The following is a 55,477-nucleotide window of genomic DNA, read 5'->3' as shown; positions in this document are numbered from 1 at the left end:
AGGGCGGTGATGTGCGGGCCCCGGTAGTCGGCGTACCGGGGCAGTTCGGCGGCCGGGAGGCGGTAGCCCGGGTGCCACTCGACGGGGCAGGGCAGGGCGCGGGCGGCTTCCTCGACCTCGGTGCCGCGGTGGCTGGGGTCGAGGACCAGCGCGGCGACGTGCAGGTCGAACCGGACGGGGTCGTGCACGTGGGCCTCGACGTAGTCGTCCAGGGCGTCCTGCTCGTCGGCCTCGGCGAGCGCGAGCAGCGGCATGGCGTCGACGGTGCCGAAGTCCTCGGGTTCGAGGAAGCTGTCGGGGTAGCAGAAGGTGGCCCGGTGCAGGGTGCCGGGGGTGAGGCGGAAGTGCGCGGACCCGAAGCGGGGCGCGCCGCCGTAGGGGCTGCGGTGGCGGTTGAGCGCGCCGTAGACGGGACGGCCCTCGGCGGGGGCCTCGTCGTAGGCGCCGCCGAAGATCCGGCTCTCCCACTTCCAGCGGTCGCCCCCCGGGTGGGCGGTGAGGCCGCCGTTGCTCGTCCCGGTGCTGAACTGGGAACGGTAGACGCCGTCGCGGACCATCGCGACCAGCACCGGCACCCCGTCGGGGCCGGTGCGGTCGGGGTGGAAGTTGAGCGTGACGTCGAGCCCGGCGGGCAGCGGGTCGCCGCTGCTGCGGGCCGCGACGTGCAGCAGGGCTGCGCGGGCTTCGGGCGTCTGGTCCATGACGCGCAGTCTGCCCTGGTCGGGCCGCGGCCTGCAGCCACTTTTCCCGCGCGCGTGACAGGCCGCGCAAGCAGGGGCGCGGGGAACTGCGCGGAGGGGGACGGGACTTCGGGGGATCCGGGCTGCGGCGGAACCCGAATCCTGGCTGCGGCCCGCGCGGAGCGTGTCACCCCGCGCGCGGCTCCGCCGGGTGTCTCTCAGCCCGCGTTGATCCGGGCCGCCTTGCGCAGGAGCGCCGGGCTGAGGCGGCCGAGCAGGCGGGCGGCCTTGGCCTCGAAGGTGACGGGGACGACGGGCTTGCGGGTGCGGACGGCGCGGAGGATCTCGGCGGCGACCTTCTCCGGGGGGAAGCCGCGGCGGGCGTACAGCTTGGAGACCTTGGCCTGCTTGGCGGCGAGGGCGGCCTCGTCGAGGCCGGAGAAGGTGGTGGTGCGGGTGATGTTGGTGTGGACGATGCCGGGGCAGATGGTGGAGACGCCGATGCGGTGCGGGGCGAGTTCGGCGCGCAGGCAGTCGGAGAGCATGAAGACCGCGGACTTGGAGGTGGCGTACGCGGCGAGCTGCTTGGCGGGCAGGTAGGCGGCGGCGGAGGCGAGGTTGACGATGTGGCCGCCGGTGCCGCGTTCGACCATGAGCTGCCCGAAGGCGCGACAGCCGTGGATGACGCCCCACAGGTTGACGTCGAGGACGCGGCGCCACTCCTCCTCGGTGGTCTGCAGGAAGGTGCCGGAGTGGCCGATGCCCGCGTTGTTGACGACCACGTCGGGGACGCCGTGGTCGGCGGCGACCTGCTGCGCGAAGGCGTCGACGGCGGCGCCGTCGCTGACGTCGACGCGGTAGGCGGCGGCCTTGACGCCGGAGAGTTCGCAGAGTTCGGCGGTGCGCTGGGCGGCGGGCAGGTCGCGGTCGCAGACCACGACGCGGGTGCCCCGGTCGGCGAAGGCGAGGGCGGTGGCCCGGCCGATGCCGCTGCCGCCGCCGGTGACGACGGCCAACTCGCCCGCCGCGGAGGGTTCCCGGCGGACGGCGCCGTGGTCGCGGGCGGTGAACTCGCGGACCATCGCGGCCACCGTGGTGCCCTTCTCCAGCAGCGCGGACCAGTGGGTGGCGTCGAGGGTGCGCCGGGTGAGGCGGGGGGCCCAGCGCTCCAGGCCCTCGGAGAGGAAGTCGGCGACGTAGTGGTCGCGTTGCAGGGTGATCAGCTGCACCGGCACCTCGGTGTGCCGTTCGCGCGGGGCCCGGACCCGGGGGCGCATGTTGGCCCGGTACAGCTCGATGCCGTGCACGGCGTCCCGGGCGAGGGTGGCCTGCGGGTGGCCGGGCCGGGGGCGGACGGCCTCCAGGTCGCGCAGCACGCGGGGCCACAGCCGGGCCAGGCCGAGCTTCCAGGCGGCGGGGGCGAGCACGGGCAGCTGGAACAGGGCGATGTACCAGGAGTGGGCGCCCTGGCGCAGCAGTTGGGCGAGGTGGCGGGGGGTGGGGCGGCGCAGCCGGTGCCGGATCCAGTGGCCCATGTGGTCGAGGCAGGGGCCGGACATGGTGGTGTAGGAGGCGATCCGCCGGTAGGAGCCGGGGGCGGTGACGGCCTCCCACGCCTGGACGCTGCCCCAGTCGTGGGCGACCACGTGTACGGGGCGGTCGGGGCTGACGGCGTCGGCGACGGCGTACAGGTCCTGGCCGAGCAGTTCGAGCCGGTAGTCCTCGCGGGTGGCGGGCACCCCGGAGGCGCCGGAGCCGCGGGTGTCGTAGCGCACCACGTGGTGGTCGGCGGCCAGGTCGGCGGCGACGTCGTCCCAGACCGAGTGGTCGTCGGGGTAGCCGTGCACCAGGAGCACCGTGGGGCGGGCGGGGTCGCCCTGCTCGTAGACGGCGAGGGCGAGTCCGCCGGAGTCGACGGTGCGGCGGCGGGGCGCGTCGGTGCCGTGGGTTCCGTTGCTGCGGCCGGTCATGCGGTTGCCTCCTGGAGGTCCCAGCGCCGCACGTGCGGCAGGTCGTCGTCGAGCCAGTACGCGTCCTCGTCGGTGACGACGAGGAGTTCCTCGAACTTGATGCCCACGTCGCGGAAGCCGATGTGCGGTTCGACCGCCCACAGGCCGGGCGTGGGGGCGTGCCGGGAGGCGCGGCCGCCCGCCCAGAGCGGGGAGCGGCCCTCCAGGCGCTCCTTGACCAGTTCGCGTCCGAGGGTCTGCAGCGTACGCACTCCGAAGCCGAACAGGTTGACGCCCGCCGGGCCGCGGGCGGTGTTCCTGGTCACCTGGTGGCCGATGACCCGGCCGGGGTAGACCTGGTGGCGGTTGTCGTAGCCGTGGACGGCGAGTTGGGCGTCGACGGCGGCGTACACCTCGGCGAGCGGCTTGCGGGCGCGCACCTCGCGCAGGATCAGGTCGCGGTAGGTCCGCAGGTCCTTGGCGAGCAGGTCCCAGACGGGGTTGTCGCCGACCTTGCCGCCGTAGCCGATGTCGGCGGTGTAGCCGTCCACCACGGGCGCGCAGTCCAGCACGTACGGCATGCCCTCGGCGAGGACGCGGGAGCCCGCGAAGAACTGCAGCGGGGTGTGGAAGTGCCGGAACGCGGTGCGGTCGCCGAACCAGGCGAACGGGACGTGGAAGAAGTCCTGCACCCCGGCCCGCACCAGGCAGCGGCGCAGTTCGGCGGTGGCCTGGCGTTCGGTGACGCCGGGTTCGATCCAGGCGGCGACCTGTTCGGCGCAGTGGTAGGCGAGCTGCTGGACCTCCCGGAACTTGGCCAGGTCGCGCTCGTCGTAGGGGAACCGGGGCACTTCACACCTCCAGGACGAGGGTCTCGCCCTCGGCGGCCCGGGACACGCACGGCAGCAGCAGGCCGGCGGCCCGCTGCTCGTCGGTCAGGCGGCGGTCGCGGTGCTCGGGCGTCCCGGCGGAGACCCTGAGCACGCAGGTGCCGCAGAAGCCCTGCCGGCACGAGTACGGCAGGTCGGGGCGGGCCTCGCGGGCGACGTCGAGGGCGGAGCGGTCGGCCGGGACGGCCAGCGTCCGGTCGCCGATCCGGATCGCGAACGGGCGGCCGCCCTGGATCGGCGCGGCCCCGAAGCGTTCGAAGTGCAGGGAGGCGGCGGGCGAGGCGGGCAGCGCACGCTGGACGGCCAGCAGCATCGGCGCGGGCCCGCACACGTAGACGGCGGCGCCGCGGGGCGCGTGCGCGAGCAGCTCGGCCGCGTCGGGGACGCCGTGCACGTCGTCGGTGCGGACGGTCACCCGGGCCGGGTCGAGCGCGGTCAGCTCGGCGGTGTACGGGAGGGCGGCGGCGGTGCGGCCGGTGTGCACCAACTGCCAGTCCAAGCCCGCCTGTTGGGCGGCCCGGGCCATCGGCAGCAGCGGCGTGACGCCGATCCCGCCGGCCAGGAACAGCACCTTCTCCTCGCCGCAGAACGCGAAGCCGTTGCGCGGGCGGCGCACCCGCAGGCGCACCCCGACGTGCAGCGCGTCGTGCACCTCGACGGAGCCGCCGCCGCCGTCCGCGATCCGGCGCACCGCGATCCGGTAGACGTGCCGGTCCGCCGGGTCCCCGCACAGCGAGTAGTGGCGCTCGCGCCCCGAGGGCAGGGTCAGCACGATCCGCGCCCCGGGCTGCCAGGGCGGCAGCGTCCCCCCGGACGGGTCGCCGAGCCGCAGTTCCGCCACGTCCTCGGCGACCACCCGGTGCGACAGCACCACCAGGTGCAGCGGCGGCACCCCCCGCGCCTCGCCCCGGCGCGGGCTGCGCCGCAGGCCGGGGCGGCCCAGTGCGGGGCTGTACCAGTCGCCGAAGGCGGTCAGCCGGGCGAAGAAGCGGTCGGCGCGCGGGCGTCCGTAGAGGTCGGGGGGCGGGGTTTCGAGGTCCATGGGGTGACGGCTCCGGAGACGAGGGCGGGGGCGCGGGGAACCGCGCGGAGGGGAACGGGACGCGGGCGGGATCCGTGGACGGAGAGCGGGTGGCAGGTGGGCGGAGCCGCGGGGTGACACGCTCCGCGGGAGCCGCGAGCAGGATTCGGGCGCTCGGGGAGTCCGGATCTTTCCGAAGTCCCTTTCCCGCTCGCGCAGTTCCCCGCGCCCCTGGCTTCGCAGCCTGCCGCGCCTCCCGGTTTCGCGGTCCGGTCAGTGCGTGGCGGCGGCCCTCGCGGCGGGCGACTTCGCGAGGTAGGCGAGGGCCTGGGAGGAGCTGCCCTCGCGGGTGGGGTGGTAGCCGGGGCCGAAGTAGCGGGCGGCGGAGCGCAGGAAGCGTCCGGGCTCGGGGAGCAGTCCGCGGCGCGCGGCGCGGCGGGCCTCGCGCCAGGTGGGGGCGAGGCGTCCGTCCAGGGTGGGGTCGGCGGCGAGCATGAAGCGGGTGCCGCGGATCCACAGGTGGATCAGGAGCGGGCCGGAGACGAGCATGCCGCGGACCCGGCGCAGGTAGCCGGGGTCGAGGTGGCGCATCAGGTCGTAGGCGACGCTGCGGTGCTCGACCTCCTCGGCGCCGTGCCAGCGCAGCAGGTCGAGCATGGTGGGGTCGGCCTTGGCGCGGTCGAGGCCGGGCGAGTTGAGGGCCCAGTTGCCGAGGAAGGCGGTGAAGTGCTCGATCGCGGCGACGAAGGCGACCCGTTCGATGGTGTTCTCGCGGCGCTGGCGGGCGGTCAGGCCGGGCTTGTCGCCGAGGACGCGGTGGAAGAGCCAGCTGATCTGCCGGACGTAGGGGCGCGGGTCGAGGCCCTGGCCGAGCAGGTGGTCGAGGACCTCCTGGTGGGCCTCGGCGTGGATCGCCTCCTGTCCGATGAACCCGAGCACCTCCTCGCGGAGCTGTTCGTCGCGGATCAGCGGCAGGGCGTCCTTGAACACCTTGACGAACCACCGCTCGCCCTCGGGCAGCAGCAGGTGCAGCACGTTGATGGTGTGGGTGGCCATCGGCTCGTCGGGGATCCAGTGCAGGGGCAGCTCGGACCAGTCGAAGTGCACGTCGCGCGGTTCGAGCACCAGGCTGTCGTGCACGGTGACGGGCGGGGTGGGGCGGGGCATGGGGGTGCCTCCTGACGCGCGGCGGACGGGGAGCGGCCCAGCAGCGACCCACCGGGCACACCGGCAAACTACTCGCGGGTAGCGGGCCCGACAAGGGTTTCGACCATCCTTATCAACATCGAGTCTAATAAGCCGGTCCGGTCGGCGGTCACCACCGGACGACGAGGGCGACGACGCGGTGCGCCGTGCCCGGCGGGGACCGCTGCCCGGACGCCGAACCCGCTTGCCGCCGCCCCCGCGAACCGCCAGGGTGGGTGCCGTGCCGGGACGACGGAAGCGCAAGCGCAGGCAGGACGAGGAACGCGGCCGCCGCGTCGACGCGTACGCAGGCTGGCAGTGGCACTCGGCCGGCTGGTTCGCCGACCGCGCGAGCCTGGTGGCGCACGTCCGGCTGCTGTCCGCCCACCACCCCCTCGACGAGCAGCAGCTGCGGATCGACACCCCGTGCACCCGCACCGACGCCCCCGCCCGCAGCCGGCTGCAGGTGCTGCTGCCGCCCGGCTCGGCCCTCGGGCCCGACGGCACCACCGTGGTGGCCGTCCCCGTCCAGGAGGCCCCGTGACCGACGCCCCCTCCCCCCTCGTCCGCGCGCTGGTCGCGCACCCGGTGCTGGCCGCGCCCGGCTACCCGGCTCCGGACCACGGCCCCACCGGGCCGGGCGAGCTGTTCACCGCCTGGCTGCTGGAGGCCCTCGCCGCGGGGGTGCCGGACGCGCAGGTGCTGGCGCTGTCCACGGTGGACGCCGAGGGACGGCCGGACGCCCGGGTGCTCGTCCTGCGGGACGTCGAACTCCCGGCCGCGGCCTGGCACTTCTGGACCGAGCCGGAGTCGCCCAAGGCCCGCCAGTTCGCCGCCCGCCCGGACGCCGCGCTGACCGTCTACTGGCCGCTGCACGGCCGCCAGGTCCGCCTGCGCGGCCCGGTCCGCCCCTCCCCCGGCTGCACCACGCCCTCGCCCGGCCTGCACTGCTACGCGCTGCACGCCGCCGAGGCCGAGTTCTGGCAGGCCGGCCCCGACCGCCACCACCTGCGCCGCCGCCACACCCGCACCCCCTCCGGCTGGACGGACACCGGCTGGACCGACACCCGCCTGCCCGGCTAGGCCCGCTCGTTCGGATCTTCTGCCCGCTGGTCCGGGTGCGTCGTTGGACGAGCGCCGCTCGGCCCGGGCCGCAGCGAACAGCGGCAGGCCGCCGTGTTCGACACCGTCGTCCGGACGGCGGCCGCCCTGGCCGGCGAGCTGGACACCGACGGCTGCTCGCTCGTACCGCGACCTCATCGAGGAGCTGCACGTCGGTGACCGGTCGTCAGGTTGGGGTGACTGGGCATCAAGTGACTGTGGCGGAAGGGTGGTGGAGAACGGGAGGTTCGGCAGGTCAGGCCGGGTGAGCGTAGCCGGGTGATCTTGGGCGCTGCTATCGTGCGTGCGGCACCTGCCGGTACGGATGTTCGAACGGAGAGACATGCGCAAGTCGAAGCGGATAGCGGCGCTCGCCCTCAGTGTGCTGGGCATGACGACGGGAATGCTGTTCGCGGCTGCTCCGGCGCAGGCGGCGTCGACGCCCAGCGGAGCCTGCAACAGCGTCGGCAGCGGGTACTACCTGATCGACCAGCACCCCATCGGCACGGTCGCCGACGTCTACCTGTTCTACAACGGCTCCAGCAACTGCGCCGTCACCTGGAAGCGCAGCCCGAACGGGACCACCCGGTACGACCTGAGGGTGAACATCGAGCGGCAGAGCGACCTGAAGGACGCTCCGGACGCGGGCTACTACCTGTACTACGCCGGCCCGGTGACCCTGAGCGCCAAGGGCACCTGCATCTCGTGGGGCGGCGAGGCGGGGGGCGTCCGCTGGTACTCCGGCTGGACCCACTGCGGCTGATCCCCGAGAACCCCGGCCCCGCGCAGACGCTCCGGCGTCCGGCCCGGCAGCGGTTCTCAGCTGCCGGGGGTGCAGAACTCGTCGGACAGGCCGAGGCGCTCGCGGAGCGCCTGCCGACCGGCGGCAGTGGGAGCAACGGCGCGGCCGGTGCCGATCCGAGTGATCCATCCGGAGTCGAAGGCGTGCGCGCACAGCGCGGCGCCGACGGCTCCGGCCAGGTGCGGGCGGCGTTCGGTCCAGTCCAGGCAGGAGCGGACGGCCGGACGCCGGGTGGTCGGCGGCAGCGCGACGCCGAGTTCGGCCAGCCAGGCGGTCCCGTCCGCCGTGAGCGTCAGCCCGTGCTCCCAGTCCAGCAGCCCCCGCCGGGTCATCGACTCGGTGATCGCGACCCCGAGGGCCCCGGCGAGGTGGTCGTAGCAGGTGCGGGCCCGGGCCAGGGCCCGGCTGCGGTTGACCGCGGGCAGGGAGCCGGGCGGAGCGGGGCGTCGCGGAGCCAGCGAGGCGAGGTTCTCGATCAGTTCGGCCGTTGCGGGGTCGGCGAGGCGGACGTAGCGGTGGCGGCCCTGGCGCTCCTCGGCGAGCAGGCCTCCTGCGACGAGGCGGTTCAGGTGCTCGGTCGCGGTCGAGGCGGCCACCCCGGCGTGGCGCGCCAGCTCGGTCGCGGTCCACGCGCGGCCGTCCAGCAGCGCCAGGCAGAAGGCTGCACGGGTGCCGTCGGCCAGCAGCGCGGCCAGGGCAGCCAGGTCCGGGCCCTCGGTGTGCGCGTCACGGTTCTTCATCGCTGCCCATCATCCCCCCGCGACACTTCGGCGAACGTCGAAGTGTCCCCGCCCTACGGTCGAGCCCATGAACACCGCGACGCCCAGCAGCGTGCCCCGCGCCACGTCGGCCGACCACCTGACCATCACGCCGAGCATCCTGTACTTCGGAACGCCGGTCGTGCTGCTCTCGACGGAGAACGAGGACGGCACCTTCAACCTGGCGCCGATGTCGTCGGCCTGGGCCCTGGGCCACGTGATCGTCCTCGGCGTCGGTGTCGAGGGGCAGACCGCGCACAACCTCCGCAGCCGACCCGAACTCGTGGTCAACCTGCCCGCGCCCGCCCAGTGGCCGGCGGTGGAACGACTGGCGCCGCTGACCGGGCGCACCCCGGTGCCCGCGGACAAGCGCGGCGCCTTCCGCTTCGAGCCGGACAAGTTCACCGCCGCCGGCCTACGGCCCGAACCCTCCGGGTCGGTCCGGCCGCCCCGCGTCGCCGAGTGCCCCCTCCAGTTGGAGGCCCGCGCCGCCCGGGTCCGCACCGACGCGACCGGGGCGTTCCTCCTCGTCGAGGCCCACGTGCTGGAGGTCCACGCCGACCCCCGGATCGTCGTCCCCGGCTCCCAGCACGTCGACCCGGCCGCCTGGAGCCCGCTGATCTACAACTTCCGCCACTACTACGGACTCGGACCGGAACTGGGCCACAGCTTCCGCTCCCGGACGCCCCGGACCGCGCCGAACGGCCCGTCCTAACCGTCCCGGGCGGGGGGGTTCGATCTGCTTCGGCGCGCGGCTCAGTCGCGCCCGCTGGTGGTCGCCGATCAGCCGCTCCAGCTCCGTGAGACCGTACTGCTGCACGTAGCAGTGCGGGTGCCAGAGGAAGTCCGGGCTCCAGCCGTGGATGTTCTCCACCACGGGGATCCAGTGGTGCGGGCCGTCGCGGAAACTCGTCGACACCGCGGGCCCGGTGGGGTCGATGCGCTGCGAGCAGTGCGGGCAAGGGGTCATCCCGCCACGGTCCCAGCGCGCCCCCGGCGTCCGTCAATACGTCGTTCGGCCCAGCGGCTCCGGGCCCGACGGTTCCCGGCCCGACGGTTCCGGGCCCGACGGTTCCGGGCCGGGCCCGAGCAGCCGCCGCAGCCAGTCGGCCCGGGCCGCGACCGCGGTGCGGCTGACGGCGGCGGTGGGGGCGAGGGTGTCGAAGCCGTGGCAGGCGCCGGGCCAGACGTGCAGTTCGGCGTGGCCGCCATCGCGCCACAGGGCGTTCGCGTAGGCGGTGACCTCGTCGCGGAAGGTTTCGGCGGAGCCGACCTCCAGGTAGGCGGGCGGGAGGCCGGCGAGGTCGCGGGCCCGGGCGGGGGCGGCGTACGGGGGGAGGTCGGGGGTGCGGTGCAGCGGGCCGAGGGCGGCCTGCCAGGCGGTGGCGTTGGAGACGGCGTCCCAGGTGTCGTGCCCGGCGGCCTGTCGGGCGGAGGCGGTGCCGCCGCGGTCGTCCAGCATCGGGCTGAGCAGCAGTTGGCCCAGCGGCGCCGGACCGCCCCCGTCGCGCAGCAGCAGGGCGAGGGCGGCGGCCAGCCCGCCGCCCGCGCTCTTCCCGGTCAGCACGATCCGCCCCGGGTCGATCCGCAGCCGCTCGGCGTGCCGGACGGCCCAGAGCAGGGCGGTGCGGCAGGCGTGCAGCGGGACGGGGTAGCGGGCGGCGGGGGCGAGCGGGTAGTCGACGGAGAGCACGGCCAGGCCGAGCGGCTGCGCCAACTCCCGCAGCACGCGCGGCAGGACGGCGTACGCGTTGCCGCCGATCAGTCCGCCGCCGTGCAGGTGGAGCAGCGCGGGCAGCGGCCCGTCCGCCCCGGCCGGGCGGGCGGCGACCACCGGGGTGCCGTCGGCGTCGTGCTCGGCGGTCTCGAAGCGTCCGCCGTCGGCGAGTTGCCGCAGGGTCGGCCGCGGCCGCCGGGCGGCGTCCTGCTGCTGCCACCGGGCCAGCCCGTCGGCCGTCAGCGGGGCGGGCACCCCGCCGCGGGCGGCCAGTGCGGCGGCCAACTCCTGGTCCAGGTAGGGCTGTTGCACGGCAGCTCAGCTCTCCGGAGGGCAGGGTGCGGGCGCGGCGCCCGCGGGCCGCAGCGGGTCGAGGACGGCGGCGGGGGCGTCGGCGGGGGCGGCGCGATCGGCCGTCGGTTGCTCGCTCATGGGGTCGAGTATGCGCGAAGCGCCGCCCGCGGACGGCGAGTTGGCCTCCGTTCACGTGCAGGGACGCCCGGAGGCCCCGCGGGTTGCGCCCCGCGGGGCCCCCAGCCGGAGGGTCAGCGCAGGATCGCCAGCTGACCGGTGGCGCGGGTCATCGCCACGTACCGGTCGACGGCGCCCTCGATGCCCTCGCCGAACGCCTCCGGGTCGACGATCACCACCAGGTCGAACTCCAGGCCCTTGACCAGTTCGGGGCTGAGCGAACGGACCCGGCCGCCGCCGAGGAAGGTCGGGTCGCCGATCACGCAGGCGGTGCCCTCGGGGTGGTCGGCCAGCCAGGCGTCCAGCAGCGCGTCGCGTTCGGTGCGGGCGCCGTGGTGGACGGGCAGGCCGCTGCGGCGGATCGAGGTGGGGACGTTGGCGTCGGGCAGGGCGGCCCGGATGACCGGCTCGGCCTCGGCCATCACCTCTTCGGGGGTGCGGTAGTTGACGGTCAGCGAGGTGAGGGTGACCCGGTCGAGCCCGGCGCGTTCCAGGCGTTCGGTCCACGACTCGGTGAAGCCGTGCCGGGCCTGGGCGCGGTCGCCGACGATGGTGAAGGAGCGGGACGGGCAGCGGGCGATCAGCATCTGCCACTCGGCGTCGGTGAGTTCCTGCGCCTCGTCGACCACGATGTGGGCGAACGGCCCGGCCAGCAGGTCGGGGTCGACGGGCTCGCTCTCGGTGTGGTCGACCAGTGCGTCGCGCAGGTCGGCGCCGCGCAGCATGGCGACCGCGCCCTCGCTGTCGTAGTCGGCGTCGAGGAGGTGGTCGACGACGCCGTCCATCAGCTCGCGTTCGGCGGCCAGCCGGGCCCGGTGGGCGCGCTGGCGGCGGTCGGCGTCGGTGTCGCCGAGGCGGCGGCGGGCGGCGTCCAGCAGCGGCAGGTCGGCGAGCGTCCAGGCGGCGGGGTCGGTGCGCTGCAGGGTGCGGATCTCCTCGCGGTCGAGCCAGGGCGCGCACAGCCGCAGGTAGGCGGGGACGGTCCACAGGTCGCCGACCAGGTCGGTGGGCTCCAGGATCGGCCAGGCGCGGCGCAGCGCGCCGAGCAGTTCGGGGTCGCGGCGCAGTTCGCGGCGCAGCACCTCGGGCGAGATGCCGTCCTCCTCGTCGTCGAAGGAGTCGGCGTTCTTGTCGAGCAGGATGGTGATGAGCTCGTCGAGGATCTGCTCGCGGGCCTCGTTGTGCGGGACGCCGGGGCCGGGGGCGGCGAACGCCTCGGCCCAGTCCTCGGGGTCGACCCATAGCTCGTACCACTCGGTGGAGAGCTTGCGGCCCTCGGCGGGCGGCTCCTCGTAGACGGCGACGGCCTTCTCGATCGCGTGCACCATCCCGGCGGCGGCCTTCAGCCGGGCCACCTCGGGGTCGGGCTCGGGGGCGACGGCGGCGCCCTCGGGCAGCAGGTCGCGCAGGGTGCAGGTCTGCACGCCCTCCTCGCCGAGGCTGGGCAGCACGTCGGAGACGTACGCCAGGTACGGCTGGTGCGGGCCGACGAACAGCACCCGGCCCTTGCGGTGGCCCAGCCGCGGGTCGGAGTAGAGCAGGTGGGCGGTGCGGTGCAGGGCGACGACGGTCTTGCCGGTGCCGGGGCCGCCGTCGACGACCAGGGCGCCGCGCGAGCCGGCCCGGATGATGGCGTCCTGGTCGGCCTGGATGGTGGCCAGCACGTCGCGCATCCGCTCGGAGCGGGAGCTGCCGAGGCTGGCGATGAACGCGGACTGGTCGTCCAGGGCGGCGTGGCCGTCGAGGCCGTCGGCGGTGAACACCTCGTCCCAGTAGTCGCCGACCTTGCCGCGCTGCCAGCGGTAGCGGCGGCGGCTGGTGAGGCCCATCGGGTTGGCGTGGGTGGCGGCGAAGAAGGGCTCGGCGGCGGGCGAGCGCCAGTCGACCAGCAGGCGGCGGCCGTCGGCGTCGGCGAGGCCGAGGCGTCCGATGTAGACGGGCTCGGGGTCGTCGGCGAGGACGATCCGGCCCAGGCACAGGTCGTGGCCGAAGCGGCTCAGGGTGCGCAGCCGGGCGGCGAGTTGGTGCACCTCGTTGTCCCGGTCCATCGCCGCCCGCCCGGCCCCGCCGGGGCTGCGGCGGGCCTCCTCCAGGCGCGCGGTCAGCTCCGCGGTGTCCCGTCGGAGGGTGTCGGCGACCGCGGCGAAGTGCCGGTCGTCGGCGGCGATCAGGGCCGGGTCCGCCTTGGCGGCGAGCCGCTCGGGCAGGTCGAAGGCGCTGGTCGTCGGCTGGTTCATGGGTGGTGACTCCGATCCGCTGCCGGGTCGGCCGCGCTCCGTCCGCGTGCTGCTCGCGGTCTGCCCCGTTTGTGCTGTTTGCGCGGGTTCCCCGGTTCAGACCAGCGATTGTGCGGCATCGGGGGGGCCTTGCGGCAAGGCCCCCCTTGCGGTATAAGTTTGATAACGGCAGGAGAGCACGGGCTCCCTGCCTTTCGCGTGTCCGGGGCCCTGCGCGCATCCTGCGCCGTCCCGCCGCCCGCTGTCCAGGGCCTCCCCGCCCGATCGCATCGTCCACGTCCGGCTGTCCGCCGCGGGTGCCCGGCGGTTGCCCGCGGCGGCGCCGTGGCGTGGCGGTGCGTCAGCCGGGGGCGGCCCGCAGCCGGGGCAGGCGGGGGACGGCGGCCAGCAGCGCCCAGGTGGTGAGGACGAACGGCCAGGTGAGGGGGCGGCCGCCGAGGGGGGCGAGGAGCGCGGTGAGCGCGGCGGCCAGGACGGTGGACACGGCGGCGCCGAACAGCGCGTAGCCCGCGTTCCAGGGGGTGGCGGGCAGGAGGACCGCGCCGAGGGCGATGCCGACGAGCACGGCGTCGTAGCCGTGCAGCCCGGCGGCGACCTGCCCGGCGGGCGCGCCGAGCGCCCAGGCCGTGGCCGTCCCGACGGCCGAGCCGAGCGCCGCGGCCAGCACCACCCTGGCGTCCGCGCAGGCCAGGCCGACCAGCACGATCAGGCCGACGTACCAGCTGTCCACCAGGAAGACCTGCGCGACGTTGGCGAAGAAGGCGTGCCACAGGTCGGCGGCCGTGAGCCCGGTTGCGGCGCCGGACGGCATCCGGCCGGGGGCCGGGGCGGGGGCGGGGACGGCGGCCAGCAGCACCCCGGTGACGAGGCAGAACGGCGCCGTCAGCGCGGTCAGCCCGCAGGGGGCGAGGAGGGCGGTGAGCGCGGCGGTCAGGACGGTGCACAGCACGCAGCCGACGGCGGCGAGGAGGTACGTGGCGGGGCGGTTGCCGAGCGAGCCGACCAGGGCGATGCCGGTGAGGCAGCCCGAGTAGCCCTGCAGGCCGAGCGCGACGGAGCCGCGGTCGACACCGAACGCGTACGCGGCGGCGGTGGAGACCAGCGTGCCGAGGGTGGCGGGCAGGCCGACCTCCCAGCCCGCCGCCCAGAGCGCGGCGAGGACCAACGCCCCGGTGGGCAGCCCGGGTTGCAGGCCGACCTGGGCGACGCCGCGCAGCGCGGCCGCGAAGTAGGCCAGCGGCTCGCGGTGCAGCGGCTCGCGGTCCGGCGGCTCGCGGTGCAGCGGCTCGCGGTCCGGCGGTTCGCGGTCGGGGGCGCGGTGGTTCCGGTCGACGATGGTGGTCACGTGCTCTCCTGACGTGTTCTCGGCTTGTCGGTGCGTTCGCGGCTCGTGGTGGCGGAACCGCCCGGCCGTCCGGCATTTCGGCGGGAACGGGCAGCTGAAATGCTGGGCGCGCCGCCGGGGGGCCGTGCGGCACTGATGACCTGAAGGTGGACCGAGCATGACCACGACCCTGGACCCGGAGGTCCCTGCCGTCGGCACGGACCGGGGAGAGTTCTTCGAGATGTGGCGGGACCTGATCGCGCAGACCCGCGACGCCCGGACCAGCAGTCCGTACGCCGACCGGTTCCACGCCGAACTGCGTCACCTGCAACTCGGTGCGGTGACCTTCCTCGGCACCTCCTTCCCGTCCGCGCGGTTCACCCGCGACGACGGCCGGGTCCGGAGGTCCGATCTCGGCATCATGCACCTGACCCTGACGCTCGAAGGCGTGCAGCAGTTCGCCCGGCCCGGCGAGAGCACGGCGGAGTTCCGCCCCGGCGACCTCAGCCTGGTCAGCAGCTCCCACCCGTACGACACCCGGGCGCTCGGAGTGCGGGACCCCGGGCAGGACGAGCCCCGGTTCAGCGCCCTGGGCCTGGACTTCCCCGCCGCGCTGCTGCCGTTGCCGTTGCAGCGCCTGCGCCCGATGCTCGGCCGCGCCCACCGGCCCGCGTCCGGCACCGCCCTGCTGATATCCGACTTCCTGCGCAGCCTGGACCGGCAGGCCGCCGGGATCGGTCCCGCGGCCACGGACCGGATCGGGTCGGTGGTGGTCGACCTGGTGTCCGCCTGGCTCACCGAGGAGCTGGAGCGCGCGGACGCCCTGTCGCCGGAGACCCGGCGGCGCGCCCTGGTGGAGAACGTCCGGGCCTTCGTGCGGCGCAACCTGCACGACCCCGGGCTGACGCCCGGCGTGATCGCCGCCGCGCACCACATCTCGGTCAGCTACCTGCACCGGGTCTTCACCGAGGAGAGCGGCGGCGAGACCGTCGCCGCCTGGACCCGCCGCAGGCGCCTGGAGCAGGCCCACCGCGACCTCGCCGACCCGGCGCTGCGCGGCACCCCCATCCACGTCCTGGCCGCCCGCTGCGGCATCCCGCGCCCCGACGACTTCAGCCGGGCCTTCCGCGCCGCGTACGGGCTCTCGCCCCGCGACCACCGCAGGCAGGCGCTGGACCAGGCGCCGGAGGGGAGCCGCTAGCCGCGGCCGGGGGCCGACCCGGCGCGGCGTGGACGCAGCGCCAAGGCACTGTGCACGCAGCGCCAAGGCGCGTCCGCCGCGGTTGGCTAACGTGATCGACGCGAAGGAGGCCCTGGCCGCTCGGGGCGCCTCGCGGTCGACGTGAAGCCACCCAGGGGGGTCCGCCGGTGGTTGAGGGGACACGTCGAACGGTGCGGGCCCGCCGGCCGATCGCCCCCGATCCGGCCGGCGGGCCTCTTCTCGTCTCCCGGCGCCGCCTCATCGGGCCGCGGTCTCCAGCGCCGCGCGGGCGGCGGTCGCGCCGTGGTGGGCGGCCCCGAAGTGCGCCTCCCAGTCGGCGATCGCGGCGGTGAGCGTCTGCTCGCCCCGGCCCTGCCGGGCCTCGGCGGTGCCGAGCGCGGTGCGCAGCTCCAGGGCCCGGTGGGTGGGACGGTCGCTGGGCGGGCACAGGGCGAGGCCCGCCCGGGCGGCCTGCTCGGCGGCGGCGGGGTCGCCCTCGGCGAGGTGCTGCCGGGCGGCGGCCAGGTGGAGCGCGGAGCGGTCCGCGTCGGGCAGGGCGGGCGCGGCCTCGGCCGCGGCGCGGGCGGCGTCCAGTTCGGTGCGGGCCTCCTCGGTGCGGCCCTGGCCGAGCAGTGCGCGGGAGAGGTTGACCCGCAGGACCAGTTCGAACGAGCCGCCGGTGACGCCGGCCGCCAGCGCCCTGCGCAGCAGGTCCTCGGCGTCGGCGTGCCGTCCCCGCAGCGAGAGGCTGACCGCCAGGTTGTTGTTGGCCGAGGTCCGGGTCAGGGTGGCGCCGGGTTCGGACGCTCCGACGGACTCCGCCTTGAGCCGGGCCGCCCCGTGTTCGACCGCCTCGTGCTCGCCGAGGTAGGTGAGTTGGGCCAGCCGGTTGCTCTCGACCACCAGCGCGAACTCCCAGCCCTCGCGGCGGGCGGCGGTGCCGAGGGCGGCGTACTGCTCGGCGGCCTCCCGGTGCCGTCCCAGGTCGGCCAGGACGGTGGCGTTCGCCTTGCGGGCGAGCAGCGACGGGGTGAGCGAGGCGTCGACCGCCAGGGCCCGCTCGATCTCCTCGACCGCCTGCTGGTAACGCCCCCCGGCGCGCAGCAGTTTGGCGAGTTCGGCGCGCAGCAGCACCTCGCCGTCGGTCTGCAGGCCGGGGGCGCCCAGAGCGGCGCGCAGTTCGCGCTCGGCCTCCTCTGCCCGGCCCTGTGCGCGCAGGGCGGCGCCGACCAGTGCCAGGGCGTTCGCGGTGGGGAAGGCGCCGGGACCGGCCGCCCCGGCGTACGCCTCGGCTGCCTGCCGGGCGAGTTGCTCGGCCTCGGTGTGCCGCTCCTCCTGCGCGGCCCGGTCGGCCCGGTGCAGGAGCTGGTCGGCCCGGCCGGTCTTGCGACGTGTGAAGAGGCCCATCGGTTCTGCGGTCCTTCCGGTTGCGGTGGGCCGCGATCGTAGCGGAGCGGCGTCAGCGGGTGGTGCGGCGGCCCAGGTAGGTGAGCGGTCCGGGGTCGGGGACGGGGACGACGTGGAAGCCGAGGCGGTCGTAGAAGGCGCGGGCGGCGGTGTTGGCGGTGACCATGCCGAGGTGGACCCGTTCGACGCCCTTGGCGGCCAGGGCGTCGAACAGGGTGTGCATCAACTCCCGTCCGTGGCCCGCCCGCTGGTGGCTGGGGAGCAGGTCGATGTGCAGGTGGGCGGGGTAGTCGGCGAGTTCGGGCAGCACCATCCGCTCGGGGGTGTGCAGCAGGTGGACCATCACCTCGCTGGGGGTGGCCGGTTCGCCGGTCAGCGGCGGGTAGCGGTCGGCGACGGTGGGGATCCACTCCTCCCGGAAGCGCTTCACGAACGTCGGGGTGTCGGCGGTCGCCAGCACGTAGCCGACCGCCCGCCCGCCGTCGTCCAGCACGAACGCCAGGTCCGGTTCCAGCACGGCGTACGGGGCGGCGAAGATGTTCGGCAGCAGTTCGTGGTCGGGGTAGGTCTGCCGGGAGTCGCCGCCGTTCTCGGCCGTGCGGACGCAGATGTCGAACAGGGCGTCCCGGTCGGTGGGCCGGTAGGGGCGGACGACGGGCCGTCGGGGATGGTCGCTCATCCCCCGCATCCTTCCTTCGAACACACCGTTCGACAAGCGGATTGACCGTCCGTCAGAACCGGGGCCGGACCCGCCGTCAGACCGCCATCGCCAGCATCAGCGGCGCCGCCCGCACCGACAGCAGCTCGGCGGCCTCGCGCAGCCGGTGCGCCTGGGCCAGCGGCAGTGAGGTGGCCAGGCAGCCGAGGGTGCTCCCGGCGACGACCGGGACGGCCGCGCAGACCGTGTCCATCGAGTACTCCTGCAGGTCCAGGACGGGGACGGTGGCGGGCTGCCGGTCGAGCCGGTGCAGCAGGCGGTCGGTCTCGGTGACGGTGCGCGCGGTCAGCCGGGCGGCCGGGTGGCGGGCGAGGTGGTCGAGGCGGGCCTCGTGGTCGAGTTGGGCGAGCAGGCACTTGCCGATCGCGGAGGCGTGCGCGGTGGCCCGGAAGTCGGCCCACTCGTGCACGGCGGGGGCGTCCTCGTCCGCGCAGACCGCCTCCACCGACAGCTCCCCGTCGTGGTAGCGGCCGAAGTAGACGGCCGCGCCGAGCTCGTCGCGCAGCTCCTCCAACCGGTGCTGCAGCCGGGCCCGCACCATCGGCTCCCGGTGCTGCGTGCCCAGCAGGGTGAACGCCCCGCCGAGCGCCCAGCCGCCGTCCAGCCGGACGAGGTAGCCCTCGGTCTCCAACTCCTCGGCCAGCAACTGCACCTGGGCCTCCGGCAGGGACAGCTCCCGGGCCAGCTCGGCCTGGGAGGCGCCCTCCGGCCTGCGGTCCACCGCCTCCAGCAGCCGCAGCGCCCGCCGCAGCGCCCCGAACGGCCCGGAGCCGCCGCCCGTTCCCAGCAACCCGTCGCTCCGGCCCCTGCTCACCGCGGACATGGTCTGGCCCCCTCCCGCGCCGTCCCGCCTCCCCTCCAGGGTAGGCGCCGCACGGCTCCCGCACCGTCCCCTCACCGGATATTCGCCCCCGCGGGCCGGGGCGCCCTTGACAGGCATATGCCCCGGCGGTGCGGGAACCGTCCCCGGCGCACCACGCGCGCCGGGGACGGTCGGCGTCCGGCGGTGCGTCAGTCCTCGTGCGCCGCGCGGAGCTCGGCGACCGCGGCGGCCAGCCGGGCGCCGTACTCCGGGTCGGCGGCGTGGAAGTGCGCGAGGTTCTTCTCCACCACGTCGTCCCGGCCGACCTGGGCCAGCGAGCCGGCCAGGTTGGCGATCAGGCGGGACTTCTCGGCGTCCGTCATCAGCCGGTAGAGCTCGCCGGCCTGGAAGAAGTCGTCGTCCTTGCTGTGCGCGGGCGTCGGGTAGGTGCCGGTGTGGCCGGAGACCGGCTGCGGGGCGTGCAGCGGCTCGTCGGTCTGGGCCGGGCCGCCGTACGAGTTGGGCTCGTAGTTCTTGTTGCGGCCGTTGGGGTTGAGCGCGCCGAGGCCGTCCTGTCCGTAGTTGGCGGCCTGCGCCGCCCGCGGGGCGTTCACCGGGAGCTGGGTGTGGTTGACACCGAGCCGGTAGCGCTGGGCGTCGGCGTACGCGAACAGGCGGCCCTGCAGCATCTTGTCGGGCGAGGGGCCGATGCCGGGCACGAAGTTGTTCGGCGAGAAGGCGGCCTGCTCGACCTCGGCGAACACGTTCTCCGGGTTGCGGTTGAGCACCAGCCGGCCGACCTTGACCAGCGGGTAGTCGGCGTGCGGCCACACCTTGGTCAGGTCGAACGGGTTGAACCGGTAGTCCGCGGCGTCCTCGACCGGCATCAGCTGCACGTACAGCGTCCAGGACGGGTACACCCCGCGCTCGATCGCCTGGTGCAGGTCCCGCTGGTGGCTGTCGGCGTCGCCGCCCGCGGTCTCGGCGGCCTGGGCGGCGTCCAGCGAGCGGACGCCCTGGTTGGTCTTGAAGTGGTACTTCACCCAGTGCGCCCGGCCCTCGGCGTTGACCCACTGGTAGGTGTGCGAGCCGTAGCCGTTCATGTGCCGGTACGAGGCCGGGATGCCGCGGTCGCCGAACAGCCAGGTGATCTGGTGCGTGGAGGCCGGCGAGTGCGCCCAGAAGTCCCAGACGTTGTCGGGCTCCTGGGTGCCGGTGTACGGGTCGCGCTTCTGCGAGTGGATGAAGTCCGGGAACTTGATCGGGTCCTTGATGAAGAACACCGGGGTGTTGTTGCCGACCAGGTCGTAGTTGCCCTGCTCGGTGTAGAACTTCACCGCGAAGCCGCGCGGGTCGCGCACCGCGTCGGTGGAGCCCAGCGCGCCCGCGACGGTCGAGAAGCGCAGGAACACCTCGGTGCGCTGGCCGACCCGGGAGAGGAACGCCGCCTTGGTGTACTGCGCGACCTCGTCGGTCACCTCGAAGTACCCGTACGCGCCCGACCCGCGGGCGTGCACCACCCGCTCCGGGATGCGCTCCCGGTTGAACCGGGCCAGCTTCTCCAGCAGGTGCTGGTCCTGCACCAGCAGCGGGCCGTACTCGCCGGCCGACGCGCTGTTCTGGTTGTCGGCGACGGGCGCGCCGGACTCGGTGGTGAGGGTTCTGGGCATGGGTGATCCTTCTCGGGCGTGCGGAGAACGGGAGGAGGGGACGCGCCGTCAGCTCGCGTACAGCGGCCGGATGGCGGCCGCGTCGGTGAGCGGGCGGGCCTCGGCGGGGTCGGTCGGGAGGCCGGCCGCGGCGAGGGCCTCGCGGGCCTCGCGCAGGGGGAGGGCGTTGAACCAGCGCAGCGCGAGGGCGTCCTGGCCGGCCGGGGTGAGGCGGCCGGTGAGGCGCAGGCGGGCGAGGCCGCCGTCGGGGTAGACGTTGATCCGGACGTGGGTGACCGGGGTGCCCGCGGGGAGGCGGTAGCGGTGGCGGGTGTCGGGCTGCAGGCGGGTGCGCGGCAGCAGGACGGTCTCGGTCCCGCTCCCGGCGTCGGTGCCGACGAGTTCGGCCCAGCCGGGGGCGTTGGCGACGAAGCAGGAGGTGTCCACCTCCGCCGCCAGGACCTCGCCGCCCCCGGCCAGGGCCACTCGCACCCAGTCGTTGGCCTTGTCGCGCCGACGCCGGGTCTCCCAGCCGTCGCCCATGACGGTGGCGCGACCGGGAGCGTTCAGGTTGTGCGGGGAGGAGAAGTAGCGGTCGGAGGCGGCCTCGGCGACGCCGCCGTGCTCCTGGGCGGCGAGGTCGAAGGTGAGGCCGGCCAGCTCGCGCGGGTCGGGCAGCACCTCGCCGTGCACCCGCAGCCGGGCGACGCCGCCGTCCGGCCAGATGTTCAGGCGGACGTGCGTCCAGCGGGTCGGGTCGTCGACCGGGAAGTGGTGGGCGGTGTCGCCCTTGAGCGGGGTGCGCGGGACGAGGTCGGTCCACTCGGCGTCGGCGAGCTCCTCGGGCGAGGGGTGGCCGGGGACGGACGCGGCCTGCACGGACGCGGTCTCGGGGTAGTTGCCGGTGAAGTGCGCGGTGTCGACGACCACGCCGCGGATCCGGCCCGCGACGCCGAGCCGGACGATCGCCCAGTCGTGGTCGTCCTCGGTGGGGTGCGGCTGCTCGGCGCTCGCGCCGCGGCGGCGGCGGGACTCCCAGCCGTCCATGATCTGGCCCTTGTGGCCGAAGGTGTGCGGGCGGAACTCGGCGGGCTTGGCGACCAGCAGGTTCTCGGCGTCCGCGAAGGTGTCCTCGTTGGTGGCGACCACGCCCGCGCCCAGCAGCCGGGAGGCCAGGTCGACCAGCTCGGTGAACGGCGCGCTCGAGGTCAGGTCAGTGCTCAACTGGTGCTCCTTCTTTCAGCGTTGGGTGTCAGGGTCGGACGATCTGCCGGCCGTGCGGGGCACCGTCGGGGTCGACGGGCCGCCCGCGCAGCCAGGTGCGCCGGACCAGCCCGGTGAGGGTGCGGCCCGCGTACGGGGTGACCGGGTTCTTGTGGTGGAGGCGTTCGGCGCGGACGGTCAGCTCGCCGTCCGGGTCGAAGGCCACCAGGTCGGCGTCGTACCCGGGCGCGACGGCGCCCTTGGTGCCGGTCAGGCCGACCAGGGCGGCGGGGCCCGCGGACATCCAGCGGACCACGTCCGCCAGGGTGTGGCCGCGGCGGCGGGCCTCGGTCCACACCGCGGGCAGGCCCAACTGGAGGGAGGCGATGCCGCCCCAGGCGGCGGCGAAGTCGCCGCTGCCGCCGTGCCGGGCGAGGAGTTTGAGGTCGGGGGTGGAGGGCGAGTGGTCGGAGACCACGGCGGCGAACTCGCCGTCCGCGAGGGCCTGCCAGAGCAGGTCGCGGTTGGACTCGTCGCGGATCGGCGGGCAGCACTTGAACGCGGTGTCCCCGTCCGGGACCTCCTCGGCCGCCAGGGTCAGGTAGTGCGGGCAGGTCTCGGCGGTGACGGCGACGCCGTCCGCCCGGGCCTGCCGCAGCAGCGGCAGCACGGCGGCGGAGGAGACGTGCAGGACGTGCACCCGGGCGCCGGTGCGGCGGGCGGCGGCCAGCAGGGCGGCGACCGCGGCGGTCTCGGCGTCGTCCGGGCGGGAGGCCAGGAAGTCCCGGTAGTGGGTGCCGGGCACCTGGGGGGCGGCCTCCAGCACGGCCGGGTCCTCGGCGTGGATGATCGCCAGCGCGCCGATCCGGGCCTGCTCGGCGAGCGCCGACTCCAGGTCGGCTGGGGTGGCCAGGTGCGGGAACTCGTCCACCCCGGACGGGGCCAGGAAGGACTTGAAGCCGAACACGCCCGCCCGGTGCAGCGGTTCCAGGTCGCCGGTGTTGCCGGGCACCGCCCCGCCCCAGAAGCCCAGGTCGACCCAGGTCTGGCCGTCGGCGGTCCTCCGCTTGGCGTCGAGGCCCGCGACGGTGGTGGTCGGCGGGACCGAGTTGAGCGGCATGTCGACGATCGTGGTGACGCCGCCCGCCGCGGCGGCCTTCGTCGCGGAGGCGAAGCCCTCCCAGTCGGTGCGGCCGGGCTCGTTGACGTGCACGTGGGTGTCGACCAGGCCGGGCAGCAGCGCGACCTCGCCGAGGTCTGTGAGCTGCCGGTCGCCGACGGGCAGCGCGCCGTGGGCGGCGACCTGCTCGATCTTCCCGGCCCGCACCAGCACGTCGGCGGGGCGCTCGCCGTCCGGCAGGACCACCCGCCGGGAGCGGATCACCGTGCTGTCGCCGATGGGCATGAGGGGACCTCCGAGCGTCGTGGGGAGCGAGGGTGGGTCGAAGGAGTGCTGGGAGCGTAGGCCCGCCTTCAACAAAACGTCAATGTAGGAACGTACGAGGACCCTACGGTCCGTCAGGACAGCAGCTCGGCCGCCAGGCGCTCCCCCGCGAGCTCCGCGAGTTCGCCCGCCCGGGCCATCGACTCCGCCGGATCGGCCACCAGGTCGGCCAGCGCCAGCGCCCGGACGAAGCCCGCCGACCGCCACTCCCGCTCCGACAGCTCCAGCCGCCCGGCCACCGCCGCCACCGGCACCCCGGCCCGCGCCGCCGCCGCGGCCACCCCCGCCGGGGCCTTGCCGTGCAGGGTCTGCGCGTCCAGGCAGCCCTCGCCGGTCACCACCAGGCGCGCACCGCGCACCGCCCGGTCGAAGCCCAGCAGCTCCAGCAACAGCTCGATGCCCGGACGCATCCGCGCGCCCAGCAGCGCCAGCGCGGCGAAGCCCACCCCGCCGGCCGCGCCCGCACCCGCCGCGTCCCGGACCTCGCGGCCCGTCAGCCCGGCGACCGCGTCCGCCCAGCGGGCCAGCCCCTCCTCCAGCACCAGCAGGTCCGCGGCGTCCGCGCCCTTCTGCGGGCCGTACACGGCAGCGGCGCCGCGCGGGCCCAGCAGCGGGTTGTCCACGTCGCACGCGACCACCACCTCCACCCCGCGCAGCCGCTCCGCGAGCGGACCGGGCTCCACCCGCGCCAGGCGCCGCAGCGCGGCCCCGCCCGGCGGCAGCGGCGAGCCGTCCGCGTCGTACAGCTCCACGCCCAGCGCCTGCACCATGCCCGCACCGCCGTCGGTGCAGGCACTGCCCCCCAGGCCCAGCACCACCCGGGACGCCCCGAGCGAGACCGCCTTCGCGATCAGCTGGCCCACCCCGTACGAGCCCGCCCCGAGCGGCGCCGTCCGGCCCCCCGGCAGCCGGGCCAGGCCCGAGGCCTGGGCCAGCTCGACGACGGCGGTCTCCCCCCGCACCGCCAGCCCCGCGACCACCGGCAGGCCGGTCGGCCCCGCGACCTTCACCTCCACCCGCGAGAACCCGGCCGCGAGCGCCGCCGCGAGCGTCCCCTCCCCGCCGTCGGCCACCGGCAGCTCCCGCACCTCCACCCCGGGCGCCACCCGCCGGAGCCCCGCCGCGAGTCGCGCGGCGACCTCGGCGCCCTCCAACGAGCCCTTGAACTTGTCGGGGGCAACGACCACATGACCTCGCACGACACCGGGCCTTTCAGGAGGAGGAACTGTTCAGGGAGCTCGGGAGAGCACCATCAGGGGCCCGGGGAACCGTCGGGCACACGGGTCGTGCAATCCAGGGGCCCGGGGAACCGTCGGGCACACGGGTCGTGCAATCCAGGGGCCCGGGGAACGGCGGGTCCGAGCTGCTGGCGGCCGGAGCCCATCGGAAAGTCCGTGCTGCTTCGGGCCGCCTGAACAGAACCCGAAGCCGATGCGCGCTCCGGCAGTGAACCGTCAGCAGACTCGTGCCCGCCGTTCCCCGGGCCCCTGACGGGGCCACTGCGCAGCACGGACTCGCCGTTCCCCGAGCCCCTGTTGTGCATGCTCGTCTGCCGAAGAGTTCCCCGAGCCCCTGACGGGGCTCGACGTGGCTCCCTCCCCGCCGGCCTCCCGTCCCGCTTCCGACGTGCGGGAGGCTCCCCTCGGCGGGGAGGGGGTCTGGACCCCCTGGGGGCGCGGGCACGACCGGACAGGTACACGCCGCCAGGGGGAGTCGGTTACTTGACCTCGCGGCCGGAGAGCCGCTCGACGCCGCGCAGCAGCGCGGAGTGGTCGAGCGAGCCGTCGCCGTTGGCGCGGGCGGAGGCGACCAGCTGGGCGGCGACCGCGCCGAGCGGGAGCGCGGCGCCGACGGCGCGGGCCGCGTCGGTGACGATGCCCATGTCCTTGTGGTGGAGGTCGATCCGGAAGCCGGGGGCGAACTCGCGGGCGAGCATGTTGCCCTTCTTGCGGTTCAGCACGGTGGATCCGGCCAGTCCGCCGCCGAGCACGTCGAGCGCGGCGGCGAGGTCGACGCCCGCGTTCTCCAGGAAGACCACGGCCTCGGCGAGGACCTGGATGTTGACGGCGACGATCAGCTGGTTCGCGGCCTTGACGGTCTGGCCCGCACCGGCCGGGCCGACGTGCACGACGGTGGTGCCGAGCGCGTCGAACAGCGGCTTGGCCTCGGCGAAGTCGGCCTCGGCGCCGCCGACCATGATGGAGAGCACGGCCTCGACCGCGCCGGCCTCGCCGCCGGAGACGGGGGCGTCCAGGCTGCGCAGGCCCGCCGCCCTCGCGGCGGCGTCGACCTTGACGGAGGTCTGCGGGGTGATGCTGGACATGTCGATGACCAGGGTGCCGGGCCTGGCGTGCGCCAGGACGCCGTCCTCGCCGAGGATCGCCTGCTCGACCTGCGGGTCGGCGGGGACCATGGTGATGACGACCTCGGCGTCGGCGACGGCCTCGGCGATCGATCCGGCGCCGTGGCCGCCCGCGGCGACCAGGGCGTCGATGGGCTCCTGGGTGAGGTTGTAGCCGGTGACGTGGTGGCCGGCCTTGACCAGGTTGACGGCCATGGGCTTGCCCATGATGCCGAGGCCGATGAAGGCGATCTTGCGGCTCATCGCGTGCGGGTCCTTAGCTGTGAGGGTCTCGGTGGGTCTCGGTCGGCGGGGGTTCAGCGTGCGCCGCGCAGCTCGCGCGGGAGCCAGTCGAAGCTCTCGGCGCTGACGCCGCCCGCCGGGCGGTACTCGAGGCCGATGCGGCCCCGGTACCCGGCGGCGGTGAGGCGGGCGAACAGGTCCTCGAAGTCGAGTTCGCCGGTGCCGGGTTCGTTGCGGCCGGGGGTGTCGGCGATCTGCACGTGGCCGATCCGGTCGGCGTACGCGTCGATGACGGCGGCCGGGTCCTCGCCGTTGCGGGCGAGGTGGTAGAGGTCGCAGAGGAACCTGGCGTTGCCGAGGCCGGTGGCGGCGTTGACCTTGTCGACGACGTCGACCGTGGCGGCGGCGGTGACCAGCGGGTAGTCGGGGGACTCGGCCGCGTTGAGGGTCTCGACCAGCAGGACGGCGCCGACGGAGTGCGCGGCCCGGGCGGCCAGCGCGAGGTTCTCCAGGGCGAGGGCGTCCTGTGCGGCGGGGTCGGCGTCGGGGACGCGGTTGCCGTAGAGGGCGTTGAGCGCGCCGGTGCCGAGGCGTTCGGCGAGGGCGACGGCGACCGGGATGTTCTCCCGGAAGCGCTCGCTCTCGGCGGGCACGGACAGCGTGCCGCGGGCGCCGCGGGCGAGGTCGTCGAGGAAGTTGAGGCCGGTGAGTTCGACCCCGGCGGTCTCGAACGCCGCGACCAGCGCGTCGAGTTCGTCGTTCCCGGGGGCGGGCTCCTCGCCGAAGGGCCACCAGAGTTCGGCGGCGGTGAAGCCGGCTGCCGCGGCGGCGGCGGGCCGCTCCAGCAGGGGCAGTTCGCCGAACAGGATGGACAGGTTGACCGTGAAGCGGTGCTGGGCGGCAGCGGTCACGTCGTTCACCTCTCTCGCTCTCGCGCCGGTCAACTTCCACGATCCGGAAGCTGGATTCTGCTTGATGGAAGCTTCTCCGCCGCCACCCGAGCTGTCAAGAAACTCGCAACAATTTGTTGAAGCAGCCGAACGCCGGGCCGCCCGCTCCCGCACTGCTGTCCGATCGCCCAGGCCGACCGGGTCGATAAGGTGAGCGGGTGCGATTGATGGTGGAGTTCACGACAGAGCCGTTCGAACTGGACGGGTTCCCCGAGCACGCCAAGGCCGCGCGCCGCGCGGTGGACGAGGCGGGGCTCGCCGTCTCGGTGGGGCCGTTCGGCACCAGCGCCGAGGGCGACGCCGAGCAGGCGCTGGCCGCCGTCACCCGCCTGCTGCGGGAGACCCTGGCGGCGGGCGCGAGCCGGATCTCGGTCCAGGTCAGCGTGCTGGACGAGCAGCCCGAGCCCTCCGCGGGGCCCGGCCCGGAAGGACCCGAAGGAGGGGATACGCAGTGAGCGAGACCTTGAACCACCCGCTCGCCGCCGCCCTGGAGCCGCTGCTGGCCGCGGTCGGCGCGACCGCGCTCGACCCGTCCGAGGCGCGCGCGGAGGACGTGGTGCTGGAGTGGGACGGCGCGCCGGCCGTCGCGGTGCGGCTGCCGCACCTGAGCAGTGCGCTGGACCGGCTGCTGGCGGAGATGACCCGGCAGTTCGACGGGCGGCCGCTGACCGAGCTGGACCGCGCGGAGAAGCAGCGGGTGGTCGCCCTGCTGGAGGAGCGCGGTGCGTTCACCGTCCGCCACGGGGTGGAGACGGTCGCGTCGGCGCTCGGCGTCAGCCGGTTCACGGTGTACAACTACCTGAACCGGCAGGAGAAGGGCTGACCCGCCGGGCCGCTCCCCGCGTTCCGGCGGGGCCGCTCTTGGTGGATCGCACACGGCGCCGGGCCCCGGGCCCGGCGCCGTGCCACGTCAGCACAAACAGTTCAACAAAGTGTTGACGGCCTGTTGCGGCCGATCTAGCTTGTGCGGGTGGCACCAACCCTCAGGAGGTCCACCCGTGACCCAGCCACCCCCTGCCCTCTCCGCCCTGGCCGCCACCGGCGCGTCCGAGCTGAGGGAGATCCTGCTGGAGGTCTGCTCCAGCCCCGCCTGGGCCGCCGCCGTCGCGGCGTCCCGTCCCTGGCGGGACCGCGAGGACCTGCTCGCCGCCAACGCCGAGGCGATGGCGGGGCTCACCGCGGACGACCTGCGCGACGCGATGGCCGGCCACGCCAGGATCGGCACCCCGAAGCCGGGGGACGCCGTCTCCGAGCGCGAGCAGGCCGGCGTCCGGGGCGTCGACCCGTCCGTGCTGGACGAACTGCGCACCGCCAACGCCGCCTACGAGGCCAAGTTCGGCCACGTCTTCCTGATCTGCGCGACCGGCCGCACCGCGGACGGCATGCTCGCCGCGCTGCGCGAGCGCTACCCGAACGACGCCGCCACCGAGGCGGAGATCGTCCGGGGCGAGCTGCGGAAGATCAACGACATTCGCATCAGTCAACTGCTTGACGCACCGCAGTGAGTTGACGGACAGTCACTTCCTGCCATTCAGTGAGGCCTTCACCCCATGACCGGCATCTCCACGCATGTGCTCGACACCAGCCTCGGCCGCCCGGCCGAGGGCGTTCCGGTCGAGCTGGCACTGCACACCGAGGGTGGCTGGCAGGTGCTCGGCACCTCCGCCACGGACTCCGACGGCCGGGTCAAGGACCTGCCGGCCGTGGAGGCGGGCTCGGTCGTCCGGCTGCTGTTCGACACCGCGCAGTACCACGCGGGGTCGGCCGGGCAGCCGTTCTTCCCCGAGGTCTCGATCGTCTTCACGGTCGCGCCCGCGCAGCACCACTACCACGTGCCGCTGCTGCTCAACCCGTTCGGCTACTCGGTCTACCGCGGAAGCTAGGTAGGCCGTACGGAACCCTAGGAGCCACCCCATGGCCCACGTGCTCGGTCAGAACCAGTACGGCAAGGCGGAGAACCGCATCGTCCGGGTCTACCGCGATTCCACCCGCCACGAGATCAAGGACCTGAACGTCTCGGTCTCGCTGCGCGGCGAGTTCGAGGACGTGCACCTCACCGGCTCGAACGCCAACTGCCTGCCCACCGACACCACCAAGAACACCGTGTACGCCTTCGCCAAGGAGCACGGCATCGAGTCCGCCGAGGGCTTCGGCGTCCTGCTGGCCCGGCACTTCGTCGACGACACCGAGCGCGGCGTGGTGCACGGGGCCCGGATCCGGATCGAGGAGTACGGCTGGGAGCGGATCAGGACCCCCGACTCGTCCTCCCGGTTCATCGGCTCCGAGGAGGTCGGCCACTCCTTCGTCCGCAAGGGCCAGGAGGTGCGCACCACCGAGGTGGTGTACGACGGCGACCGGTTCCGGGTGATCTCCGGGCTCAAGGACCTGGTGGTGATGAACACCACCAACTCCGAGTTCTGGGGCTACATCAAGGACAAGTACACCACCCTGCAGGAGGCGTACGACCGCATCCTGGCCACCCAGGTGACGGCCCGCTGGGCGTTCGGCTTCCACGGCCGCGACGGCGAGCCGGAGCCGAACTGGAACCGCTCGTACCAGCAGGTGCGCCGCCACCTGCTGGAGGCCTTCGCCGAGACCTACTCCTACTCGCTGCAGCAGACCCTGCACGCGATGGGCACCCGGGTGCTGAACAACCGCGCCGAGGTGGACGAGGTCCGCCTGGAGCTGCCCAACAAGCACCACTTCCTGGTCGACCTGGAGCCGTTCGGACTGAAGAACGAGAACGAGGTCTACTACGCCGCCGACCGGATGTACGGCCTGATCGAGGGCACCGTGCACCGCGAGGGCGTCACCCCGGTCATCCCGGTGGTCTGACGCGCCGCCAGTCTCCACCCGCAGCACCGCGCTTCACTCTCCCTCCCCCACACCGTTCGGAGACCGCGCCCGCCCTCACGGCGGCGGTCCCGGGAGCCGGAGAGCAGGCCGGAGGGACCCTTGCACCGTCGTCCCGCCCTCCGGCCGGAACCACCACCCTCTCCAGCGCCCGGGTCGCGCCGAGAGCCAGGGACAGCAAAGGGGCTCTTCCATGGCACTCCGCACCACCCCCACCACTGACGACGGTTCCACTCCCACCACCCACCCGGTCGACGAGGTGCTCTCCCCGCCGAAGCTGTTCGGCACCGGGCTGCAGCACGTCGCCGCGATGTACGCCGGCGTGGTCGCCCCACCCCTGATCGTGGGCGCGGGCGTCGGGCTGAGCCCCGGCGAACTCGCCCTGCTCATCTCGGCCAGCCTGTTCACCGCGGGCCTGGCCACCCTGCTGCAGACCCTCGGCGTCTGGCGGATCGGGGCCCGGCTCCCGTTCGTCAACGGCGTCTCGTTCGCCGGTGTCGCCCCGATGCTGGCGATAGCCAAGGAGCACGGCCCGAAGGACGCCCTCCCGGTGGTCTTCGGGGCGGTGATCGTCGCGGGGGTCCTGTGCCTCCTCGCGGCGCCGTACTTCTGCCGGCTGGTCAGGTTCTTCCCGCCGGTCGTGCAGGGCACCGTGATCACCCTCATCGGGGTGTCCCTGCTGCCGGTCGCGGTCAACTGGGCGCGCGGCGGCTCGCCGGGCGCGCCCGGCTACGGCTCCGCGAAGGCGGTGGGCCTGGCCGCGTTCACGCTGGCCGCCGTGGTGCTGGGCAACCGGCTGCTGCGCGGCTTCTGGCAGCAGATGTCGCTGCTGATCGGCCTGGCCGTCGGCACCGTCGCGGCCTTCCCGCTCGGCCTGGCCGACTTCTCCGCGGTCGGCGACGCCCGGGTGTTCGCGCTGCCCTCGCCGTTCCACTTCGGCGGGCCGCAGTTCGACGCCGCGGCGATCGCGTCGATGTGCATCGTCATGGTGGTCTCGATGACCGAGTCCACCGCCGACATGCTGGCGCTGGGCCGGATCGTCGACCGCGAGGCCGACGAGCCGACCCTGGCCGCGGGCCTGCGCGCCGACGGCCTGGCCACCGCGGTCAGCCCGGTGTTCAACGGCTTCGCGTGCAGCGCGTTCGCCCAGAACATCGGACTGGTGGCGCTCACCAAGGTGCGCAGCCGGTACGTGGTCGCGGCGGGCGGCGGCATCCTGGTGCTGCTGGGCCTGTTCCCGGTGCTCGGCTCGCTGGTGTCGCTGGTGCCGCAGCCGGTGCTGGGCGGCGCGGGGATCGTGCTGTTCGGCACGGTCGCGGCGTCCGGCATCCGCACCCTCGCGGAGGCCGGGATGGAGTCCACCTCGCACACCATCCTGGTGTCGGTGTCGCTCGGGGTGGGGATCGTCCCGATCGCCGTACCGTCCTTCTACGACGGGTTCCCGGAGGCCGTCCGCACCCTGATGCACTCCGGCATCTCGGCCGGCTGCCTGGCCGCGGTGCTGCTCAACCTGCTGTTCCACCACGTCGGCTCCGCCGGCCGTTCCCTCCAAGGAGTTCCCCCATGGCAGTCCAGCCCCCAGCCGCCGACCGGCGGATCGTGATCGAGAACGTCGCGATCGCCACCGTCGACGCCCACGACACCGAGTACGCCCGCGGCCACGTGGTGCTGCTCGGCAACACCGTCGAGTCGGTCGGCGACGGGCCCGCGCCCGCCTGGCTGGACAACGTGGCGCGGCGGATCAACGGCGAGGGGCACCTGCTCACCCCCGGCCTGGTCAACACCCACCACCACTTCTACCAGTGGATCACCCGCGGACTGGCCCAGGACGACATCCTGTTCGACTGGCTGGTGGCGCTCTACCCGACCTGGGCACGCATCGACGAGGACCTGGTGCACGCCGCCACCCAGGGCTCCGCCGCGGCGCTGCTCAAGTCGGGCTGCACCACCGCCTCCGACCACCACTACGTCTTCCCGCGCGGCGGCGGCGACGTGCTCGGCGCCTCGGTGGCGGGCGTGCAGGAGCTGGGCCTGCGGTTCACCGCGCTGCGCGGCTCGATGGACCGCGGCAAGAAGGACGGCGGTCTGCCGCCGGACCACGCGGTCGAGGACACCGACGAGATCCTCGCCGCGTCCGAGAGCGCCGTCGACAAGTGGCACGACCCCTCGTTCGGCTCGATGCTGCAGGTCGCCGTCGCGCCCTGCTCCCCGTTCTCGGTCTCCACCGAACTGATGCGGCAGTCTGCCGAGTTGGCCCGCCGCAAGGGCGTGCGGCTGCACACCCACGGCTCGGAGACCGCCGAGGAGGAGGAGTTCTGCAAGCAGCTGTTCGGGATGGGCCCCACCGACTACTTCGAGTCGACGGGCTGGCTCGGCGAGGACGTCTGGATGGCGCACTGCGTCCACATGAACGACTCCGACATCGCCAAGTTCGCCGAGACCGGCACCGGCGTCGCGCACTGCCCGTCCTCCAACGCCCGCCTCGCGGCCGGGATCGCCCGCGTCCCCGACATGCTGAGGGCGGGCGTGCCGGTCGGCCTCGGCGTGGACGGCACCGCCTCCAACGAGTCCGGCGAGCTGGGCACCGAACTGCGCAACGCGCTGCTGATCAACCGCCTGCACGGCCGCCCCGACGCCCTGACGGTGCGCCAGGCGCTGCGGCTGGGCACCATGGGCGGCGCCCGCGTCCTGGGCCGCCAGGACGAGATCGGCTCGATCGAGCCGGGCAAGCTCGCCGACCTCGCGCTCTGGAAGGTCGACGGCGTCCTGCACTCCTCGATCGCCGACCCGGTCGCCGCCCTCGTCCTGGGCGCCCTCCCCCCGCTGGCCGCCCTGTTCGTCAACGGCAACGCGGTCGTCGAGAACGGCCGCCTCACCACCGTCGACGAGGACCGCATCGCCCTCGCCGCCGCCCGCGCCGCCCGCGACCTCGCCTCCCGCGGCTGACCCCGCCCCCGAACCCCGGGGGTCCGCCGCCAGGGACGACGGCGGACCCCCGGCCCACGGCCCCGGACCCCCGGCGAGGGGTCCGGGGCCGACCCCGTCGTCCGCCGGCCCCGCCGTCCGCTCAGTCCTGCTGCTCCCACGGCCAGGCGGCGTCCCGCCCGGCCTCCAGGAGCGGGACGAGGCGGAAGGCGGCGTCGGTGAGGCCGCCGAAGGTGTGGCGGTTGCCGGTGCCGGAGGGGGCGTGGCCGGTGCGGTAGCCCGCCAGGTTCCAGGTGTAGCAGGGGACGTGGGCGGGGACGGTCTCCAGCGGGTCGTGCCGGAGGCCGCCGTAGGTCTGTTCGTCGGTGACGACGATCACCCGGTCGTGGCCCCGGTAGTGGGCGCGGACGGCTTCGGCGGTGCTGGTGCCGCCGAGGTTGCCGAAGCGGTCGACCGTCTTGAGCAGGGAGTCCCCCCGCCGGAGGTCGATCTTCCGGCTGGTGGTGCCGAATTCGACCAGGTCGGCGCCGGCGGAGCGCAGCGCGACGGCGGTGCCGAAGACGGCTGCGGTGTCGGCCCGGTTGAGTTCGGTCTGCGCCCCGGGCCGGTCGAACATCGAGCCGGAGCGGTCGACCAGGACGAGGGTGCGTCCGGGCAGTTCCGGCACGTTCTCCAGCGAGTGCCGCAGGGCCTGTTCCAGGGCGTGGCCCCAGCGCAGCGAGGGGACGTTGCGGTGCGCGGCGAGGTAGCGGAACGGGAACTGGCGCGAGCGCCTGACCTCGCCCCGGTCGGAGATCCGGCGGGCGACGGCCGCGGCCACCTCGTCCGAGACCTCGGCCCGGTCGAAGTTGCGCAGGTTGCGCACCAGCGCCATCGGGCCCATGGAGGGGATGACGGCCTCCCAGACGGCGGCGTCCAGCGGGCCCTGCAGCCAGCCGGCCAGGGCCTCCCAGGTCATTCCGGCGGCGGCCAGGCGTTCGGCCCCGTCGGGGCCGGTGACCAGGGCGCGGCGCTCGGCGACGGGCAGCGCCGTCAGTTCGCGGTGGGCGGCCAGCACGGCGTTCCCGGCGGGCGGGAGCGCCTCGTCGGGGCGGTGGCGGCGGTCCAGCGCGTAGCGGAACAGCTCGCCCTGCCACGGCTTGTCGCGGTGCGGGGCGGGGTGGGTCAGCTCCAGGACGTCGCCGAAGCGGTAGCCCTTGCTCGCGGTGTCGTACTTGAGCAGGGCACGGGCGTCGTAGAGCCGGGCGACGGCGTCGGCGACGCCGCGCTTGAGCGGCTTGGGCAGGGCGCGGCCGTAGCGGGAGGTCCAGTAGGCGAGCAGTTCGCCGGGCTCGTCGGGGCGCTGCAGCACCGCGTCGACGACCTGGCGGGAGTGGCCGGGCAGCCCGGCGTCGAGCCGGGCGCGGGTGAACTCGGCGGCGCCGACCAGCGAGGCGGTGCGCATCGCGGCGCCGTGGCGCAGCCAGCGCAGCAGGCCGAGGGTCCACTCGGGGTCGCGGACGGCGAGGTGGCGGACGAGTGCGGTGTAGCGGTCGTCGCGGGCACCGCCGCGTTCGTAGAAGGTGTCCTGGCCGACCAGGTTGGCGACGGCGAGCAGGAAGAGTTCGGACTTCTCGTCGCGCAGGTGGCCCGTTCCGCCGTGGTGGTTGGGGGCGGTCCGCCCGGTGGTGGTCACGGGCGAGGTCGGGCCGTCGGCGGCCGGGGTGGCCTTGGCGGCGGAGCGGCGGAAGTTGAAGCGGGCCATGGGGAGGTCCTCCTGCGTCCTGCGGGGAGGCATGCCGGACCGGGGCGTCCGAGATCGTGCGGGCCTGGGCGGCCCGCCTCGGCGGAGGTGACAAGTTCGGTGCTCTGTCCGGTTGAGCTACCGCCCGTGCGGGCACGGGCGACCAGGATTCGAACCTGGAACCGCCGAATCCGGAAGTATCCCCCGCCTGCGCACCGGACGCCCCGGCGCGGTGGCCTCCCGAGATCCGAAGCGGTGCCGGTGGTTTCGTTGGAGGAAGTAACCGGCGCCTGCGCACCGGGAGGTGGCAGTCTGTGTGGAGTTGCGCGTCCGGGGCTCGCGGTCGGCGGGCCCGGACGAGGCTCACCCTAGCCCGGACGGGCCCCCTGCCCGCACCTGTTTTTTTCCGCCGCCCGGCGGCCCGTTCAGGCCTCGCGGCCGAGGGTCGCCAGGTAGGCGCGCCAGCCGCCGTGTTCGGTGATCTCGCGGTGGACGCCGCGTTCCAGCTGGCCGCGGGCCAGCACCATCGACAGCGAGGGGGTGCCGTCGGCCAACTCGATGACGCCGAGCTCCAGTTCGGGCGGTTCGCCGGGCAGGACGGCGTCCCGGAGGTGCTCCAGCGGGAGGTCGTACAGCTCGCCCTCGACGGCGGTGTCGACGCTCGGGTCGGCGAGCAGGGCGGGGCACTCGTCGCGGATGGAGAAGAAGCGGTAGCCGGGAGCGGTGCGGGCCGGGCCGACCAGGTGGCCGTGGACCTTGGCGTGGAACGGGCCGCCGGTCATCGCCTGGCCGTTGAAGAAGATGCGTGCCATGGTGCTCCTTTCGTGGGACCGCCCCGTACCGCGGCCGGTGTGAGGGTGCCTGCGGTACGGGGCGGAGCGCGTGGGGCGTTCGCCCGGTCGACCGGTCCGCTCAGTCGATCAGGGCGAGCGCCGGGAGGGTGAGGAAGTCGGGGAAGTCCTCGGCGAGGGCGACCTGCTCGAACAGCGCGGCGGCCTCCGCCCAGCGCCCGGCGGCGTACGCCTGCTCGCCCGACTCGGCGCGCAGCGAAGCGAGTTCCTCGGCGACCAGGCGGCGGACCAGTTCGGCGGTGGTCTTCTCGCCGGTGTCGGCGAGGACGACGCCGTTGTGGATCCACTGCCAGATCTGGGAGCGGGAGATCTCGGCGGTGGCGGCGTCCTCCATCATGTGGAAGATGCCGACGGCGCCGAGCCCGCGCAGCCAGGCCTCGATGTAGCGGACGCCGACCTGGACGGCGTTGTGCAGCCCGGTGTGCGTGCAGCTGCCGCCCGCCCCGGCGACGTCGAGCAGTTCGGCGGGGGTGACCCGCTCGGGCGAGCCGGGGTTGTCCTTCTGGTGGGGGCGCTCGCCGAGCACCGCGTCGAAGCACTCCCGGGCGACCGGCACCAGGTCGGGGTGGGCGACCCAGGAGCCGTCGAAGCCGCCGGCGGCCTCGCGCTCCTTGTCGGCCCGGACCTTGACCAGGGCGGCGGCGTTGACCTCGGGGTCCTTGCGGGAGGGGATGAACGCGGCCATGCCGCCGATGGCGTGCGCGCCGCGCCGGTGGCAGGTCTGCACGAGCAGGCGGGTGTAGGCGGCCATGAACGGGGAGGCCATGGTGACGGTGTTGCGGTCGGGCAGGACGTAGCGCTCGCCGCCGTCCCGGAAGTTCTTCACGATCGAGAACAGGTAGTCCCACCGGCCCGCGTTCAACCCGGCGGCGTGGTCGCGCAGTTCGTAGAGGATCTCGTCCATCTCGAAGGCGGCGGTGATGGTCTCGATCAGCACGGTGGCGCGGATCGTGCCGTGCGGGATGCCGAGGGCGGCCTGGGCGCGGGTGAAGACCTCGTTCCAGAGCCGGGCCTCCAGGTGGCTCTCGGTCTTGGGGAGGTAGAAGTACGGGCCGGAGTTCGGGTCCTGCTCACCCTTGGCGATCAGCCGGGCGGCGTTGTGGAAGAAGTAGAGGCCGAAGTCGACGAGGGCGCCGGCCACCGGGGTGCCGTCGACGGTGAGGTGCCGCTCGTCCAGGTGCCAGCCGCGGGGGCGGACCACGACGGTGGCGAGTTCGGCGGCGGGCTTGAGGGCGTACGCCTTGCCCTGCGGGCTGGTGAAGTCGATCCGGCCCTCGAAGGCGTCGATCAGGTTGACCTGCCCGGAGACGACGTTCTCCCAGGTCGGGGCGGTGGCGTCCTCGAAGTCGGCGAGCCAGACCCGGGCGCCGGAGTTGAGCGCGTTGACGACCATCTTGCGGTCGGTGGGGCCGGTGATCTCCACGCGGCGGTCGGTGAGGGCGCGCGGCGCGGGGGCGACCTTCCAGTCGCCGGCGCGGATGTCGGCGGTGTGCGGCAGGAAGTCCAGCGTCCCGGTGCGGGCGATCTCGGCGCGGCGCTCGCGGCGGGCGGCCAGCAGCTCCTGCCGGCGGCCCTCGAACGTGCGGTGCAGGTCCGCGACGAACGCCAGCGCCTGCGGGGTCAGCACCTCCTCGGCGCGCGGCACCGGCGGACCGACGACCGAGACACCGGGGACGGCGGGGGACGGACCCTGATCTGCGGCGGCCATGGCAGGACTCTCCTTGGGCTGTTCCGTTCTGTACAGTGGAGACTAGTTTCCGCGATACAGAATTTCAACGGTTTGTTGATGATCGCGTGGACTCTACTCCTCCCCGGACATTGAAGGGAACGCTCGTGGCCAGCACCTCCACCGAACGCACCACCGGATCGGTGCAGTCCGTCGAGCGCGCCTTCCAGCTCCTCGAGGCGCTCGCCGACTCCGGCGGCGTCGCCACCCTCAGCGAGCTCTCCGCCACCTCCGGCCTGCCGATGCCGACCATCCACCGCCTGGTCCGCACCCTGGTCGCCCAGGGCTACGTCCGCCAGGACACCGCCCGCCGCTACACCCTCGGCCCGCGCCTGATCCGCCTCGGCGAGACCGCCGGGCGCCTGCTCGGCTCCTGGGCCCGCCCCTACCTGGCCGAACTCATGGAGGCCACCGGCGAGACCGCCAACCTGGCCGTCCTGGAGGGCGGCGAGGTGGTCTACGTCGGACAGGTGCAGTCCCGCCGCTCGATGCGGATGTTCACCGAGGTCGGCCGCCGCGTCCAGCCGCACTGCACCGGCGTCGGCAAGGCCCTGCTCGCCCAGCTCCCCGAGGACGAGGCCCGCGCCCTGCTCGGCCCCGGCCCGCTCCAGGCCCACACCCCGCACACCGTCACCGACCCCGGCGCACTGCTCGGCCAGCTCGCCACCGCCCGCGAGCTCGGCTACGTCGTCGACGACCAGGAGCAGGAGATCGGCGTCCGCTGCATCGCCGTCGCCGTCCCCGGCGCCCCCACCCCCACCGCGCTCTCCGTCTCCGGCCCGGAGGCCCGCATCCAGGCCCTCGAAGCCCAGTCCGGCACCGCCGGACTCGTCCCCCTCATGCAGGCCATCGCCGCCCGCCTCGGCGAGGTGCTCTGACGTTCGACGACGGCCGACCGCCGTCAGTAGCAGTCCAGCGCCGCGCGCACGTGCTCCAGGACGCGCGCCCAGTGCGAGCCGGGGCCCGTCGGCACACCGGGGTCGGTGCGGCGCAGCAGGGCGAGGAAGCGCTCCTGCACGCCGTCCGGGTCGAGGTGCTCGAAGCGCTGCCGGTCGGGGTCGTAGAACGGGCGCTCCGCCTCCAGCGCGGCCAGGGCCAGCACGAAGCGGTCCAGGCTGCTCGCGACCAGGTGCGGGGCGGCCTCCTCCGGGACGCAGTACACCCCGCCGGTGGCGGTGTCGAGGTGGAAGGTGTCCTCGTCGAACCCGCCGAGGTGCACCCAGTGCGCCGCGTCGGACGGCCGCGCGTGCGGTCCCCGGAACGCGTCCCCGGTCTCCGCCTCGCCGCCGCAGAACTCCTCGGTCAGTTCGAGGAACACCGTGTCCTCGGGCAGCCCCACCTCCCGCAGGAAGACCCGGGTCGGCCGGTGGCCGACCCCGTCCGGCCCCCGCACGTCCAGGGTGACCATCCGCTCGGCGCCGAACACCGCCACCGCCGTCCCCCGGTCGATCAGGAACTCGTGGAGCAGCCCGTCGTCCGGCCCGGCCGGGGCCTCGAAGTCGACGGTCGCGAGCCGGGCCAGGAAGGCTTCCGCCAGCAACGGCAGCCGCTCCTGGATCCGCTGCAACTCCCGTGCGCCGCGCAGCACTTCGTCCGGCACCAGCTCGTTCCTGCCGCCGCCCCTCCGCCCGCCGTACGCGGCGCGCAGCTCCCCCTCCCCCGGCTCCTCCGGCGTCCGGGAGGCCCGCTCGACGACCACCAGCAGCTGCCCGATCGCCCCCTCGTTGACCTGCTCCTCCACGTACTGCCCCAAGTGCCCTTCCAGGCGCGCGATGCACCGGCGCGCGGCGGCCAGGCGCGCGGGCGCCGACCGGGTGCGGTCGGCGGCCAGCGCCGTCAGCTCCTCGACCGCCTCGCTCTGCGCGACCGCGATCACCTCGGCCGCGACGTCCAGCCGGTCCGCGCACGCCCGGGCGCTGCGCACGACCTCGGCGAGCCGCCCCTCGGCCGCCTCCCGGTACGCGGCGGCCAGCGCCTCGTACTCCGGCCCCCGGAAGTGCTCCCCCAGGCCGGTCACGACCCGCAGCCCGGCGAGCACGACCTCCTCCTGCTCCCCCGCGAACTCCCGCACGTAGCGCGCGAAGGTCCGCACCGCCCCCTCGTTCACCGGCTCCCAGGCGACCCCGCCCCCGGCCAGGAACTCCCGTGCCGCCTCCGGCAGTTCAGCCGTCCACGACTTCCGCCCCGCCCCGCCCCGTGCAGACCCCATCCGCCCACGCTACCGGCACCTCCCGACGCCCCCTCCCCCGGCCGCGGCCCGGCGCCGGGCCCCGGGCGGGGCGGACGGGCCCGCCGTGGTCGGAGCGGTCGGGTCCGACACCGCGGGACCGGGCGGCGCGGCGTGCTCCGGCCCGGTCACCGGGGGCTGCGACTACGCTGAGTACCCGCAACCCCACGCTCCGCAGGAGGACACCCGTGCACCGTCTCCTCTCCCTGCTCGCCGCCCCCGCGCTCGCGCTGGGCGCCCTGGGCGCGGCCGCCGCGCCGTCGGACTCGGACCTCGAGGTGGTGCGCCTCGACCCGGACCCGGTGGCCCCGGGCGGGACGACCACGGTGCACGCCTTCGTGGCCAACCGCGGCCCGCAGGCGGCCGCTTCGCCCTTCACCGTGGTGATCGACCTCCCCCCGGGCTTCAGCCCGGAGGGCCCCTACTTCCCGTCCTCCTGCACCGCGGCCGGCCGGACCGTCAGCTGCACCTTCCCGGCCGGCCTGCCGCCGCTGCGCTCGGCCACGGCCCTGGTCCCGGTGCGGGCCGACGCGCACCTGCCGCACGGCCTGAGGACCCTGGGGCAGGTGCGGGTGGTGAGCGCGGACGACCACGACCCGGCGAACGACCGGACGCCGTTCGTGCTCACCGTCTCCTGACCGCGCTCAGCGCCCCGTCACCGGTAGACCCGCAGGTAGTCGGCGCTGAACGCGATCGGCGCGCTGCCGCTCGCCGCCGGGTGGTACTGCCCGGCGCTGAGCGACAGGTTGAGGATGGGGTAGGCCGACCAGTTCGCGCCGACGCCCGTCCCGTCGGAGAACACCTTCGTGCCGTTGACGTACCAGTCGACCGAGTCGGCGCCGTAGTACGTGCCGACGGTGACCCAGCGGTCGGGGGCGATCGCGTTCGCGTCGGTGTGGTAGTTCAGGCCGGAGCGGATCCGGTTGGAGAGCTCCAGCAGGTTCGGGTTGTCGGGGTGGTACTCGAAGCTGTCGATCTCGTTGTTGCCGTCCTTCCAGGTCCACAGCGCGGGCCAGGCGCCGGTGCCGGAGGGCAGTTCCACCCGGGCCTCGATGTAGTCGCCGGTGCGGACCTGGAAGCCGTCCTGGCTGTACTCGGTGGTGAGCAGCCCGGTGTCCCAGGCCTGCTTGCCGTTCTCCAGGGTGTGCGCGGACGGGGTGGCGGTGAAGGTGGCGACGCCGCCGGAGACGGTGACGGCGGACGGGGCCAGCCAGTCCAGCTTGTTGTCGTCGGGGTTGTGGTTGCCGTAGCGGTACGCGCTGCTGCGGTCGCCGGTCCACTTGCTGCCCCAGGCGATCGGCCCGGAGAACTCCTCCGCCCAGGTCAGCGCCTTGCCCTGGGCGGGGGCGGGCACGGCGGGGGCGGCCGGGGTGCTCGGCGCGGCGTCGGCCACGGTGAGCGTCCGCGCGGGCAGGTTGTGCCAGCCGCCCGCGGTGTCCTGCCAGAACCCGAACTGGGTGTAGCTCCCGGCCGGCAGGGTGCGGGCGCCGGTGGTGACGGTGGCGCCGCCGGGGCAGATCCGGACGTTGCTCGCGCTGCCGGGGAAGTCCAGGTTGGTCCCGGCCGCGTCGCGGACGCCGACGCCGACGGTCTTCGCGGTGAAGCAGCGGCTCGCGTGCAGGGTGAGCGAGGCGGTGCTCGCAGTGCCGGCGGTCATCCCGGTCGGGGCGAGCCGGTCCTGGACGACGCTGACGGTGCCGGTGGTGTAGGCCGCGGCGGGCCCGGCGGCGAGCGGGACGCCGACCAGGGCGGCGGCACCGGCCAGGACGCCGAGCCGGGCGGGGGCGGTACGGGTGAGGGGCGTGGGTCGCATGGGGTGGGTCCTCCGCGACGCCTGCGAGGTGAGCTGTCGGGTTCGGTCCGCCGCGGAGGTCACCGCACGCGCCCGGCCGCACGCACGCGCGCGGCTTCACCCCGAGCCGCGCCCGGTCCCCACCGCCGGGCAGGGGCGGTGGCCGGGCACGGCGTACTGCCGTGGGTCCCCCGCTCCCGCCCGTGGTGTGCTGTGGGAACGCCGTCGACCGGGCAGGATTCGGCGTCCCGACGGCGGATGCGCCCCGTCCGGGGCGCATCCGCAGGCTAGGCAGATTGTCGCTTTGTCTCCAAGGCTCCCGCCCTGGCTGAGAGCACTCTCACACCACGCCGCGCCCGGATCCCGGCCCGGCGTTCAGCACCCCCGCCGTGGCCGTCCGCCGCTCGACCGCGTCCTGGACGGAGCGGCGCGGTGGCACGCCGGTGGCCCGCCGGTGGCCCACTGGTGAAGTGTTCGCGTCAAGGGTTCCGCCGGAGCGGACGGGGCGTCAGACTGCTGGCATGCGAATGACTCTACGCGCGTTGAAGATCCGTGCCGTCTCGGTCGCCGCCCTCGGCCTGCTGGCCCTCGCCCCGTCCGTCGTGGCCGCCGGCGAGGCGCAGGCCGCGGTCAGCGGGAACATCTGCTACACGGCGCTGCCCAGCCAGGGCCGCGACACCATCCGGCTGATCGACGCGGGCGGGCCGTTCCCGTACTCGCAGGACGGCGTGGTGTTCCAGAACCGGGAGGGCGTCCTGCCCGCGCAGGCGTCCGGCTACTACCACGAGTACACGGTGATCACCCCGGGCAGTTCGACCCGCGGCGCCCGGCGGATCGTCACCGGCAAGGTCTACCACGAGGACTACTACACCTCCGACCACTACGCGACGTTCTACCGGGTCAACTTCGGCTGCTGACCCGCCCCGGATCGGGGCCCCGGCGGGGGCCGCGGTCCGATAGGTTTGGGGCGGGTGCGGCCGACCCGGTCGTACCCGCTCCGCCGAACCGATCCGCCCGAAGGACCGATGACCCCCATGAACGCCCCCCTGCCGGGCTTCGCCGGCCGCACCTACCTCTTCGAGGTCGACAACGGCGCTTCCTTCCGCAACTCCTACTCCGCGGACGGCACCCGGCTGCGCTGGGAGGGCCTGGGCGAGTCGGCCGGACAGTACGAGGACGTCCCGCTGCACGTGGCGGCGGTCGCCCCGAACGTCTGGTTCGTCTCCTGGACGGAGCGCAGCGGCATCACCGTCAGCCACGTGATGGACCTCGACGCCCTGACGGTCAAGGTGTTCTGGACGTGGGAGGGCGAGACCGGCCGGGTCGGCGAACTGCACACCGGCACCCTCACCCCCGCCCGGTAGCCGGACGCGAACCTCGCGGGCGCCCCCCGGCGCCGCCCGCGAGGTCGTCGAGCCCGCGGCCGGGTCCCGGCAGGTCACTAGAGTGCGGACATGCCGACTTCGCTGCACCTGCAAGAGATCACCCCCGACAACTTCGAACGCGCCGTCGAGCTGCGCGTCGCCCCCGACCAGGAGCACCTGGTGGCGCCCGTGGTGAAGTCGCTCGCCGAGGCGTACGTCCACCCCGGCGTCGCGTGGCCCCGGCTCGTCTGCGACGGCGCCGAAGCCGTCGGCTTCCTCATGGCGTTCTTCGACATCGACTGGACCGGCGAGGGCACCGACTTCCGCTCCGGACTCTGGCGTCTCAACATCGCCGACGGGAAGCAGGGCCGGGGCTACGGGCGCTTCGCGGTGCGGTCCGTGGCCGACGAGATCCGGCGCCGAGGGGGCACGCGCCTGACCACCACCTGGCATCCCGGCGCGGACGGCCCGGCGGGTTTCTACCTGGCCCTCGGTTTCCGCCCGACCGGAGAGACCAGCGGGGGCCAGACGGTGGGTGCTCTGGAGCTGGGCTGAGACCGCGGGCGCCGTCGCCGGGCTACGCGGTCAGGCGCTGCGACAGGAACTGGAACCCGGCCGGGAGCAGTTTGATCCAGGTCGTGTAGTTGTGGCCGCCCTCCGGGACGGAGGCCACGGCGACGGTCAGCGGCGGTTTCGCGGCGGCGGTGAAGGCGTCGGCCTCGGCGCGGAAGTCGCCGTCGCCCTTCTCGGCGCCGCTGAGCATGACGCCGGTGGCGGGCGCGGGCAGGTTGCGCAGGCGCCACAGCAGGTCGGCCTCGTCGCGGCGCTGCTGGCTGCCCTTGAACAGGTCGCCGGTGGTGACGTCCTCGGCGGCCTTGAGGTAGCCGGAGATGGAGACGCCGCCCGCGAAGACCTCGGGGTGCCGCATGGCGAGCTTGGCGGCGCAGTAGCCGCCGGTGGAGTTGCCCATGACGCCCCAGCCGCCGGGGCCGGTGGCGACCCGGTAGGTGGCGGCGATCGCGCGCGGGACGTCCTTGGCGAAGTAGGTGCCGGCCTGCGTCCCGCCGGGCACGTCCTCGCACTCGGGGTCGGCGGGCATCGCGGGCGAGGGCCGCATCAGCACGAGGACGGTGGGCCGCATCCGTCCGGCCCGGATCTCGTCGAGGGCGACGCCGGGGTAGTTGAAGCGGGTGATCAGGGCCTTGGCGTCGCCGGGGAAGCCGGTCATGGCGATGATCGCGGGGAACCTGCGCTGCTCGTTGCCGAGCTGGAAGTACTGCGGGGGCAGGTAGACGTAGCCGTCGGTGCTCAGGCCGGTGCGGGCGCCGGGGATCGTGACGGCGCGGATCTCGCCGACCCGCTGCGGGTCGCGCGGCCCCGCGGTGTTGACGGGTTCGCGGCCGGTCTCCCGGGCGGGCAGGACGGGGAGGTTCGGCGGGTCGGGCTCGGTGCCGGGGGTGGCGGCGGCGGAGGTCGACGGGCCGGGGGCGGGCGCGGGCGCGGCGGCGGCCCGGACGGCGACCGGGGCGTCCGGGCCGGTGCCCAGCAGGTCGTTCCAACTGCTGTAGAACGAGAAGTAGTTGTTCGCCAGCAGGCCGATCACGGCCAGCAGCGCGAGCTGGCTGCCGAGCAGCATGCCGATCCGTCCCAGCACCGCCCGCCAGTGCCGCCGGGCGAGGGCGGGCCACCACCAGACGGTGGCTCCCAGTGCCGCCACCGCGACCTCGATCGTGAACAGCAGCAGTGTCGTGCTGGTCAGCCCCATGCCCCGTGGTCCCCGTGCCTTCCGTTGCGGTCCTCCGCCCGCGGCGCGCGTCCGCGAGCCGGAGGGAGGAAGGACGGGCTCGGCACGGCCGTGGCGGTGCGTACGACGTGCCTGGCGCACGTGCGGCAAGCAGTATGCCCGCCGCGGGAGCGACGCCCGGACCCGCCCCCGCGGTTCCGCCCGCCGCCCCGGCCCGCGGCCGCCCGGTCGGCCGGTCGGCCGGGGCGTCAGGCGTGGGTGCCGCCGTCGATCCGGATCTCGGTGCCGGTGACGAACGCCCCGTCGTCGGAGGCCAGCATGGCGATCACGCCGGCCACCGTCTCGGGGCCGGCGAAGCCCTGGCCGAGGGCGGGCCGGAGCTTGGCGAACCAGGACGTGTCGGCGTCCTCGGGCAGGCCGGGGTCGGCGGTCATCCCGGAGGCGATCGAGCCGGGCGCGACGCTGACGGCGCGCAGGCCCCGCCCGGCGTACTCGGCGGCGATGGCGTGGGTGAAGGACTGGATGCCGCCCTTGGTCGCGGCGTACGCGGCCATGTAGGGGTGGGCGAAGGAGGCGGAGGTGGAGGAGAAGTTGACCACCACGCCGCGGCCGGTGGCGAGCAGCGCGGGCAGCGCCTCGCGGGTGACCAGGAAGGTGCCGGTGAGGTTGACCGCCAGCATGCGGTTCCAGAACTCCAGGGTGGTCCGCTCGGTGTGCGCGGAGCGCAGGATGCCCGCGGCGTTGACCAGCACGTCCAGACCGCCGAGCCCGGCGATCGCGCCGCCGATGCCGGCCCGGACGGACTCCTCGTCGGAGATGTCGACGACGACGGTGCTCAGGCGGTCCGCGGTGCCGTCGGCCTCGGCCTGCGCGCGGGTGGCGTCGAGTCCCGCGGCGACGACGTCGGCGGCGACGACGGTGCCGCCCTCGGCCAGGATGCGGTGGACGGTGGCCCGGCCGATGCCGGATCCGGCGCCGGTGACCAGGACGCGGCGGTCTTCGAAACGCTTCATGACGGGGGTCTCCCTGCGGTGCTGGTGGTGCGGGCCGGGCGGATCGGCCCGGCTCCTGCACGTTACGCCTGAATGGCACGACGTGCCATAGCCGCACTCTGTGACGTTCCCCGCTAGGCTGGGGACGACAGCCGCCCGCACGCACCGGGGGACCACAGATGCCCGCGCCCTCCCTCACCGAGCGCCGCAAGGCCGCCACCCAGCAGGAGATCGCCCTCGCCGCGGCCCGCCTGTTCGCCGAGCACGGCGCCGAGGGCACCACCGCCGAGGACGTCGCCCGCACCTCGGGCGTCTCGCTGCGCACCTTCTACCGGTACTTCCGCACCAAGGAGGACGCGGTCGCCCCGCTGCTCGCCGAGGGCTCCCGCCGGTGGGTGGCCCTCCTGGCCGCCGCCGACCCCGGCACCCCGCTGCTCGCCGCCCTGCTCGGCTCCGCCCGCGCCTCCCTCGCCCCCGCCCCGGGCCACCCCGCCGAGTCCCTGGCCTGGACCCGCGGCCTGCTGCGCGCCATGCCGGACGACCCGGCGCTGCGCGACGTCTGGCACCGCGTCCACCACGACGCCGAGGCCGCGCTGCGCCCGGTGCTGGCCCGCCTCGCCGGGCTGGAGCCCGAGGGCCTGGACGCCCGCCTGCTGGCGGCCGCCGCGAACACCGCGATGCGGGTGGCCGTGGAGACCTGGGCCGCTGCCGACACGCCCCCGGCCGACGCCGCCGTGCTCGCCGAGACCGCCTTCCGCCGCCTGGTCGGCCCGTTCCTCACCTCCGGCTGACGCCCGTCGACCGGCTGCGCAGCACAGCGGTTCACACCGGAACGACCGCCACCGGGCAGTGCGCGTGGTGCAGGACGGCGTGCACGGGCGTCGCCAGCCGCAGGCCGAAGCGCGGCGCGGGCTCGTGCCGGGAGAGCACCACCAGGGCGGCGGTGCGGGAGGCTTCGACCACGGTGGCGGCGCTGCCGCCGGTCAGCTGGTGGCTCTCCACCTCCACCGCCGGGTACTCCTCGCGCACCGGGTCGCAGGTGCGGCGCAGCAGTTGCTCGTGCAGCTGGGCCTCCTCGCCGAGCTCGTCGACCATCGGCGCCATCCGCCCCACGTCGGCCACCACCGGCGACCAGGTGTGCACGGCGCGCACCGCCAGGCCCCGGCGGGCGGCGGTCTCGCAGCCGAAGCGCAGGGCGGCGGCGTCGCGTTCGTCGTGGACGGCGACCAGCACCGGCCCGCGGGGGTGCTCGGTGCCGCGGACCACCGCGACCGGGCAGGCGGCGTGCGCGGCGACCTTCAGGCTGACCGAGCCCAGCAGCAGGGAGGCGAAGCCGCCGTGGCCGCGCGTCCCGAGGACGGCGAGCGAGGCGTGCTCGGAGGCGGTGAGCACCGCCTCCGCGGCGTCGCGCGGCACCACGTCCCCGGTGATCCGCAGCCCGGGGTGGGCGGCCTCCAGCGTGCTCTGCACGGCGTCCAGGAGTTCCGCGGCCTCCCGCAGGATCAGGTCGGTGACGGTGGCGCCGGTGCGCGGCGAGAGCGTCACCGTCCCGGTGTTGACGGCGTGCACGAGGTGCAGGCCCGTCCCCCGCGACTCGGCCTCCCGCGCGGCCCACTCCGCGGCCTCGGCCGCGGGCGCCGAGCCGTCGATCCCCGCCACCACTCCGTTGGCTGCCCTGATCTCCATGGCGCGCTCCTCGGACCGGGCGCACCCCGGTCGCTCCCTTCCAGCATGCGCCGCCCGGCCCCGCCCGGACAGTCAGGACCGTCCCGCGCCCGTCCCGGCCGGGTCCTCCGCCCCTTCGTACGGCGCCCGCGGCAGCGGCGCGTCGGTGAGGAAGGCCAGCACCGCCGCCCGGTACTCGCGCGGGCGGTCGACGGCGATCGCGTGGCCCGCGCCGGGGACGTACAGCAGCCGGGCGTCCGGCAGGGTGTCGCGGTACTCGCGGGTGACCGGCCAGTGCTTGTAGTCGCACTCGCCGCGCAGCACCAGCGCCGGGACGTGCACGGTGCGCAGGACCGGCCGGGGGTCGGGGCGGCGGCGCAGGTCGTCGGCGATCAACTGGTTCGCGTAGTAGCCGGGCGTCCTGAGCGGCAGGTCGCCGGTGCCGGGGGTGCAGGTCGCGGCGGAGCCGGAGACGGCGAGCAGCTGCCGGAAGAGCGCGTCGGCCTCGGCGTCGGGGAGCAGGGCGCGGGCCTGGGCGGGGTCGACGGCGGCGAGCAGCGACCAGAGGGTGGCGCGGGGGGTGGCGCCGATCCGCCCGATCCGGCGGCGCTGTGCGTCGGTGAGGCGGTCCCAGAGCTGTCCGGCCTGTTCGTCGATGTAGGCGGGGGCCCAGAGGGCGCCGGGCGAGACGAGGACCACCCGGGCGACGTGCCCGGGGTGCGCCGCGAGGTACTCGGCGGCGAGGGTGCCGCCCCAGGAGGCGCCGATCAGGACGACCCGCTCGGCGCCGATCCGCTGCCGGACCGCCTCCAGGTCGTCGACCTGCCGTTGCACGGTGTAGCCGTCCAGGCCGGCCGGGCGCGGGGAGTCGCCGGACCCCAACTGGTCGTAGGCGTAGACGGGGTAGCCGGCGGCGGCGAGTTCCGCGTCGAGTCCGTCCTCGGCCTCGCCGGGGGTGCCCGGGCCGCCGTGCAGCCGGATGACGGGGGTGTCGCGGGCGGGTCCGCGCGCGGGGGTGAGGCGGTAGGCGAGGCGGGAGCCGGTGGGCAGGTCCCAGTACGCGGCGGCCGTCCCGGGCACGGCCCGCTCGCCGGGCGGCAGGACGGCCGCGCCGAGCCCGGCGGCCAGCAGCGCGCCCAGCACGGCCGGGGTCCAGGCCGGCCAACCGCCGAGCCGGGCCGCGCCCCACAGCGGCGGTCCGCCGCCGGTGGCGAGGCCCAGCAGCGCCCCGCCGAGCATCACCCACGGCACGGGCGCGAGCGCCCCCGCCGCCAGCAGGCCGACTCCGGCCCCGACCGTCCCGCCGATCAGTCCGACCGGCACCAGCAGCACCGCCGGCAGTGTCTTCTTCTTCATGCCGCCACCGTGGCCCGCCGCACCCCCGCCGGTCGTCCCTCCGCCCGCTCGTCCCGCTCCTCCCGGGGGTGGAGGCGGCGTCAACTCCCGGGCTGACGCGGCCCGGTGGCCCGGCGGCCTAGCGTGGGCGGGGTGAGCTGGTGGCTTGGCGCGGGCGGGGTGAGCTGGTGGCGGGCGGACGGGCGGGTGGCGCGGGGCTGGTGGGTCGCCCTGGACGGGGTGGTGGCGTGGGCGTCGGCCGGGATCGCGGTGGGCGGTTCGGGCTACACGGCCTCGCTGCTGGCGGGCTCGGCGGTGTCGCGGGCCGCGGTGGCGGTGTGGTTCGGGGCGCTGCTGCTGCGGCGGCTGGTGCCGGTGGCGGCGCTGTGGGCGGGCGCGGGGGCGACGGTCGCGGTGGTGGCGGCGGGCGATCCGGTGACGAACCTGTCGCTGGCGTCGGCGCTGCCGCTGGTGGTGCTGCTGCGCACCCGGCCTCCGGCTGTCGCCGCCGTGCTGGCCGCCCCGCCGGTGCTCGCCGTCCTGGTCGCCCTCTGCGGCCGTCCCGGTGCCCTGCTCTGCTGCGCGCTGCACGCCGCCGCGGCGGCGGTGGGCGTGGCGGCGCGGCGGCGTGACCGGGCCCGCCGGGTGGCGGCCGAGGAGCGGGCCCGGCGGCTGCTGGAGGAGGAACGGGCGCGGATGGCACGGGAGTTGCACGATGCGGTGGGGCACGCGGTGACGGTGATGGTGACCCACGCGGGGGCGGCGCGGCTGGGCGCGGTGGACGGTCCGCCGCTGCTGCGCGAGACGCTGGAGCGGATCGAGCGGGTGGGTCGCGGCGCGATGGGCGACCTGGACCGGGTGCTGGGGCTGCTGGAGCCGCTCCCGCCGCCCACGCCGCTGGAGCCCGCCCTGCGGGCGCTGCTCGCCGATCTGCCGCCGCACCTCGCGGTGGCCCTCGAACTCCCGTCCCCGGCGGTGGAGCTGACCGCCGCGCACACCGAGGTGCTGCACCAGGCGGTCCGGGAGGCGCTGACCAACGCCCTGAAGCACTCCACGGCCACCGCCGCCACCGTCCGGCTCCACCGCACCCGGCACGCCCTGCGCCTCGCCGTCACCGACAACGGCCGCCCCGCGCAGGTCCGTTCGCTCCCCTCCTCCGGCCGCGGCCTGGCCTCGGCCCGCCGCCGGGCGGCGGCGCTGGGCGGCCGCCTGACCGCCGGTCCGGGGCCGGAGGGCTGGCGGGTGGAGGTCGAACTCCCTTGGCCGTGACCGTTCTCCTCGCGGACGACGAGGACCTGATGCGGGTCGGCCTGCGGATGCTGCTCGGCACCCAGCCGGACCTGCGGGTGGTCGGCGAGGCCGCCGACGGTGCGCAGGCGGTGCGCCTGGCCGCCCTGTCGAGGCCGGACGTGGTCCTGATGGACGTCCGGATGCCGGTCCTGGACGGGGTGGCGGCCACCGCCGAACTGGCCGTCCGCTGCCCGGGTTCGCGCGTCCTGGTGCTCACCACCTTCGAGGTGGACGCGTACGTCTTCGCGGCGGTCCGCGCGGGCGCGGCGGGGTTCCTGCTGAAGCGCACCCCGCCGGAGCGACTACTGGACGGCATAAGGACGGTGGCGTCCGGCGAGGCCCTGCTCTCGCCCTCGGTGACCCGCCGCCTGCTCGCCGAGTTCGCCCGCTCCGCTCCCCCGCCCGCCTCCCCGGCCGTGCAGGCCGCCCTGGACCGGCTGACCCCGCGCGAGCACGAGGTCCTCCGGCTCCTGGGGCGGGGCCGCTCGAACCAGGAGATCGCCGCCGCCCTGCACCTGGGCGAGGCCACCGTGAAGACCCATGTCCGGCGCGTGCTGGACAAGTTGGGCGTCCGCGACCGCATCCACGCGGTGGTCTTCGCCTTCGACCACGGCGTGGTCCGCCCCTCCGCGCGCCCCGGCGGCGGAGGGGAGTAGCGTGCCGGGTACGGCACCGGGAACAACCGGCGGGCCGGGGCTCCCCGCGGCCGCCCGGTGCCCGACTGGGGGTGTGCGATGAGTACGGTGTCCGCCCGCGGGGCGCTTCGGCGACCGACCGTGGCGAGGGCGGAGGGCGGCGGCCGCTGGTACGTCCGGCTGGCCGCCCGCTACCTGCTCGGCGCCGTCCTGTTCTGGTCCGCCGTCGCGGTCCTGTTCACCGCCCTGACCGGGCACGCCCTGGCCGACTCCGTCCAGCGCTGCCTCCCGTTCCTGGCGTTCTGCGCCGTCTTCCCGGTCCTCCTCGCGCCGGTGGTCCCGCTGCGCTCCTCCCCCCGCCTGCGCTGGTACGCGGGCACCGCCCTGGTCCTGCCGCTGCTCCCCCTGCTGCTGCTCTTCGGCCCCTTCCCGCTGCCCCTGGCCGCGCTCCACCTGGCCTTCGCCCGCTGGCTGCTGCCCCGCCCCGTCCTCCTGCTGCGCTGAGCCCCGCGACGCACGGGTGCCCGCCCGGGGCGCTCCCCGGGCGGGCACCGGTGCTGCGGGCGGGTCACCTGCTCCCGGCGGCCTGCCATTCGGCGCGGTAGTCGTCGAAGATGGTCTTCAGGTGGTGGCCGATCTTGAGGTAGTCGAGGTCGTCGAGGTTGGCGAGCGAGACCCGGACGGACCACTGAGGGCCGTCGAAGCCGCCGCCGTTGAGCAGGACGACACCGGTCTGCTCGGCGAGGCGGAAGAGCGGTTCGGTGGGTTCGTAGTTCTGCTGCAGGAAGGCCGCGAACCCGGGCCCGGAGGTGCGTTCGGCCTCGGCGAGCAGGTCGAGTTCGACGTAGTAGCCGGCCCGCTGCGGGTCGTCGGAGATCTTCATCCCGGAGCCTTCGAGCAGCAGGTCGAGGCGCTGCTTGACGACGGCCTGCACCTTGGCCTTGTACGCCTTGCCCTCGGGGAGCATCGCGAAGAGCGAGAAGAGGGTGAGCTGGGCCTGCTGCGGCAGGGAGAGCCCGGCGGTGTGGTTGAGGGCGACCTGCCGGGAGTCGGCGACCAGGCGGTCGATGAAGCGGATGCTGCCGGGGTCGAGGCTGAGGCTGCCGTAGCGCTTGGCGAGGCGGTCCTTGTCGGCCTGCGGGAGGGCGGCGAGGGCGTCGTCGATGACGTTGTCGCGGTGCAGGCCGATGACGCCGAGGCGGTGGCCGGTGCAGCCGTAGTGCTTGGAGTAGGAGTAGACGAGCAGGGTGTTGCGGGGCAGGTCGGCGGCGATGCTGCGGAAGTGGTTGACGAAGGTGCCGTAGACGTCGTCGGTGACGATGATCAGGCCGGGGTTGTCGGTGGCGACGATGGACTTGATCTGGTCGGCGACCCGCTGGGAGAGCGCGAGGGAGGGCGGGTTGCTGGGGTTGACCAGGCAGACGAGCTTGACGGCGGGGTCGGCGAGCTTGGCGACCTCCTCGGTGGGGTAGCGCCATTCGCGCACGCCCGCCTCGGCGAAGGAGGAGGCCTGGACCTGGACGACGTCGAACTCGTAGGTGTCGAGTTCGGGGATCTCGATGTAGGGGGTGAAGACCGGCACCATCAGGGCGATCTTGTCGCCCTTGTGCAGGATGCCGTTCTTCAGCAGGGAGTCGAAGATGTAGCACATGGCGGCGGTGCCGCCCTCGGTGGCGAACAGGTCGAGCTGCCCCTCGGGGGGGCCGCCGGTCCATGAGTTCGTCCTGCAGGTAGCCGGTGACGATCTGCTCGGCGCAGGTCAGCATCCGGTCGGGGACGGGGTAGTTGTCGCCGATGGCGGCGTCCGCGAGTTCGTGCAGGAAGGCGTCGCGGTCGAGGTCGAAGCGGTCGACGGCGAGGCTGGTGCAGGCGGTGAGCAGGTCGATGCCGGGCAGTTCGGGGTGGGAGCGGGCGAACTGGTCGTAGCGGGCGGCGATGCCGTGCTGTTCGGGCATGCCGCCGAGGTTGTCGGCGGTCCAGACCCGGCGGGACTCGGCGAGGGCGAAGTGGCCGAGGGCGAGCATGGCCTCGCGGGGGCCGGTGCAGACCCAGTTGGGGTTGCCGCGGCCCGCGTTGAGCATGTGGACGGTGGTCTTGTCCTTCTGCCCGGGCCGGTCGGCCTGGTAGTGCTCGGCGAGCCTGATGAACTCGCCCTTGAGCTCGAACGGGCTGAGCCGGGAGAGGCGCTGGATCTCCTCGCGGCTGATCGACGGCTTGCTCATGGTGCGCTTCTTTCGGGGGGAGGGCGGACGGTTCAGCCGAGCAGGGCGACGATGATCGCGCCCCAGATGGTCAGCAGGACGTTCCCCGCGGCGTACGGGATGGTGTAGCCGAGGGTGGGGATCTGGCTGCGGGAGGCTTCGTTGATCGCGCCGATCGCGGCGGTGGTGGTCTGGGCCCCGGCGACGACGCCCATCAGGATCGGCGGGCGCATCCGGAACACGAAGTGGCCGACCAGCAGGCCGACGACCAGCGGGGCCACGGTGGCGACGGCGCCCCACACCAGCAGGCCCCAACCGGCCTGGGAGAGGCCGCTGGTGAAGCTGGGTCCGGCGTTGATGCCGACGATGGCGACGAAGGCGCACAGGCCGAGGGTGTCCATGAACCACTGGGCGCCGGGCGGCACGTTGCCGTAGGTCGGGTACTTGCCGCGGATCCAGCCGAACACCAGGCCCATGATCAGCGCGCCGCCGGAGGTGGAGAGGCTGATCGGCACGCCGCCGAGGGTGAGCGCGGGGATGCCGATGCAGCCGCCGAGGAAGATGCCCAGGCCGACCCAGGTCATGTCGGTGGCGAAGCTGGTGGGCACGGGCTTGCCGATCGCCCGGGCGGCCGGGCCGACCAGCCGCTCGGGGCCGGAGAGCAGCAGGGTGTCGCCGCGTTCGAGCCGGGTGGTGAGCCGGTAGGGGAACTCGGCGCCGGAGCGGTAGACCTTGTCGACGAACACCCCGACCATGAACGGTTCGCGGCGCAGGTCCGCGATGGTCTTGCCGAGCTGGGCCTTCTCGGAGGCGACGACGTGCAGGTGCTCGGTCCGGTAGCCGAGCAGTTCGACGTCGTCGCTCTCCGGGCCGATGCCGGCCACCGGGTCGAACTCGACCAGGTCGTGGCGCAGCGCGCTGACGGCGAGCACGTCGCCGCGTTCGATGACGGTCTGCTGGTCGTGGTCGATGATCCTGCCGCCGCGGCGGACCCGGGTGAGGTAGATCCGGCGTCCGGCGTCCTGCTGGCGCTGTTCGAACTGCTCGATGGTGGAGCCGATCGGGCCGTTGACGGCGGTGTGGGCGCGCAGCACGACCTCGTAGTAGCCCTCGGCGAGATCGGGGTCGTCGGCGGGGTCGTCGAGTTCGGCGGCCAGTTCGCGGGAGTCGGCGGCGAGGTCGCTGTGCAGGAAGCGGGGGGCGATGTTGGCCAGCAGGATCGCGCACAGGATGGTGCCGAGCGGGTAGGTGACGGCGTACCCGATCGGGACGAGGTTCTGCTGGGCGGTGACCTGCTCCTGGCTGAGGCCGGGGAGCCCGGCGATGGCGTCCTGGGCGACGCCGATGACGGCGGACTGGGTGAGCGCGCCGCCGAGCAGTCCGGCGCCCAGCCCGGGCCCGTAGCCGAGCATCTCGGCGAAGCCCCAGCAGATCGCCAGGCCGCTGACGCAGACCGCGAGGGTGACCGCGACCTGCGGCAGGCCGTCCTTCTTGAGGCCGCGGAAGAACTGCGGGCCGACCTTGTAGCCGAGGGCGAACAGGAACATGATGAAGAACACCGACTTGACGGTGCCGTTGACCTCGACGTCGGTGAGCCAGCCGGTGAACAGCCCGGCGATCAGGCAGCCGGTGACGGCGCCCAGGCCGATGGCCCTCCAGTGCAGGCGGCCGACGAGGAAGCCGATCGCGATGGTCAGGAAGATCAGCAGCTCGGGGTAGGGCTTGAAGACGTGGTCGGTGATCCAGTCCATCCGGCGTCACCCTCCGTTCAGGCCGACCAGACCGACCAGCAGCGGTCCGGTCAGCGGCAGCAGGAAGTTGGAGATGGTGTAGGTGATGGTGTAACCGAGCATCGGGACGCTGCTGCGGGCGACGTTGCCGACGGCGGTGATCGCGGGGGTGGAGCACTGCTGTCCGGCGATCGCGCCGACCAGGATCGGCGGTTCGATCTTGAGGAGGCGGCGTCCGACGAACAGGCCGAGGAAGGCGGGGACGACCACCATCAGGATGCCGGAGACCGGCAGCAGGACGGGGTACTGCTTGAGCAGCGGCCCGGCGTCGGGGCCCGCGGCCATGCCGGTGACGGCGATGAACATGGCCAGGCCGAGGTCCTTCATGGTCTGCGCGGCGGCGGGCGGGTAGGCGCCGAAGGTGGGGCGCAGCGAGCGGAGCCAGCCGAAGACCAGGCCGGAGATCAGGCAGCCGCCGCCGGTGCCGAGGGTCAGGTTGACCTCGCCGAGGTGGACGTTGACCTTGCCGAGCAGGACGCCGAGGCAGATGCCGAGCGAGATGTAGATGTAGTCGGCGGTGTCGGAGCGGACGGTGGCGCCGACCTTGCCCGCGAACCGCTCGACCCGGGAGCGGGCGCCGACCACGGTGAGGGTGTCGCCGCGGTGCACCTCGGTCTCGCCGACGGCGGGCAGGTGGTGGTCGACGCGCTGGATGTCGGTGAGGAACACGCCGCCGGTGACGTCGCGGTCCCGGTCGCGCACGGAGTTGAGGGTGCGTCCGGCGACCTCCTTGTTGGTGACCACGACCTGCCGGACCGCCATCGGGCTGTCCAGGCCGGGGACGCCGCTGGTCTCGGGGCCGAGTTCGTGCCCGGCGTCGATCACCGCGGCGCGGCGGCCGACCACCAGCACCTGGTCGCCGCGGCGCAGCACCGGGTCGTCGTCGACGCCGAGCTTCTTGCCGTCGCGCTGGACGGCCTCGACGGTGACGAGCTGGCCGGAGCGTTCCTGGATCCGGCTGATCCGGGTGCCCTCGCCCTGCGAGACCAGGTAGGTGCGGCCGACCAGGGCGGGCAGCGAGGGGGCCTCGCCGGGCTCCAGTTCGCCGCCCTCGCCGCGCATCTTCTCCCAGACCTTGCGGGAGGCCTCGGGCAGGCTGATCCGCATCAGCATCGGGAACAGCTGGCTGGTCAGCAGGACGATGCTGATCAGGCCGAACAGGTAGCAGACCGAGTAGGCGGTGGCGACGTGCGCCTGCAGCTGGGTGGTCTGGTCGGCGGTGATGCCGGGGAGCTTGGCAATCGCGTCCTGCGCGGTGCCGACGGCGGCGGACTCGGTGGCGGCCCCGGCCAGGATGCCCGCGGCGGTGCCGACGTCCAGGTCGAAGGCCTCGGCGATGCCGAGCGCCATCAGGACGACGACGACCGCCTCCATGACGGACAGCACGCCGAAGCGCAGGCCCTTGGCGTTCATGTTGGCGAAGAACTGCGGGCCGGCGATGTAGCCGAGGGAGAAGATGAACAGGGCGAACGCGACGTTCTTGACGTCGGCGTTGACCGAGACGTTCTGGGCGCCGACCAGCATCGAGACGATCAGGACGCCGCAGATGCCGCCGAGTTGGATCGGTCCGACGCGGAGTTTTCCGACCAGGTAGCCCAGGCCCAGGCAGAAGAAGAGGGCGAGAACGGCGTTCTCACGCAGGAGGCTCATGACCGTATTAGAGCCGAATTCCAGCCATATGTCCGATTTAACACGCCGTCATGATCATCATCTCTGCTCGCAGCGTTCCCGCACCACTTCCAGCAGCACCTCCGCGTGGCTGCGCGCCGGCTCCTTCACCGCCGTCAGCAGCACCAGCTCCCCGCTCCCGGCCGCCGCGCACAGACCGTCCAACTCCCGCTGCGCGTCCGGCGCTTCCAGCTCCGCCCGGTAGCGCCGGGCGAACTCCCGGTACTCCCCCTGCGGCCCGTGGAACCAGCGGCGCAGCTCGGTGGACGGCGCCACCGCCTTCGCCCAGCGGTCCAGTTGCGCGTCCTCCTTGCGCAGCCCGCGCGGCCACAACCGGTCCACCAGCACCCGCACCCCGCCGTCCGGCGCCTCGTACACCCGCTCCACCCGTACGCTCACGGGCCCCACCGTACGCACGGCGGGGCCCGGGGAGCGGGAGCGGCGCGGGCGGGGTCAGACCTCGACCGGCTGCCGGGCGGGGGCGGCGGGGGCGGCGCCGTGCTCGATCCGCAGCTGCGGGAGCAGGCGGTCCAGCCAGCGGGGCAGCCACCAGTTGTGGCGGCCGAGCAGGGTCATGGTGGCGGGCACCAGGACCATCCGGAC

52 protein-coding genes and 1 pseudogene (2 of these 53 only partly in view) are annotated in these 55,477 nt (G+C 74.5%); 21 read left to right on the top strand and 32 right to left on the bottom strand.

The annotated features are described in order from the left end of the window. The 5 genes from QSK52_RS01930 to QSK52_RS01910 all read right to left on the bottom strand — a co-directional run. On the bottom strand, positions 1-701 hold the 5' portion of the coding sequence (locus QSK52_RS01930; protein ID WP_285732743.1) for a DUF3626 domain-containing protein. The gene continues 160 nt to the left of window position 1, outside the view; 701 of the gene's 861 nt are visible here — the first part of the coding sequence; its start codon is at positions 699-701; its stop codon lies beyond the left edge, outside the window. Positions 702-898: 197 nt separating this feature from the next. Then, positions 899-2,650: an SDR family oxidoreductase gene (locus QSK52_RS01925; protein WP_285732741.1), complete on the bottom strand. Its 1,752-nt coding sequence runs from the start codon at positions 2,648-2,650 to the stop codon at positions 899-901. Continuing rightward, positions 2,647-3,480 (bottom strand): M24 family metallopeptidase, encoded by an 834-nt coding sequence (locus QSK52_RS01920; RefSeq protein WP_285732739.1) that lies wholly within the window; start codon positions 3,478-3,480, stop codon positions 2,647-2,649. Before QSK52_RS01920 ends, QSK52_RS01925 begins: the two co-directional genes overlap by 4 nt. 1 nt (position 3,481) lies before the next feature. Then, entirely contained in the window at positions 3,482-4,561 is a 1,080-nt protein-coding gene (locus QSK52_RS01915) for a PDR/VanB family oxidoreductase (RefSeq protein WP_285732736.1), read from the bottom strand. Between the two features lie 252 nt (positions 4,562-4,813). After that, positions 4,814-5,707, bottom strand: a complete 894-nt coding sequence (locus tag QSK52_RS01910; protein ID WP_285732733.1) for a metal-dependent hydrolase — start codon at positions 5,705-5,707, stop codon at positions 4,814-4,816. Between the two features lie 259 nt (positions 5,708-5,966). On the opposite strand from QSK52_RS01910, the gene QSK52_RS01905 reads away from it, so the two are divergent. The 3 genes from QSK52_RS01905 (at position 5,967) to QSK52_RS01895 (ending at position 7,589) form a co-directional block, all read left to right on the top strand. Beyond that, on the top strand, positions 5,967-6,269 hold the full coding sequence (locus tag QSK52_RS01905; RefSeq protein WP_285732731.1) for a hypothetical protein: 303 nt from the start codon (positions 5,967-5,969) through the stop codon (positions 6,267-6,269). After that, complete coding sequence (locus QSK52_RS01900) at positions 6,266-6,808, top strand: pyridoxamine 5'-phosphate oxidase family protein (RefSeq protein ID WP_285732729.1); 543 nt, start codon at positions 6,266-6,268, stop codon at positions 6,806-6,808. The genes QSK52_RS01905 and QSK52_RS01900 overlap by 4 nt, the downstream gene beginning before the upstream one ends. Before the next feature lie 361 nt (positions 6,809-7,169). After that, the gene (locus QSK52_RS01895; protein ID WP_285732727.1) at positions 7,170-7,589 is read left to right on the top strand and encodes a hypothetical protein; all 420 of its coding nucleotides are present in this window, start codon (positions 7,170-7,172) and stop codon (positions 7,587-7,589) included. 56 nt (positions 7,590-7,645) lie between these two features. Here QSK52_RS01895 and QSK52_RS01890 read toward each other — a convergent pair whose 3' ends face one another. After that, a complete protein-coding gene (locus QSK52_RS01890) occupies positions 7,646-8,368 on the bottom strand; it encodes an ArsR/SmtB family transcription factor (RefSeq protein ID WP_285732725.1) in 723 nt (240 codons plus the stop codon). Between the two features lie 67 nt (positions 8,369-8,435). On the opposite strand from QSK52_RS01890, the gene QSK52_RS01885 reads away from it, so the two are divergent. Continuing rightward, the gene (locus QSK52_RS01885; RefSeq protein WP_285732723.1) at positions 8,436-9,101 is read left to right on the top strand and encodes a flavin reductase family protein; all 666 of its coding nucleotides are present in this window, start codon (positions 8,436-8,438) and stop codon (positions 9,099-9,101) included. Positions 9,102-9,389: 288 nt separating this feature from the next. Here QSK52_RS01885 and QSK52_RS01880 read toward each other — a convergent pair whose 3' ends face one another. From QSK52_RS01880 to QSK52_RS01870, 3 genes are all read right to left on the bottom strand, one after another. Further along, entirely contained in the window at positions 9,390-10,415 is a 1,026-nt protein-coding gene (locus QSK52_RS01880) for an alpha/beta hydrolase (RefSeq protein WP_285732721.1), read from the bottom strand. Between the two features lie 233 nt (positions 10,416-10,648). After that, entirely contained in the window at positions 10,649-12,811 is a 2,163-nt protein-coding gene (helR, locus tag QSK52_RS01875; protein ID WP_285732719.1) for an RNA polymerase recycling motor ATPase HelR, read from the bottom strand. A 340-nt stretch (positions 12,812-13,151) separates the two neighbouring features. After that, complete coding sequence (locus QSK52_RS01870; protein WP_285733413.1) at positions 13,152-14,063, bottom strand: urea transporter; 912 nt, start codon at positions 14,061-14,063, stop codon at positions 13,152-13,154. A gap of 250 nt (positions 14,064-14,313) precedes the next feature. Between QSK52_RS01870 and QSK52_RS01865 the strand changes: the two genes are divergently transcribed. Further along, complete coding sequence (locus QSK52_RS01865; protein ID WP_285732717.1) at positions 14,314-15,336, top strand: AraC family transcriptional regulator; 1,023 nt, start codon at positions 14,314-14,316, stop codon at positions 15,334-15,336. A 258-nt stretch (positions 15,337-15,594) separates the two neighbouring features. On the opposite strand, the gene QSK52_RS01860 is transcribed toward QSK52_RS01865, so the two are convergent. From QSK52_RS01860 to QSK52_RS01820, 9 genes are all read right to left on the bottom strand, one after another. Further along, the gene (locus QSK52_RS01860; protein WP_285732716.1) at positions 15,595-16,743 is read right to left on the bottom strand and encodes a tetratricopeptide repeat protein; all 1,149 of its coding nucleotides are present in this window, start codon (positions 16,741-16,743) and stop codon (positions 15,595-15,597) included. Positions 16,744-16,795: 52 nt separating this feature from the next. Continuing rightward, positions 16,796-17,422 (bottom strand): GNAT family N-acetyltransferase, encoded by a 627-nt coding sequence (locus tag QSK52_RS01855; protein ID WP_285732713.1) that lies wholly within the window; start codon positions 17,420-17,422, stop codon positions 16,796-16,798. A 76-nt stretch (positions 17,423-17,498) separates the two neighbouring features. Next, positions 17,499-18,284 (bottom strand): IclR family transcriptional regulator, encoded by a 786-nt coding sequence (locus QSK52_RS01850; RefSeq protein WP_435053143.1) that lies wholly within the window; start codon positions 18,282-18,284, stop codon positions 17,499-17,501. A gap of 188 nt (positions 18,285-18,472) precedes the next feature. Further along, positions 18,473-19,933, bottom strand: coding sequence for a catalase (locus QSK52_RS01845; RefSeq protein WP_285732707.1), 1,461 nt, complete (start codon positions 19,931-19,933; stop codon positions 18,473-18,475). A 48-nt stretch (positions 19,934-19,981) separates the two neighbouring features. Next, complete coding sequence (gene alc, locus QSK52_RS01840; RefSeq protein WP_285732705.1) at positions 19,982-21,136, bottom strand: allantoicase; 1,155 nt, start codon at positions 21,134-21,136, stop codon at positions 19,982-19,984. A gap of 28 nt (positions 21,137-21,164) precedes the next feature. After that, positions 21,165-22,520 (bottom strand): allantoinase AllB, encoded by a 1,356-nt coding sequence (allB, locus tag QSK52_RS01835; protein WP_285732703.1) that lies wholly within the window; start codon positions 22,518-22,520, stop codon positions 21,165-21,167. A 113-nt stretch (positions 22,521-22,633) separates the two neighbouring features. Next, positions 22,634-23,746, bottom strand: coding sequence for a glycerate kinase (locus QSK52_RS01830; RefSeq protein WP_285732701.1), 1,113 nt, complete (start codon positions 23,744-23,746; stop codon positions 22,634-22,636). Positions 23,747-24,276: 530 nt separating this feature from the next. Next, positions 24,277-25,164, bottom strand: a complete 888-nt coding sequence (locus tag QSK52_RS01825; protein WP_285732699.1) for a 2-hydroxy-3-oxopropionate reductase — start codon at positions 25,162-25,164, stop codon at positions 24,277-24,279. 53 nt (positions 25,165-25,217) lie between these two features. Next, the gene (locus tag QSK52_RS01820) at positions 25,218-26,063 is read right to left on the bottom strand and encodes a hydroxypyruvate isomerase family protein (RefSeq protein ID WP_285732697.1); all 846 of its coding nucleotides are present in this window, start codon (positions 26,061-26,063) and stop codon (positions 25,218-25,220) included. Between the two features lie 197 nt (positions 26,064-26,260). Between QSK52_RS01820 and QSK52_RS01815 the strand changes: the two genes are divergently transcribed. The 7 genes from QSK52_RS01815 to QSK52_RS01785 all read left to right on the top strand — a co-directional run bounded on the left by QSK52_RS01815 (position 26,261) and on the right by QSK52_RS01785 (position 31,892). Then, positions 26,261-26,548 (top strand): thiamine-binding protein, encoded by a 288-nt coding sequence (locus QSK52_RS01815; RefSeq protein ID WP_352230264.1) that lies wholly within the window; start codon positions 26,261-26,263, stop codon positions 26,546-26,548. Continuing rightward, positions 26,545-26,916, top strand: coding sequence for a helix-turn-helix domain-containing protein (locus QSK52_RS01810; RefSeq protein WP_285732692.1), 372 nt, complete (start codon positions 26,545-26,547; stop codon positions 26,914-26,916). The genes QSK52_RS01815 and QSK52_RS01810 overlap by 4 nt, the downstream gene beginning before the upstream one ends. A gap of 175 nt (positions 26,917-27,091) precedes the next feature. Next, positions 27,092-27,598 (top strand): 2-oxo-4-hydroxy-4-carboxy-5-ureidoimidazoline decarboxylase, encoded by a 507-nt coding sequence (gene uraD / locus QSK52_RS01805; protein WP_285732690.1) that lies wholly within the window; start codon positions 27,092-27,094, stop codon positions 27,596-27,598. A gap of 45 nt (positions 27,599-27,643) precedes the next feature. Then, the gene (gene uraH / locus QSK52_RS01800) at positions 27,644-27,976 is read left to right on the top strand and encodes a hydroxyisourate hydrolase (RefSeq protein ID WP_285732688.1); all 333 of its coding nucleotides are present in this window, start codon (positions 27,644-27,646) and stop codon (positions 27,974-27,976) included. 31 nt (positions 27,977-28,007) lie between these two features. Continuing rightward, entirely contained in the window at positions 28,008-28,928 is a 921-nt protein-coding gene (gene pucL / locus QSK52_RS01795) for a factor-independent urate hydroxylase (RefSeq protein ID WP_285732686.1), read from the top strand. A 211-nt stretch (positions 28,929-29,139) separates the two neighbouring features. After that, positions 29,140-30,549, top strand: a complete 1,410-nt coding sequence (locus QSK52_RS01790) for a nucleobase:cation symporter-2 family protein (RefSeq protein WP_285732684.1) — start codon at positions 29,140-29,142, stop codon at positions 30,547-30,549. Further along, positions 30,510-31,892, top strand: coding sequence for an 8-oxoguanine deaminase (locus QSK52_RS01785; RefSeq protein ID WP_285732682.1), 1,383 nt, complete (start codon positions 30,510-30,512; stop codon positions 31,890-31,892). The genes QSK52_RS01790 and QSK52_RS01785 overlap by 40 nt, the downstream gene beginning before the upstream one ends. Before the next feature lie 121 nt (positions 31,893-32,013). On the opposite strand, the gene QSK52_RS01780 is transcribed toward QSK52_RS01785, so the two are convergent. The 3 genes from QSK52_RS01780 to aceB form a co-directional block, all read right to left on the bottom strand. Further along, complete coding sequence (locus tag QSK52_RS01780; protein ID WP_285732680.1) at positions 32,014-33,615, bottom strand: TROVE domain-containing protein; 1,602 nt, start codon at positions 33,613-33,615, stop codon at positions 32,014-32,016. Positions 33,616-34,019: 404 nt separating this feature from the next. Further along, the gene (locus QSK52_RS01775; RefSeq protein ID WP_285732678.1) at positions 34,020-34,406 is read right to left on the bottom strand and encodes an allophanate hydrolase-related protein; all 387 of its coding nucleotides are present in this window, start codon (positions 34,404-34,406) and stop codon (positions 34,020-34,022) included. Between the two features lie 100 nt (positions 34,407-34,506). Then, a complete protein-coding gene (gene aceB / locus QSK52_RS01770; RefSeq protein ID WP_285732676.1) occupies positions 34,507-36,153 on the bottom strand; it encodes a malate synthase A in 1,647 nt (548 codons plus the stop codon). A 125-nt stretch (positions 36,154-36,278) separates the two neighbouring features. On the opposite strand from aceB, the gene QSK52_RS01765 reads away from it, so the two are divergent. Then, on the top strand, positions 36,279-37,049 hold the full coding sequence (locus QSK52_RS01765) for an IclR family transcriptional regulator (RefSeq protein WP_285732673.1): 771 nt from the start codon (positions 36,279-36,281) through the stop codon (positions 37,047-37,049). Between the two features lie 23 nt (positions 37,050-37,072). Here the strand turns inward: QSK52_RS01765 and QSK52_RS01760 are convergent, their stop codons facing one another. After that, a complete protein-coding gene (locus tag QSK52_RS01760) occupies positions 37,073-38,380 on the bottom strand; it encodes an SUKH-4 family immunity protein (protein WP_285732671.1) in 1,308 nt (435 codons plus the stop codon). A 206-nt stretch (positions 38,381-38,586) separates the two neighbouring features. On the opposite strand from QSK52_RS01760, the gene QSK52_RS01755 reads away from it, so the two are divergent. Further along, positions 38,587-39,036, top strand: coding sequence for a hypothetical protein (locus tag QSK52_RS01755; protein ID WP_285732669.1), 450 nt, complete (start codon positions 38,587-38,589; stop codon positions 39,034-39,036). 17 nt (positions 39,037-39,053) lie between these two features. Here the strand turns inward: QSK52_RS01755 and QSK52_RS01750 are convergent, their stop codons facing one another. Beyond that, positions 39,054-40,211: a glycoside hydrolase family 16 protein gene (locus QSK52_RS01750; protein WP_285732667.1), complete on the bottom strand. Its 1,158-nt coding sequence runs from the start codon at positions 40,209-40,211 to the stop codon at positions 39,054-39,056. A gap of 500 nt (positions 40,212-40,711) precedes the next feature. Here QSK52_RS01750 and QSK52_RS01745 point away from each other — a divergent pair, with 500 nt between their 5' ends. The 3 genes from QSK52_RS01745 (at position 40,712) to QSK52_RS01735 (ending at position 42,109) form a co-directional block, all read left to right on the top strand. Next, positions 40,712-41,107 carry a ribonuclease domain-containing protein gene (locus tag QSK52_RS01745; RefSeq protein ID WP_435053142.1) on the top strand — a complete coding sequence of 132 codons (396 nt, stop codon included), beginning with the start codon at positions 40,712-40,714 and terminating at the stop codon, positions 41,105-41,107. 117 nt (positions 41,108-41,224) lie between these two features. Beyond that, positions 41,225-41,554 carry a MoaF-related domain-containing protein gene (locus QSK52_RS01740; protein WP_285732665.1) on the top strand — a complete coding sequence of 110 codons (330 nt, stop codon included), beginning with the start codon at positions 41,225-41,227 and terminating at the stop codon, positions 41,552-41,554. A 90-nt stretch (positions 41,555-41,644) separates the two neighbouring features. After that, entirely contained in the window at positions 41,645-42,109 is a 465-nt protein-coding gene (locus tag QSK52_RS01735; RefSeq protein WP_285732663.1) for a GNAT family N-acetyltransferase, read from the top strand. Between the two features lie 22 nt (positions 42,110-42,131). Here QSK52_RS01735 and QSK52_RS01730 read toward each other — a convergent pair whose 3' ends face one another. Both QSK52_RS01730 and QSK52_RS01725 read right to left on the bottom strand, forming a co-directional pair. Continuing rightward, the gene (locus tag QSK52_RS01730) at positions 42,132-43,319 is read right to left on the bottom strand and encodes an alpha/beta hydrolase (protein ID WP_285732661.1); all 1,188 of its coding nucleotides are present in this window, start codon (positions 43,317-43,319) and stop codon (positions 42,132-42,134) included. Between the two features lie 227 nt (positions 43,320-43,546). Then, positions 43,547-44,311 (bottom strand): SDR family NAD(P)-dependent oxidoreductase, encoded by a 765-nt coding sequence (locus QSK52_RS01725; RefSeq protein WP_285732659.1) that lies wholly within the window; start codon positions 44,309-44,311, stop codon positions 43,547-43,549. A 158-nt stretch (positions 44,312-44,469) separates the two neighbouring features. Between QSK52_RS01725 and QSK52_RS01720 the strand changes: the two genes are divergently transcribed. After that, positions 44,470-45,081 (top strand): TetR/AcrR family transcriptional regulator, encoded by a 612-nt coding sequence (locus tag QSK52_RS01720; protein WP_285732657.1) that lies wholly within the window; start codon positions 44,470-44,472, stop codon positions 45,079-45,081. Between the two features lie 31 nt (positions 45,082-45,112). Here QSK52_RS01720 and QSK52_RS01715 read toward each other — a convergent pair whose 3' ends face one another. Further along, positions 45,113-45,976 (bottom strand): universal stress protein, encoded by an 864-nt coding sequence (locus tag QSK52_RS01715; protein ID WP_285732655.1) that lies wholly within the window; start codon positions 45,974-45,976, stop codon positions 45,113-45,115. 72 nt (positions 45,977-46,048) lie between these two features. Further along, positions 46,049-47,311 (bottom strand): alpha/beta fold hydrolase, encoded by a 1,263-nt coding sequence (locus QSK52_RS01710; protein WP_285732653.1) that lies wholly within the window; start codon positions 47,309-47,311, stop codon positions 46,049-46,051. 132 nt (positions 47,312-47,443) lie between these two features. On the opposite strand from QSK52_RS01710, the gene QSK52_RS01705 reads away from it, so the two are divergent. The 3 genes from QSK52_RS01705 (at position 47,444) to QSK52_RS01695 (ending at position 49,719) form a co-directional block, all read left to right on the top strand. Then, positions 47,444-48,559: a sensor histidine kinase gene (locus tag QSK52_RS01705; RefSeq protein WP_285732651.1), complete on the top strand. Its 1,116-nt coding sequence runs from the start codon at positions 47,444-47,446 to the stop codon at positions 48,557-48,559. Further along, positions 48,550-49,236 (top strand): response regulator, encoded by a 687-nt coding sequence (locus tag QSK52_RS01700; protein ID WP_285732650.1) that lies wholly within the window; start codon positions 48,550-48,552, stop codon positions 49,234-49,236. The genes QSK52_RS01705 and QSK52_RS01700 overlap by 10 nt, the downstream gene beginning before the upstream one ends. Positions 49,237-49,356: 120 nt before the next feature. Then, positions 49,357-49,719 carry a hypothetical protein gene (locus QSK52_RS01695; RefSeq protein WP_285732648.1) on the top strand — a complete coding sequence of 121 codons (363 nt, stop codon included), beginning with the start codon at positions 49,357-49,359 and terminating at the stop codon, positions 49,717-49,719. A gap of 64 nt (positions 49,720-49,783) precedes the next feature. Here the strand turns inward: QSK52_RS01695 and QSK52_RS01690 are convergent. The 5 genes and pseudogenes from QSK52_RS01690 to QSK52_RS01670 all read right to left on the bottom strand — a co-directional run. Continuing rightward, a pseudogene (locus tag QSK52_RS01690) lies at positions 49,784-51,437 on the bottom strand (bifunctional aspartate transaminase/aspartate 4-decarboxylase). Positions 51,438-51,469: 32 nt separating this feature from the next. Beyond that, entirely contained in the window at positions 51,470-53,167 is a 1,698-nt protein-coding gene (gene aspT / locus QSK52_RS01685; RefSeq protein ID WP_285732646.1) for an aspartate-alanine antiporter, read from the bottom strand. Between the two features lie 6 nt (positions 53,168-53,173). Next, positions 53,174-54,856, bottom strand: coding sequence for an aspartate-alanine antiporter (gene aspT, locus QSK52_RS01680; RefSeq protein WP_285732644.1), 1,683 nt, complete (start codon positions 54,854-54,856; stop codon positions 53,174-53,176). A 57-nt stretch (positions 54,857-54,913) separates the two neighbouring features. Then, positions 54,914-55,273, bottom strand: a complete 360-nt coding sequence (locus QSK52_RS01675; RefSeq protein ID WP_285732642.1) for a DUF488 domain-containing protein — start codon at positions 55,271-55,273, stop codon at positions 54,914-54,916. 54 nt (positions 55,274-55,327) lie between these two features. Continuing rightward, on the bottom strand, positions 55,328-55,477 hold the end of the coding sequence (locus QSK52_RS01670) for an MMPL family transporter (RefSeq protein ID WP_285732640.1). The gene runs 1,998 nt beyond the window's last position; 150 of the gene's 2,148 nt are visible here — the last part of the coding sequence; its start codon lies beyond the right edge, outside the window; its stop codon occupies positions 55,328-55,330.

The organism is Kitasatospora phosalacinea (genome assembly GCF_030268885.1).
In the GTDB taxonomy this organism is placed as follows: Bacteria; Actinomycetota; Actinomycetes; order Streptomycetales; family Streptomycetaceae; genus Kitasatospora; species Kitasatospora phosalacinea_C.
This window is presented reverse-complemented; position numbering and strand designations above follow the sequence as displayed.

Coding starts and splice junctions, on each gene's coding strand:
- QSK52_RS01925 (WP_285732741.1), bottom strand. CDS start 2,650: ATGACCGGCCGCAGCAACGGAACCCACGGCACCGACGCGCCCCGCCGC.
- QSK52_RS01915 (WP_285732736.1), bottom strand. CDS start 4,561: ATGGACCTCGAAACCCCGCCCCCCGACCTCTACGGACGCCCGCGCGCC.
- QSK52_RS01910 (WP_285732733.1), bottom strand. CDS start 5,707: ATGCCCCGCCCCACCCCGCCCGTCACCGTGCACGACAGCCTGGTGCTC.
- QSK52_RS01895 (WP_285732727.1), top strand. CDS start 7,170: ATGCGCAAGTCGAAGCGGATAGCGGCGCTCGCCCTCAGTGTGCTGGGC.
- QSK52_RS01890 (WP_285732725.1), bottom strand. CDS start 8,368: ATGAAGAACCGTGACGCGCACACCGAGGGCCCGGACCTGGCTGCCCTG.
- QSK52_RS01885 (WP_285732723.1), top strand. CDS start 8,436: ATGAACACCGCGACGCCCAGCAGCGTGCCCCGCGCCACGTCGGCCGAC.
- helR (WP_285732719.1), bottom strand. CDS start 12,811: ATGAACCAGCCGACGACCAGCGCCTTCGACCTGCCCGAGCGGCTCGCC.
- QSK52_RS01865 (WP_285732717.1), top strand. CDS start 14,314: ATGACCACGACCCTGGACCCGGAGGTCCCTGCCGTCGGCACGGACCGG.
- QSK52_RS01860 (WP_285732716.1), bottom strand. CDS start 16,743: ATGGGCCTCTTCACACGTCGCAAGACCGGCCGGGCCGACCAGCTCCTG.
- QSK52_RS01855 (WP_285732713.1), bottom strand. CDS start 17,422: ATGAGCGACCATCCCCGACGGCCCGTCGTCCGCCCCTACCGGCCCACC.
- QSK52_RS01850 (WP_435053143.1), bottom strand. CDS start 18,284: ATGTCCGCGGTGAGCAGGGGCCGGAGCGACGGGTTGCTGGGAACGGGC.
- QSK52_RS01845 (WP_285732707.1), bottom strand. CDS start 19,933: ATGCCCAGAACCCTCACCACCGAGTCCGGCGCGCCCGTCGCCGACAAC.
- allB (WP_285732703.1), bottom strand. CDS start 22,520: ATGCCCATCGGCGACAGCACGGTGATCCGCTCCCGGCGGGTGGTCCTG.
- QSK52_RS01825 (WP_285732699.1), bottom strand. CDS start 25,164: ATGAGCCGCAAGATCGCCTTCATCGGCCTCGGCATCATGGGCAAGCCC.
- QSK52_RS01815 (WP_352230264.1), top strand. CDS start 26,261: ATGGTGGAGTTCACGACAGAGCCGTTCGAACTGGACGGGTTCCCCGAG.
- uraH (WP_285732688.1), top strand. CDS start 27,644: ATGACCGGCATCTCCACGCATGTGCTCGACACCAGCCTCGGCCGCCCG.
- pucL (WP_285732686.1), top strand. CDS start 28,008: ATGGCCCACGTGCTCGGTCAGAACCAGTACGGCAAGGCGGAGAACCGC.
- QSK52_RS01790 (WP_285732684.1), top strand. CDS start 29,140: ATGGCACTCCGCACCACCCCCACCACTGACGACGGTTCCACTCCCACC.
- QSK52_RS01785 (WP_285732682.1), top strand. CDS start 30,510: ATGGCAGTCCAGCCCCCAGCCGCCGACCGGCGGATCGTGATCGAGAAC.
- QSK52_RS01780 (WP_285732680.1), bottom strand. CDS start 33,615: ATGGCCCGCTTCAACTTCCGCCGCTCCGCCGCCAAGGCCACCCCGGCC.
- QSK52_RS01775 (WP_285732678.1), bottom strand. CDS start 34,406: ATGGCACGCATCTTCTTCAACGGCCAGGCGATGACCGGCGGCCCGTTC.
- aceB (WP_285732676.1), bottom strand. CDS start 36,153: ATGGCCGCCGCAGATCAGGGTCCGTCCCCCGCCGTCCCCGGTGTCTCG.
- QSK52_RS01760 (WP_285732671.1), bottom strand. CDS start 38,380: ATGGGGTCTGCACGGGGCGGGGCGGGGCGGAAGTCGTGGACGGCTGAA.
- QSK52_RS01750 (WP_285732667.1), bottom strand. CDS start 40,211: ATGCGACCCACGCCCCTCACCCGTACCGCCCCCGCCCGGCTCGGCGTC.
- QSK52_RS01745 (WP_435053142.1), top strand. CDS start 40,712: ATGCGAATGACTCTACGCGCGTTGAAGATCCGTGCCGTCTCGGTCGCC.
- QSK52_RS01740 (WP_285732665.1), top strand. CDS start 41,225: ATGAACGCCCCCCTGCCGGGCTTCGCCGGCCGCACCTACCTCTTCGAG.
- QSK52_RS01735 (WP_285732663.1), top strand. CDS start 41,645: ATGCCGACTTCGCTGCACCTGCAAGAGATCACCCCCGACAACTTCGAA.
- QSK52_RS01730 (WP_285732661.1), bottom strand. CDS start 43,319: ATGGGGCTGACCAGCACGACACTGCTGCTGTTCACGATCGAGGTCGCG.
- QSK52_RS01725 (WP_285732659.1), bottom strand. CDS start 44,311: ATGAAGCGTTTCGAAGACCGCCGCGTCCTGGTCACCGGCGCCGGATCC.
- QSK52_RS01720 (WP_285732657.1), top strand. CDS start 44,470: ATGCCCGCGCCCTCCCTCACCGAGCGCCGCAAGGCCGCCACCCAGCAG.
- QSK52_RS01715 (WP_285732655.1), bottom strand. CDS start 45,976: ATGGAGATCAGGGCAGCCAACGGAGTGGTGGCGGGGATCGACGGCTCG.
- QSK52_RS01710 (WP_285732653.1), bottom strand. CDS start 47,311: ATGAAGAAGAAGACACTGCCGGCGGTGCTGCTGGTGCCGGTCGGACTG.
- aspT (WP_285732646.1), bottom strand. CDS start 53,167: ATGGACTGGATCACCGACCACGTCTTCAAGCCCTACCCCGAGCTGCTG.
- aspT (WP_285732644.1), bottom strand. CDS start 54,856: ATGAGCCTCCTGCGTGAGAACGCCGTTCTCGCCCTCTTCTTCTGCCTG.